The 56,573-nt window shown below is 74.3% G+C and carries 48 protein-coding genes and 1 pseudogene (1 of these 49 running past the window's edge); 25 read left to right on the top strand and 24 right to left on the bottom strand.

All coding sequences use genetic code 11. From position 1 onward, the window contains the following. Together ACFV0O_RS23860 and ACFV0O_RS23855 are read left to right on the top strand one after the other, a co-directional pair. Positions 1 to 534, top strand: the 3' portion of a protein-coding gene (locus tag ACFV0O_RS23860) for a thiol:disulfide interchange protein DsbA/DsbL (protein ID WP_380345077.1). The gene continues 141 nt to the left of window position 1, outside the view; only the last 534 of its 675 coding nucleotides appear in the window; its start codon lies beyond the left edge, outside the window; it ends in the stop codon at positions 532 to 534. Between the two features lie 176 nt (positions 535 to 710). Continuing rightward, positions 711 to 1,586, top strand: a complete 876-nt coding sequence (locus tag ACFV0O_RS23855; protein WP_380345075.1) for an alpha/beta fold hydrolase — start codon at positions 711 to 713, stop codon at positions 1,584 to 1,586. Positions 1,587 to 1,619: 33 nt separating this feature from the next. On the opposite strand, the gene ACFV0O_RS23850 is transcribed toward ACFV0O_RS23855, so the two are convergent. Together ACFV0O_RS23850 and ACFV0O_RS23845 are read right to left on the bottom strand one after the other, a co-directional pair. Next, positions 1,620 to 2,366: an SAM-dependent methyltransferase gene (locus tag ACFV0O_RS23850; protein ID WP_380345073.1), complete on the bottom strand. Its 747-nt coding sequence runs from the start codon at positions 2,364 to 2,366 to the stop codon at positions 1,620 to 1,622. A 91-nt stretch (positions 2,367 to 2,457) separates the two neighbouring features. After that, positions 2,458 to 3,606 carry a glycosyltransferase gene (locus ACFV0O_RS23845; protein ID WP_380345071.1) on the bottom strand — a complete coding sequence of 383 codons (1,149 nt, stop codon included), beginning with the start codon at positions 3,604 to 3,606 and terminating at the stop codon, positions 2,458 to 2,460. 57 nt (positions 3,607 to 3,663) lie between these two features. Between ACFV0O_RS23845 and ACFV0O_RS23840 the strand changes: the two genes are divergently transcribed. Beyond that, a complete protein-coding gene (locus ACFV0O_RS23840) occupies positions 3,664 to 4,434 on the top strand; it encodes a glutamate racemase (RefSeq protein ID WP_380345069.1) in 771 nt (256 codons plus the stop codon). 1,203 nt (positions 4,435 to 5,637) lie between these two features. Here the strand turns inward: ACFV0O_RS23840 and ACFV0O_RS23835 are convergent. After that, positions 5,638 to 6,843: a polysaccharide deacetylase family protein gene (locus tag ACFV0O_RS23835; protein WP_380345067.1), complete on the bottom strand. Its 1,206-nt coding sequence runs from the start codon at positions 6,841 to 6,843 to the stop codon at positions 5,638 to 5,640. A 439-nt stretch (positions 6,844 to 7,282) separates the two neighbouring features. On the opposite strand from ACFV0O_RS23835, the gene ACFV0O_RS23830 reads away from it, so the two are divergent. The 3 genes from ACFV0O_RS23830 to ACFV0O_RS23820 all read left to right on the top strand — a co-directional run bounded on the left by ACFV0O_RS23830 (position 7,283) and on the right by ACFV0O_RS23820 (position 9,105). Next, on the top strand, positions 7,283 to 7,555 hold the full coding sequence (locus ACFV0O_RS23830; RefSeq protein WP_380345066.1) for a hypothetical protein: 273 nt from the start codon (positions 7,283 to 7,285) through the stop codon (positions 7,553 to 7,555). A gap of 321 nt (positions 7,556 to 7,876) precedes the next feature. Continuing rightward, the gene (locus ACFV0O_RS23825) at positions 7,877 to 8,386 is read left to right on the top strand and encodes a sugar transferase (RefSeq protein WP_380345064.1); all 510 of its coding nucleotides are present in this window, start codon (positions 7,877 to 7,879) and stop codon (positions 8,384 to 8,386) included. Between the two features lie 230 nt (positions 8,387 to 8,616). Beyond that, positions 8,617 to 9,105: an NUDIX domain-containing protein gene (locus ACFV0O_RS23820; RefSeq protein ID WP_380345062.1), complete on the top strand. Its 489-nt coding sequence runs from the start codon at positions 8,617 to 8,619 to the stop codon at positions 9,103 to 9,105. A 103-nt stretch (positions 9,106 to 9,208) separates the two neighbouring features. Here the strand turns inward: ACFV0O_RS23820 and ACFV0O_RS23815 are convergent, their stop codons facing one another. Then, positions 9,209 to 9,748 (bottom strand): PTS fructose transporter subunit IIA, encoded by a 540-nt coding sequence (locus ACFV0O_RS23815; protein ID WP_360262542.1) that lies wholly within the window; start codon positions 9,746 to 9,748, stop codon positions 9,209 to 9,211. Between the two features lie 387 nt (positions 9,749 to 10,135). Here ACFV0O_RS23815 and ACFV0O_RS23810 point away from each other — a divergent pair, with 387 nt between their 5' ends. From ACFV0O_RS23810 to ACFV0O_RS23795, 4 genes are all read left to right on the top strand, one after another. Next, positions 10,136 to 10,324 carry a DUF397 domain-containing protein gene (locus ACFV0O_RS23810; RefSeq protein WP_360262582.1) on the top strand — a complete coding sequence of 63 codons (189 nt, stop codon included), beginning with the start codon at positions 10,136 to 10,138 and terminating at the stop codon, positions 10,322 to 10,324. Positions 10,325 to 11,093: 769 nt separating this feature from the next. Further along, on the top strand, positions 11,094 to 11,588 hold the full coding sequence (locus tag ACFV0O_RS23805; protein ID WP_030058989.1) for a hypothetical protein: 495 nt from the start codon (positions 11,094 to 11,096) through the stop codon (positions 11,586 to 11,588). A 122-nt stretch (positions 11,589 to 11,710) separates the two neighbouring features. Continuing rightward, positions 11,711 to 11,794: a putative leader peptide gene (locus tag ACFV0O_RS23800; RefSeq protein WP_350526312.1), complete on the top strand. Its 84-nt coding sequence runs from the start codon at positions 11,711 to 11,713 to the stop codon at positions 11,792 to 11,794. A 462-nt stretch (positions 11,795 to 12,256) separates the two neighbouring features. Next, on the top strand, positions 12,257 to 13,426 hold the full coding sequence (locus ACFV0O_RS23795) for an acyl-CoA dehydrogenase family protein (protein WP_380345060.1): 1,170 nt from the start codon (positions 12,257 to 12,259) through the stop codon (positions 13,424 to 13,426). Between the two features lie 79 nt (positions 13,427 to 13,505). On the opposite strand, the gene ACFV0O_RS23790 is transcribed toward ACFV0O_RS23795, so the two are convergent. Then, positions 13,506 to 14,720, bottom strand: a complete 1,215-nt coding sequence (locus tag ACFV0O_RS23790; RefSeq protein WP_380345058.1) for a phosphotransferase — start codon at positions 14,718 to 14,720, stop codon at positions 13,506 to 13,508. Positions 14,721 to 15,271: 551 nt separating this feature from the next. On the opposite strand from ACFV0O_RS23790, the gene ACFV0O_RS23785 reads away from it, so the two are divergent. Next, positions 15,272 to 16,753 (top strand): hypothetical protein, encoded by a 1,482-nt coding sequence (locus ACFV0O_RS23785; RefSeq protein WP_380345056.1) that lies wholly within the window; start codon positions 15,272 to 15,274, stop codon positions 16,751 to 16,753. 117 nt (positions 16,754 to 16,870) lie between these two features. Here the strand turns inward: ACFV0O_RS23785 and ACFV0O_RS23780 are convergent, their stop codons facing one another. Then, on the bottom strand, positions 16,871 to 17,437 hold the full coding sequence (locus ACFV0O_RS23780; protein ID WP_380345054.1) for a PAS domain-containing protein: 567 nt from the start codon (positions 17,435 to 17,437) through the stop codon (positions 16,871 to 16,873). 288 nt (positions 17,438 to 17,725) lie between these two features. Here ACFV0O_RS23780 and ACFV0O_RS23775 point away from each other — a divergent pair, with 288 nt between their 5' ends. Beyond that, positions 17,726 to 19,237 (top strand): HEAT repeat domain-containing protein, encoded by a 1,512-nt coding sequence (locus tag ACFV0O_RS23775; RefSeq protein ID WP_360262537.1) that lies wholly within the window; start codon positions 17,726 to 17,728, stop codon positions 19,235 to 19,237. 123 nt (positions 19,238 to 19,360) lie between these two features. Here ACFV0O_RS23775 and ACFV0O_RS23770 read toward each other — a convergent pair whose 3' ends face one another. Together ACFV0O_RS23770 and ACFV0O_RS23765 are read right to left on the bottom strand one after the other, a co-directional pair. After that, entirely contained in the window at positions 19,361 to 20,203 is an 843-nt protein-coding gene (locus ACFV0O_RS23770) for an undecaprenyl-diphosphate phosphatase (protein ID WP_380345127.1), read from the bottom strand. 246 nt (positions 20,204 to 20,449) lie between these two features. Beyond that, positions 20,450 to 21,145 carry a class I SAM-dependent methyltransferase gene (locus tag ACFV0O_RS23765; protein ID WP_380345052.1) on the bottom strand — a complete coding sequence of 232 codons (696 nt, stop codon included), beginning with the start codon at positions 21,143 to 21,145 and terminating at the stop codon, positions 20,450 to 20,452. Positions 21,146 to 21,289: 144 nt separating this feature from the next. Between ACFV0O_RS23765 and ACFV0O_RS23760 the strand changes: the two genes are divergently transcribed. Beyond that, the gene (locus ACFV0O_RS23760; RefSeq protein ID WP_380345050.1) at positions 21,290 to 21,943 is read left to right on the top strand and encodes a DUF4396 domain-containing protein; all 654 of its coding nucleotides are present in this window, start codon (positions 21,290 to 21,292) and stop codon (positions 21,941 to 21,943) included. A gap of 227 nt (positions 21,944 to 22,170) precedes the next feature. Here ACFV0O_RS23760 and ACFV0O_RS23755 read toward each other — a convergent pair whose 3' ends face one another. Beyond that, positions 22,171 to 22,704 (bottom strand): PadR family transcriptional regulator, encoded by a 534-nt coding sequence (locus ACFV0O_RS23755; protein WP_380345048.1) that lies wholly within the window; start codon positions 22,702 to 22,704, stop codon positions 22,171 to 22,173. Between the two features lie 126 nt (positions 22,705 to 22,830). On the opposite strand from ACFV0O_RS23755, the gene ACFV0O_RS23750 reads away from it, so the two are divergent. Beyond that, positions 22,831 to 23,601, top strand: a complete 771-nt coding sequence (locus tag ACFV0O_RS23750; RefSeq protein ID WP_380345046.1) for an alpha/beta fold hydrolase — start codon at positions 22,831 to 22,833, stop codon at positions 23,599 to 23,601. Between the two features lie 310 nt (positions 23,602 to 23,911). Then, positions 23,912 to 24,133: a hypothetical protein gene (locus tag ACFV0O_RS23745; protein ID WP_380345044.1), complete on the top strand. Its 222-nt coding sequence runs from the start codon at positions 23,912 to 23,914 to the stop codon at positions 24,131 to 24,133. Positions 24,134 to 24,707: 574 nt separating this feature from the next. Here the strand turns inward: ACFV0O_RS23745 and ACFV0O_RS23740 are convergent. The 5 genes from ACFV0O_RS23740 to ACFV0O_RS23720 all read right to left on the bottom strand — a co-directional run bounded on the left by ACFV0O_RS23740 (position 24,708) and on the right by ACFV0O_RS23720 (position 29,344). Next, positions 24,708 to 25,571, bottom strand: coding sequence for a biotin-dependent carboxyltransferase family protein (locus tag ACFV0O_RS23740; RefSeq protein WP_380345043.1), 864 nt, complete (start codon positions 25,569 to 25,571; stop codon positions 24,708 to 24,710). Between the two features lie 204 nt (positions 25,572 to 25,775). Then, the gene (gene pxpB, locus ACFV0O_RS23735) at positions 25,776 to 26,426 is read right to left on the bottom strand and encodes a 5-oxoprolinase subunit PxpB (protein ID WP_380345041.1); all 651 of its coding nucleotides are present in this window, start codon (positions 26,424 to 26,426) and stop codon (positions 25,776 to 25,778) included. A gap of 62 nt (positions 26,427 to 26,488) precedes the next feature. Then, entirely contained in the window at positions 26,489 to 27,265 is a 777-nt protein-coding gene (locus ACFV0O_RS23730) for a LamB/YcsF family protein (protein ID WP_380345039.1), read from the bottom strand. 150 nt (positions 27,266 to 27,415) lie between these two features. Continuing rightward, positions 27,416 to 27,940: a hypothetical protein gene (locus ACFV0O_RS23725; protein ID WP_380345125.1), complete on the bottom strand. Its 525-nt coding sequence runs from the start codon at positions 27,938 to 27,940 to the stop codon at positions 27,416 to 27,418. A 351-nt stretch (positions 27,941 to 28,291) separates the two neighbouring features. Next, entirely contained in the window at positions 28,292 to 29,344 is a 1,053-nt protein-coding gene (locus ACFV0O_RS23720) for an IPT/TIG domain-containing protein (protein ID WP_380345037.1), read from the bottom strand. Positions 29,345 to 29,529: 185 nt separating this feature from the next. On the opposite strand from ACFV0O_RS23720, the gene ACFV0O_RS23715 reads away from it, so the two are divergent. The 4 genes from ACFV0O_RS23715 to ACFV0O_RS23700 all read left to right on the top strand — a co-directional run bounded on the left by ACFV0O_RS23715 (position 29,530) and on the right by ACFV0O_RS23700 (position 37,478). Further along, the gene (locus tag ACFV0O_RS23715) at positions 29,530 to 31,083 is read left to right on the top strand and encodes a hypothetical protein (RefSeq protein WP_380345035.1); all 1,554 of its coding nucleotides are present in this window, start codon (positions 29,530 to 29,532) and stop codon (positions 31,081 to 31,083) included. A 137-nt stretch (positions 31,084 to 31,220) separates the two neighbouring features. Continuing rightward, the gene (locus tag ACFV0O_RS23710; RefSeq protein WP_360262528.1) at positions 31,221 to 32,096 is read left to right on the top strand and encodes a hypothetical protein; all 876 of its coding nucleotides are present in this window, start codon (positions 31,221 to 31,223) and stop codon (positions 32,094 to 32,096) included. Positions 32,097 to 32,128: 32 nt separating this feature from the next. Then, positions 32,129 to 36,691, top strand: coding sequence for a hypothetical protein (locus ACFV0O_RS23705; RefSeq protein ID WP_380345033.1), 4,563 nt, complete (start codon positions 32,129 to 32,131; stop codon positions 36,689 to 36,691). A gap of 19 nt (positions 36,692 to 36,710) precedes the next feature. Then, entirely contained in the window at positions 36,711 to 37,478 is a 768-nt protein-coding gene (locus ACFV0O_RS23700; protein WP_380345032.1) for a metallophosphoesterase, read from the top strand. Positions 37,479 to 37,771: 293 nt separating this feature from the next. Here the strand turns inward: ACFV0O_RS23700 and ACFV0O_RS23695 are convergent, their stop codons facing one another. Beyond that, the gene (locus ACFV0O_RS23695; RefSeq protein WP_380345030.1) at positions 37,772 to 38,203 is read right to left on the bottom strand and encodes a hypothetical protein; all 432 of its coding nucleotides are present in this window, start codon (positions 38,201 to 38,203) and stop codon (positions 37,772 to 37,774) included. 225 nt (positions 38,204 to 38,428) lie between these two features. Next, the gene (locus ACFV0O_RS23690; RefSeq protein WP_380345028.1) at positions 38,429 to 39,124 is read right to left on the bottom strand and encodes a FadR/GntR family transcriptional regulator; all 696 of its coding nucleotides are present in this window, start codon (positions 39,122 to 39,124) and stop codon (positions 38,429 to 38,431) included. Between the two features lie 224 nt (positions 39,125 to 39,348). Between ACFV0O_RS23690 and ACFV0O_RS23685 the strand changes: the two genes are divergently transcribed. Together ACFV0O_RS23685 and ACFV0O_RS23680 are read left to right on the top strand one after the other, a co-directional pair. After that, positions 39,349 to 39,903, top strand: a complete 555-nt coding sequence (locus ACFV0O_RS23685) for a gluconokinase (protein ID WP_380345026.1) — start codon at positions 39,349 to 39,351, stop codon at positions 39,901 to 39,903. Positions 39,904 to 39,905: 2 nt separating this feature from the next. Beyond that, a complete protein-coding gene (locus ACFV0O_RS23680; protein ID WP_380345123.1) occupies positions 39,906 to 41,297 on the top strand; it encodes a gluconate:H+ symporter in 1,392 nt (463 codons plus the stop codon). 115 nt (positions 41,298 to 41,412) lie between these two features. Here ACFV0O_RS23680 and ACFV0O_RS23675 read toward each other — a convergent pair. Continuing rightward, positions 41,413 to 41,982 (bottom strand): annotated as a pseudogene (locus tag ACFV0O_RS23675) (TetR/AcrR family transcriptional regulator); the annotation flags it as partial. Positions 41,983 to 42,159: 177 nt separating this feature from the next. Here ACFV0O_RS23675 and ACFV0O_RS23670 point away from each other — a divergent pair. After that, a complete protein-coding gene (locus ACFV0O_RS23670) occupies positions 42,160 to 43,380 on the top strand; it encodes an amidohydrolase family protein (RefSeq protein ID WP_380345024.1) in 1,221 nt (406 codons plus the stop codon). 144 nt (positions 43,381 to 43,524) lie between these two features. Here ACFV0O_RS23670 and ACFV0O_RS23665 read toward each other — a convergent pair whose 3' ends face one another. The 5 genes from ACFV0O_RS23665 to mmuM all read right to left on the bottom strand — a co-directional run bounded on the left by ACFV0O_RS23665 (position 43,525) and on the right by mmuM (position 49,796). Beyond that, complete coding sequence (locus tag ACFV0O_RS23665; RefSeq protein ID WP_380345022.1) at positions 43,525 to 45,120, bottom strand: FAD-dependent oxidoreductase; 1,596 nt, start codon at positions 45,118 to 45,120, stop codon at positions 43,525 to 43,527. Between the two features lie 174 nt (positions 45,121 to 45,294). After that, positions 45,295 to 46,815, bottom strand: a complete 1,521-nt coding sequence (glpK, locus tag ACFV0O_RS23660; RefSeq protein ID WP_360262518.1) for a glycerol kinase GlpK — start codon at positions 46,813 to 46,815, stop codon at positions 45,295 to 45,297. Between the two features lie 127 nt (positions 46,816 to 46,942). Then, positions 46,943 to 47,662: an MIP/aquaporin family protein gene (locus ACFV0O_RS23655; protein WP_380345020.1), complete on the bottom strand. Its 720-nt coding sequence runs from the start codon at positions 47,660 to 47,662 to the stop codon at positions 46,943 to 46,945. Between the two features lie 305 nt (positions 47,663 to 47,967). After that, positions 47,968 to 48,732, bottom strand: coding sequence for an IclR family transcriptional regulator (locus tag ACFV0O_RS23650; RefSeq protein ID WP_380345018.1), 765 nt, complete (start codon positions 48,730 to 48,732; stop codon positions 47,968 to 47,970). 119 nt (positions 48,733 to 48,851) lie between these two features. Beyond that, a complete protein-coding gene (mmuM, locus tag ACFV0O_RS23645; protein WP_380345016.1) occupies positions 48,852 to 49,796 on the bottom strand; it encodes a homocysteine S-methyltransferase in 945 nt (314 codons plus the stop codon). 189 nt (positions 49,797 to 49,985) lie between these two features. On the opposite strand from mmuM, the gene ACFV0O_RS23640 reads away from it, so the two are divergent. From ACFV0O_RS23640 to ACFV0O_RS23630, 3 genes are all read left to right on the top strand, one after another. Continuing rightward, positions 49,986 to 51,017 (top strand): NUDIX domain-containing protein, encoded by a 1,032-nt coding sequence (locus ACFV0O_RS23640; protein WP_380345014.1) that lies wholly within the window; start codon positions 49,986 to 49,988, stop codon positions 51,015 to 51,017. Positions 51,018 to 51,112: 95 nt separating this feature from the next. After that, positions 51,113 to 51,661, top strand: coding sequence for an NUDIX domain-containing protein (locus tag ACFV0O_RS23635; RefSeq protein ID WP_380345012.1), 549 nt, complete (start codon positions 51,113 to 51,115; stop codon positions 51,659 to 51,661). Between the two features lie 130 nt (positions 51,662 to 51,791). Beyond that, on the top strand, positions 51,792 to 53,810 hold the full coding sequence (locus tag ACFV0O_RS23630; protein WP_380345010.1) for an acetoacetate--CoA ligase: 2,019 nt from the start codon (positions 51,792 to 51,794) through the stop codon (positions 53,808 to 53,810). Positions 53,811 to 53,882: 72 nt separating this feature from the next. Here ACFV0O_RS23630 and ptsP read toward each other — a convergent pair whose 3' ends face one another. Together ptsP and ACFV0O_RS23620 are read right to left on the bottom strand one after the other, a co-directional pair. Continuing rightward, complete coding sequence (gene ptsP / locus ACFV0O_RS23625) at positions 53,883 to 55,553, bottom strand: phosphoenolpyruvate--protein phosphotransferase (RefSeq protein ID WP_380345008.1); 1,671 nt, start codon at positions 55,551 to 55,553, stop codon at positions 53,883 to 53,885. 43 nt (positions 55,554 to 55,596) lie between these two features. Next, entirely contained in the window at positions 55,597 to 56,046 is a 450-nt protein-coding gene (locus tag ACFV0O_RS23620) for a PTS glucose transporter subunit IIA (protein ID WP_380345006.1), read from the bottom strand. Positions 56,047 to 56,573 lie beyond the last annotated feature (527 nt).

Here is a 56,573-nt window from a genome sequence, read left to right as displayed (position 1 = left end):
CCGGTGCGCGAGAGTGCCCGGACCGAGGCGGTGGAGTTCTTCTGGTACGACTGCGGCCACTCCCAGGCGCTCGAACAGCCCCTGCAGACCTGGGCCGAGAAGCACCGCGCGGACGTCGCGCTGCGCCGCGTCCCGGCGATCTGGCCGGGCAGCCCCGAGGAGGAGGTCCAGCGCGGCCACGCGCGGATGTACTACACGCTGGAGCGCCTCGGCCTGGTCGAGCGCCTGCAGGTCGGTGTCTTCCGCGCCGTCCACAACGACCACGCCGGCCTCGCCACCGAGGCGTCCGCGACCGACTGGGCGGTCCACCACGGTGTCGACGCCCAGCAGTTCCGCGAGGCCTACCGGTCCGCCGAGGTGCGCCGGTCGGTCGACGACGCCGCGGCCGCGTTCGTCCGCTACCGCATCGACGAGCTGCCGACGGTCATCGTCCAGGGGGAGTACCGGACTTCGCCGACGAAGGCCGGCGGCGTCGATCGGATGCCCGGGGTGCTCGACCAGCTGGTGCAGCAGGAGCAGGCGAAGCAGGGCTGAGCCCCGCGGATCCGGTGACGCGTCCGGCGGCGCGTCCGGTGACGACTCCGGCGACGGACTCGGTGTCGCATTCGACGACGCAGCCGGTGACGATCGATCAGCTCGCCCGTGCACTCGGGTCCGTGGGCTTCACTCGCGGGCTTGCCTAACCGTCTCAATGCGGTTTAATGGTTAGCATGAGCGAGCTGATGATCCCGCACGTCCACCACCGCCACGTCGACGTCGACGGGCTGCGCATCTTCTACCGCGAGACCGGACCGGCCGACGCCCCCGTCCTCCTGCTGCTGCACGGATTCCCGTCCGCCTCCCACCAGTACGCCCGGCTGCTCGACGCGCTCGGCACCCGCTACCGCCTGATAGCCCCCGACTACCCGGGCTTCGGCCACAGCGACAGCCCCGCACCCGACGCCTTCGCGTACCGCTTCGACACCCTCGCCGACGTGGTCGAGGGCTTCTGCCTCGCCCTCGGCCTGGACCGCTTCGCGCTGTACGTCTTCGACTTCGGCGCGCCGGTCGGCCTGCGCCTGGCCACCCGCCGGCCGGAGTGGGTCACCGGCCTGGTGGTCCAGAACGGCAACGCCTACGAGGAGGGACTCTCCGCCCAGGCAAGGGAGTTCATCGCCAACCGGCGCGGCGTCCCGGGCGCCGGGGAGGCCGCCCGCTCGATCCTCACGGCGGAGATCACCCGCAGCCAGTACGAGGGCGGCACCGGCGACCCGAGCCTGGTCGCCCCCGACGGCTGGACCCTCGACCAGCACTTCCTCGACCTCCCCGGCCGCAAGGACATCCAGGTCGAACTGGCCCTCGACTACTTCTCCAACGTCGAGCTCTACCCCGCCTGGCAGGCCTGGCTGCGCGCCCACCAGCCGCCCGCGCTGATCCTCTGGGGGCGCAACGACCCCTTCTTCACCGAGGCCGGCGCCCGCGCCTACCTGCGCGACCTGCCCGGAGCCGAACTGCACGTGTTCGACACCGGACACTTCGCGCTGGAGGAGAAACTGCCCGAAATCGCCCCGCTGATCGACGACTTCCTCGCCCGCACGCAGAAGTAGTCGCCCGGCCGGAGCACCCGTCCGGGGGCGGGCTCAGTCGCGGCGCAGCAGGTACGTGACGAAACCGAGCGTCCCCCGGTAGCCGTGCAGCCACTCCGTGCGGTGCCGGTCCGCGGCCTCCCGGGCGGCCGCCGCATCAGGGTGGTCCGGGTGGTCCAGTGCCCATTCGGCGAGCGAGCCCGTCCAGGCGAACTCGTAGTCGTCCCACTCCCGTTCCGTGCTGACGTGCCCGGACACCGGCGTCCAGCCGTCCGCGAGGACCAGGCCGGTGGTCGTCGCCAGATCGCCGAACTCGTCCGGGGTCGAACCCAGCCCGTCCAGCGCGGCCCGGGACGGCTCGCGCTGCCAGAACGCCTCCCCGACCAGCAGCCGGCCGCCCGGGGCGAGGAGTTCGCGCGCCGCCGCGAGCGTCGGCAGCAACCCGCCGAAGGCGTGGGTGGAGCCGACGCACAGCACCAGGTCGAAGGGTTCCTTGGCGGTGAACTCCCGCGCGTCCAGGTGGTGCAGGCCGATCCGGCGCTCGACGCCGAGGGCGGTCGCGGTCTCCCGGGCGCGGGTCAGGGCCCGGGCGTCCAGGTCCACCCCCACGGCGTGCCAGCGCGGGCGCGCGGCCAGCGCACGGACCAGCCAGGCACCCTCACCGCAGCCGAGGTCCAGCGCCCGGCCGTCCTCCCGCCCGGCCGTCGCGCGCTCCAGCAGACGGGCCACCGACTCGTCCGCCAGCGGTGCCGCGATCGGGTGGTGGGCATGGGCGAGGCGGGAGATCTGCTGACGGTCCATCCGAGCAGTATGGAGCCGATGGGCGCGCCGCGCCGGAGAATTCCCCCGGTCCGCGGGGGAGACGGGGCCTGCTCGCGGGCGTGTGCGGGGGTCACGCCCGCGAGTAGGTCCGGCCCTTCCACGCCGCGCCCCGGCCGCGCCAGTGCTGCACCGCCGAGTCGACCGTCATCCCCAGGTACAGCCCGGCCGTGAACGGCAGCAGCAGCACGGTCGGGGCCGGCTGCCCGTAGTACCGGACCATCGGCAGGTACGTGCCCGCCATCAGCGCCCACGCCGCCCCGCCCGCGGCAGCCACCGCCGGGGCCCCCGCCACCAGCCCGGCCACCGTCGCCACCGGCGGCACCAGGTACACCAGCCCCAGCCCCGGCACCGTCCCGAGCAGCAGCAGCGGCGAGTACCGCAGCTGGGCGTACGCGCTGCGCGACACCATCCGCCACAGCTGCCCCAGCCGCGGGTACGGGCGGACGCTGTCCACGTCGTCGGCGAGGCCCAGCCAGGTCCGGCCGCCGGTGGCCTTCACCGCCCGGGCCAGCGACACGTCGTCGATCACGGCGCCCCGGATCGCCGCCACCCCGCCGGCCCGCTCCAGCGCCTCGCGCCGCACCAGCGAGCAGCCGCCCGCCGCGGCCGCCGTGCGTGCCCCCGGACGGTTGCTGCGGCGGAACGGGTACAGCTGGGCGAAGAAGTACACGAAGGCCGGCACGATCAGGCGCTCCCAGCCGGTCTCCACCCGCAGCCGGGCCATCTGCGACACCAGATCCAGGCCGTTGCCCTCGGCCGCCGCCACCAGCTCGGCGAGTGATTCCGGGCCGTGCGCGATGTCCGCGTCCGTCAGCAGCAGGTACTCGACGTCCGGACCGGCCAACTCGACCCCGTGCCGCAGCGCCCACAGCTTGCCCGTCCATCCCGGCGGCAGCGGGGGAGGGGTGGTGACGGTCAGCTCCAGCCCTTCGATCGTCCGCAGCTCCGCCGCCACCGGGCCGGTGCCGTCCGAGCTGTGGTCGTCCACCAGGATCACCCGCGCCCGCCCCGGGTACTTCTGCGCCAGCAGTGTCGGCAGGCTCGCCGGCAGCACCGCCGCCTCGTCCCGGGCCGGTACCACGATCACCGCCTCCGGCCAGCGCGCCGGCGGGCGACGCGGCGGCAACCGCACGTCGGTCCGCCAGAACATGCCGTGGCAGCACGCCAGCCAGAGCCAGACCAGCAGGGAGAACGCGGCGATCCACAGCAGGACGGTCACTCCGGCAGTCTGCCGCAGAACAGGGCCGGACGGACGGATCGACTAAAGTCTTGACCCGTGAAGATCGCACTGATGGACTCCGGAATCGGCCTGCTGGCCGCCGCCGCCACCCTACGGAAGCTGCGCCCGGACGCGGACCTGGTGCTGTCCTCGAACCCGGCCTCGATGCCCTGGGGGCCGCGCACACCCGAAGAGGTCACCGAGCTGGCCCTCGGCTGCTGCCGGGCCGCCGCCGCGCTGGAACCCGACGTGCTGGTGGTCGCCTGCAACACGGCCTCGGTCCACGCGCTCGCCGCCCTGCGCGCCGAGCTGGAGCCCGGGCTGCCGGTGATCGGCACCGTCCCTGCCATCAAGCCCGCCGCCGCGCTGGGTGGCCGGGTCGCCATCTGGGCCACCCCGGCCACCACCGGGAGCGCCTACCAGCGCGGGCTGATCCGCGACTTCGGCGGAACGGCCGACATCACGGAGGTCGCCTGCCCGGGCCTCGCGGACGCCGTCGAGCACGGCGACGACGACGCCATCACGGCCGCCATCGCGGACGCGGCCGCCCGTACGCCGGCCGGCACCGACGTCCTGGTGCTCGGCTGCACCCACTACGAACTCGTCGACGACCGCATCCGTGCCGCCGTCGCCCCGACCGCCTCTGCGGCGCTCACCCTGTTCGGTTCCGCCGACGCCGTCGCCGCCCAGGCCCTCCGCCGGGTCGGCGACCCCACCCGGACCGGCAACGGCACGCTCACCGTGCTCCACGCCGGTGCCACCGCCACGCTTCCCGCGGCGGCGGCCCTCTACCCGCAGGGCAGCGCGCTGGCCACCCTGATCGGCTGACCCGCCGGCGCGGCTTCCGACCGCCGGCGAGGACACCAGGACCTCGCAGGCGGGACCTCCCGCCCGGACTTCCCCGCCAGGAGTTCCCTGCCAGGACCTCGCCACCAGGACCTCTCCGTCACGGCGCCCCGACCGGGGCCTCGCCGCGAGCCGGGGAGGTCCTGGTGTCTTCGCCGGCGAACGTGGGCCCGACGTGCGACCGGGAATCGGGTGGCCGTGTCCCGAATGCGCCGGATTCGGGGATGCGGAATTCCCGCAGCAGCCTCGCGACCCGTCTTTCCTCGCGTCATGGAGGATTCCGGCAGGAATGCCGGGAGAGGGATCGGGCATTTCTTCCGGTGCGGAGGGCCGACGTATTCGGCACTGGTTTCCGTACCATTCTTCGAGCTTGCGGAGTCGGCCCGGCCGGCTTGTCGGATGCGCCCGGGTTGTCGGCCGGCTCGGTGTACAGCTGTTCGCCACATTGCGCGGGAAGTGGGCCTGCCCGACGTCTCGCTAGCGCGATTCCATTTCTGTTTCCATGCGCGTGGAGGGATCCGGGCTGCCTGCCGGTGCGGGAGGGGTCGATCACGTCGACGCCCTGGGGTGCGAGGCGGCGGTCGGCGGTCCTCCCGGCCGGTGAGCTGCGGCGGACTGCGCGGGAAGTCGACCCGGCCGACCTCCCGCGCGACCCACAGGACGGCCCGGGCGCGCCGGTGTGCCCCTGGCGGTGGCGTGCCGTGTGAGGGATCGGCGGGATCGGGCTCCCGGCATTGGGCAAGTTTGTCGTGCTCATGCAATTGTGAGCGATATCCGTGCACAGGAATTTGATGTGTGCATGCCCGGTGAGCCCGGGAAGTCGGCCTGGTCGACTTTCCGTGCGGGTGGCCGACGGGTGGTGGCCGGCGGTTCGGGGAGTCGAGCGTGCCGCGTTATGGGGTGGACTGTATCTACTCGCGTAGAAGTTCCTGTCGGGCATGAGAAGTCGGATTGGTCGACTTCTCATGCGAGGGGCGTGGTGGCATCTCGTGTTGTCGGCGTGTGGCGATGGTGTCGGCTGCGCGGGATTTCGGGCGATTCGGCTTCTCTGTCCGGCAATGTCCGCCCGGCAATTCGCAGCCGAGAGCTACTCGCGTAGATCCGGTGACGCCGACATGCGCGGCGGCACTACTCGCGTAGATAGCGGGAAAGGGCGCATTCGTGCCGAATAGGCATTGTGCGTGACTACCGGGCACATGCCGCCCGGGCGGCAGCGCGGCAACCGGCCATGCGACCAACCGGCCGTGGGGGCGGGTTTTTGGGGGGTGGTTGGGGGCGGGGGAGGTGGGGTCGGTGCCCGCCACCCACCGGGCTGGGGGTTCTGTGTAGGGCCTGGCGGCGCCAGCGGCGGTAGGCCGGTTCGAGGCCGGAGAGGATGGTGTCGAAGCGGCGGGTGGTGGTGGCCGAGTCGACCTGGAGGCGGCTGATCTGCAGGGGGTGGGAGGGGAGGCGGGGGCCCAGGCGGTGGTCGGAGAGGAAGCCGAGGCGGTAGCCGAGCTCCTGCAGAACGGTTTCGGCACGCGGGTCGTGGCCGCCGTCCGGGTAGGCGAACGCCGTCGGCGGCTCGCCGAGCCAGCGGGTGAGGGCCTCGTGGGCGCCGGTGATCTCGGCGCGGACGGTGTCGTCGTCGCAGCGCCCGAGGCACGGGTGCCCCTGGGTGTGGTTGCCGATCGCCACACCGCCGTCCCGCAGGGCGAGGAGGTCGGCGGGGGTGAGCTGCTCCTGGCTGGGCGGTCGGCGGTCGGCGCTGACCCGCAGTTCGTGCAGGCTGCGCCGGCGGTCCGGGTCGGGCATGGCCTTGAGCCGGCGGAGCAGCTGGGAGGGGTGGCCGCAGTCGAGCGAGCGGGCGCGGCCGCCGTGCCGGGCGAGGAAGTCGGCCTCGTGCCACCAGAAGGGCCGCTCGGTGCCGATGAGCTCCGAGATGACGAAGGCGGTGGCCGGAATGCCACGGGCGTGGAGGGCGGGCAGGGCGTGGGTGACGACGCTCCGGTCGGCGTCGTCGAAGGTGACCAGGACGCTCCGGGGCGGCAGAGGTCGCCGCTCGGTCACGGCCTGGAGGACGGCGGTGAGCGAGACGGGCGTGGCGAGCTGCTGGAGCCGGTCGAGCTGGGCGCCGAAGGACCGGTGGTCGGTCACCCCGTGGTACGCGAGCACGGCGAGGCGCTGGGCGGCCCGGGCCCGGAACAGCGGCTGGACGGGGGCGAACCGCAGCCATTCGCCCCGTGGGTCCTGCTGTTCCGTTTCGACGGCCGGTCGGCGACGGCCCCCGCCGTGCCGGCCGGCCTCGTGCCGCTCCGCCGCGCACCCGACGGGCGGTGGCAGCGCGCGCACGCCGGGCACGGGCCTGGCGCGGGCCATGGAGATCGATGGTGTGGACTGGGACTGCGGCACGGTTCCCCCTCGTTCGCCGAGCGGCGTGGCGGTACCGCCGGAGGACGGAGCCGGCCTCCGACTCCAGGGGTCGGCGGCTCCGCCCCTGGACTTTCCTGTTCTCGGTGGGGGATTCACACCCGTCCCTCGAACGGCTCCTGGATCACTCAATGCCATTGAGACCGTTGCACCGCGGGGATGGTTGTACCGGGGGGACGAGGATTTTTCGTGGACTGATTGTGGAGTAGGAATGCGCATCCGCGGCCCCGGGCGGCCGTCGGACGGCGCCCCGGATCCGACCCTGCGGCCACTCCCGTCGCACCCCTCCGGCCGCCCTCGTCCCGTCGTCCTCGGGCCCTCGTCCGGCCCCGCCCGGGGGTCGTCCGGTGGTTGCGCAGCGTGGTCGGGCCCGCACTCCCTGCGGGCTGCCTCCCGCCTCGCCCCGGGGTACCTTGGGCTCATGGCAGATGCGGACCGTGATCCCTTCCACCTGCACGGCGCCTCCCGGATGGCCCGTGCGTGCAGTGGTGGAGCCCTGGTCACCCACCAGCTCCCGCTGGCCGTGGCGGGCCTGGCCTGCCTGGTGGTGGGCATCGTCGTGGCGGTGATCGTCCCGGACAGTGGCGGCCCGGCCTGGGCGATGGCGGTGGCCGGCTGTCTGGCGGCCGGTGTCCTCCTGCTCGGCCGGATCGCCTTCGGTCTCTTCCGCGATCGGCGGCGTGCCGCGCTCTAGGCGTCGACGGGCGGCGCTCCGTGCGTCGACGGCCCGGGCGACGGGCGCGGACCGAACACGGGCCAAGCGCGCCGAACGCGGACCGGATCCGGACGGGCTGCCCACTCTAATGTCGATCGCGTTCGGAATTTCGAAACGGCAGATCGAGCGAAATTGGTCAGGGCGACCGAATATCGTCCTGCCGGGCAATCTTTGGCCCCTTCTTTCACCATTCTTCGACGGTGGCTTCATCGTGCCTCTACTGTGAATACGTTCTTCCGGCTCGAATCGCCGTAGAGGGGGAGCGATGAGCGGCAGACCGGACCGCGCCGTGTCCGCCTCATGAAACGCGGTGGTGATCTCGCCGTCGCCGCCCTGGCCGCGGTCGTCGCGCTGCCGCTGGCCCTGCTGATCGCGGTCCTGGTGCGCTGCACCACCGATGGACCGGTGTTCCAGCGGCAGACCCGGACCGGGCGGCACGGCCGCGAGTTCCAGGTCCTGCGCTTCCGGGCCGACGGGGACGGTCGGCTCGGCACCCTGCTACGCCGCACCGGCCTGGAGGAACTGCCGCGGCTGTGGAACGTCGTCCGGGGCGAGATGGGGGTGATCGGCCCCGTCCCGGCTCGGCCCGACCAGGTGGAGAGCTACTCCTGCCGGGAACGCGTCCGGCTCGCCGTCCGCCCCGGACTGACCGGCTGGGCGCAGCTCCACGGCCGGGGCGCCGAGCTCGACCTCTGGTACGTCGAGCACCGCTCCGCCCGGCTCGACCTGCACATCCTCGGCCTCACCGTCCTGGCCCTGCTGCGCCCCTCCCCCGACCGGCTGCGCGCAGGCGGGGACCGGCGGGGCTGACCCCGCAGGCGGGGACCGGCGGGGCTGACCCGACCGGGCCGACCGCCGCCGGTTGCGCCGGCCACCGCCGAGTCGGCCACCGCCGGTCCTGACGACCCACCGCCGAGTCGGCCACCGCCGATCTTGACGGCCCACCGCCGAGCCGGGCCGACCCGGGCGGCCGGGCCGACCCCGGCGGGCCCGGCCGGCGGAACCGACCCGGCCCGAACCTCCCGGCTAGGCTGCGCCCCATGGCAATTCCCCCCTTCCTCGCCGACCTCCGTTCCCTCGTGGGCCACCGCCCGCTCTGGCTGAGCGCCGTCGTCGCCGTCGTGCTCGACGACCACGACCGGGTGCTGCTCGCCCGTCGCGCCGACGACGGCCGCTGGGCGCCTGTCGGCGGCATCCTCGACCCCGGGGAACAGCCCGCCGACGGTGTGGTGCGCGAGTGCGAGGAGGAGACGGGGGTGGTGGCGGTGCCCGAGCTGCTGGCCTCGGTCACCGTTTCGCCCGAGGTGACCTACCCGAACGGCGATGTGACGCAGTACCTGGTGCTGACCTTCCGCTGCCGCGCGGTCGGCGGTGAGGCGCGGGTGAACGACGACGAGTCGCTGGAGGTCGGCTGGTTCACGCTGGACGCGTTGCCGCCGATGATCGAGTCCGAGCACGAGCGGCTGCGCCACGCGCTGGGGTGCGAGGGCCCGGCCGTCTTCAGCTGGGAGGGCAAGGAGCGTCCCTGAGCACGGCCCACCCCTGAGCACGGCCCACCCCTGAGCACGGCCCACCCCTGAGCACGGCCCACCCCTGAGCACGGCCCACCCCTGAGCACGGCCCCGGCTCCGGTCAGCCCTTGTGCTGCCGGTAGGCCTCCTCCGCGGCGTCCAGCACCGCCGCGAGGTCGCCGCCCGCGGTGGCGGTGGCGGCCGCGGCCACGGCGCCCTCGACGAACGGGGCGTCGGCGAACCGGACCGGGAACGGCAGGCCGTGCTCGTCGGCGTCGGACAGCAGGGTGCGGACGGTGGTGACGGCGCCGCCCAGGTCGGCGAGCACCACCACGCCGTGGCCCTGGTCCACCCGGCGGGTCGCGGCCGCCACCAGGACGGCGCTGATGCCGGGCCCGTCCGACGGGTCGCCGCCGGTCGCGGAGACCGGGGCGGGGGAGTCGGATCCGGTCAATGCGAGCGCGAGGTCGCGTACGGCGGTGGCCAGTTCCTGGCTGTGCGAGACCAGGACGACGCCGACCCGGCCGTGTGCGGGGGGCCGGGCGGGGGTCGGCCGGGGCAGCGGCGTGGCCGAGGGCGGCGTACGGGGTGCCGGGGGGTGGGCCGAGGGGGCGTCGGAGATGGGGATGACGTCGGCGCGGGTGCCGTCCCGGCGGCTCATCGGCTGCTCCCTTGGGCGGGTTCGGTGGGTGGGGGCGGGCGGGGGTGCGGTCCGGCCCCGTGCGGGCCCGGGAGGGCTCCGTACGTCGCCGGGGGCGCTCTCCCGGGCCTGCCGGCCGGGCGGCGCCCTGGCAGCACTCTGGCAGCTGCCCGCCGCCCCTGCCGGTCGGGACACGCCTCGACCCTCGCGGCGAAGTCCGGACCGCTTCCGGCGGCGCCGTGCCCCGGTCGGGGAGGACTCGTCAACCCGCTGACCGGGGACGGGCGGTGTGACTAGGCTGGTCCCGGAACGCCGTCGGGAGGAGATCGGTCAGTGGCAGTCAACAGCGGGACGGACACGGAGGTCGTCGGCGCACGGCGGGAGCCGACGCCGAGCGGGAAGCCCAAGGTGGACTTCACCGGTGCGGAGTGGCTGTGCAGCAGCCAGGGTGTCGGGGATGTCCAGATCGCGTTCGTGGACGGGTACATCGGGATGCGGGACGGCCGGCAGCAGGACGGGCCGGTCCTGGTCTTCACGCCGGCGGAGTGGCGGGCCTTCGTGCTCGGCGCCAGGGACGGCGAGTTCGACCTCACCTGAGCCGCGCGTCGAGGTGGCTCGAAGTCGCTTGGAGCCGCTTGGAGCCGCTCGCCCGAACCGTCGCGGAGCGGGGCCCGGACACCGACCGGGCCCCGCTCCGCAGGTGTTTTCCGGTCGGAACATCACAACTGATGATCTATTGAGCGTGCCCCGTCAGAATTTCTGTTGACTGTTAGACAAACGCAGCTCAGAGTATGAGCACAGGCAGACGCCGTGCCCACCGCCCCCACGCGGCCAGACACGGCGCCTGCTGTGCGGCCCGGCAGCGCTGCCAGGCCATCCTCCCAGTCATCCCCTGCGCACCGGGGTGCGTCGGCCGGTCCCGGCCCACGAGGGGCCGGCAGTCGCCGGGAGGTTGGCGCCGGATCCGAGAGCGACTCGGACGACGGCACCGATGCTCGGGACCCGCACGCCCCCACGCGGCGGCGTCCCGAGCAGATCCACGGGAGCGACGGGCCGGGGCCCCGCGGATCTGGCTTGTGGTGTGGAACTGTTGGCTTGTGTGTTCGTGCTGTGTGCGATGACGAAGCTGGGTGCTCGGCAGTTCGGCACGACGAGTGCACAGTGAGGGATACGCGTGTAGGGCCGCGTTGCGACATGCCGTCCCCCCGGAGGGTGAAACCCAGAACGGCTGTCGTGCTGAACCGAACGTAGCCCGGACGGTTGCTCAGAGTCAACATTGGTCTCTGAGCGTCGATCTCCCGCCCGTCCCCCGTCGGTGCCCCACCCACCTCGCGAGCGTGGTGTGCCGGACACGTACGATGTTCCCATGTCTTTTCTCCGCCGTCGCTCCGGACAGCCCGCCGGCCCGGACTTCGACGTGCTCGCGATGGACCCGGGTGACTGGCCCGGCGACTTCGGTGCGGCCATGATGACCGGCCCGGACGGCTCCTGCCAGGGGATTTTCCTGCGCTACGACCTGTTCGGCGGCAGAGGCCCGGCGATGTTCATCGGCAACCTCCCCGAGGGCTCGCCCGCCCGGGAGACCGGCGACGACGTGCCCTTCGAGGTGCGGCAGCTGCTCGCGGCGCTGGAGAACGACGAGCCGGTCGAGTTCGTCTCGGCCGAGGACTTCCCGGTCATGCTCGGGGACGACCTGCTGATCGTGAAGAAGGTCAAGGTCAGCGAGGAGCGCGTGTTCTGCGCCCAGTTCGGCCGCAGCGACGGCGTCCTGGTCACCATCGCCTCCTGGGACCGACCGATTTCGGACGACCTGTATCAGCTGCTGAAGCCGCTCCCGGCGGACATGTTCCAGCAGGGCTGATCCCCGGGTCCCCGGGCTCGCCACCGCCCCTGCCGGGGCCGCTTCCCGGCCGGGAGTCCGGCGCCCGCCGGGGGCCGGACGGCGCTTGACGGTTTCGATCAACGGTTCGTACAGTCGCGAACATGCCGTGCCGTCTCCCGTTGCTGACCCGCCGCAGGCACCTGGATCTGCGGCGTACCGCCAGCGCGGCGTGTCCGGGCCGCTGAGGGGGATCCGTCCCCCGGCGGCGGGTGGTCGACCGGTGCCGGTCGACGCCGTGACCCGGGGGCGGGCCGTGAACCGACCTCCGGGGCCGCCAATCGGTACCGCGCGCCCGAACGGCGTGCCGCCCGCATCCGTCGAGCCCACGCTGCCGCCCGGAGGCACAGCACATGACGACCCGCGCCGCCGACCGTCCGTCCGCCGACCGTTCGCCCGAGGAAGCCTCCTCCGGCGGTCTCCCGCTCGACGACCGTTCCTCCAGCGCCCGGCCGAGCGCCGGCCGCCCGGCCGCCGGACGTTCCCGGCCGGCGCCGCCGGCACCGCCGTCGACTTCCGGCCGGGCCGATTCCGGCCAACCCGTGTCCGGTGGATCCGCGTCCGGTGGATCCGCGTCCGGTGGATCCGCGTCCGGCCGACCGGCGTCCGGGTCGGGCTCCGCGTCGGACTCCGCGTCGGCGTCCGACCGCGTGGCGGTCGAGACCGCGCTGGCCGGGCTGCCCCGGGTCGTCGACCTGCTCGCCGCCCGCGCCGAGGAGCACGACCGCGACGCGACCTTCCCCTACCAGGGCATCGAGGCGGTCCACGAGGCCGGGCTGCTCACCCTCACCGTCTCCCGGACGTACGGCGGACCGGGCGGCACGCTCTCCGACACCGTCCGGCTGCTCTCCCGACTCGGGCGCGGGGACGCCTCCGTGGCCGTGGTCACCGCCTTCACCCTGCTCCGGCACGCCGAGCAGGCCCGCCGCGCCGACTGGCCGGCGGCCGGCTACCGACGCCTGCTCACCGAGTCCCGGCGCGGCCCCGCGCTGGTCAACACGCTGCGGGCGGAGCCCGGACCCGGAACGGGCGGACTGCCGGAGACGGTCGCCCGGCGGGACGGCGACGGCTGGCTGCTGACCGGCCGGAAGACCTACTGCACCGGGGCCGAGGCGTTGGCCTGGATGGCGGTGACGGCGCGGACCGACGAGGAGGAGCCGAGGATCGGGACCTTCCTGGTCCGCGGCGAGAGCGAGGGCCTGGAGATCGACCCGACCTGGGACCAGCTCGGACTGCGGGCCAGCGCCAGCCACGACGTGGTGCTGGACCGGGTCCGGGTGCCGGCCGACCTCGCACTCGGCCTGGGCACCCGCGAACCGAGGGGCGGCACGGAGAGCGGCGCCGGCAGCGTCCCCGCGGCCGAACTCTCGCGCGCCTGGCACGATCTGGCCCTCTCCGCGGTGGCGATCGGGGTCGCCCGGGCCGCCGAGTCCTGGCTGGTCCGCTTCCTCAACCAGCGCACCCCGGCCAACCTGACCGAACCGCTCGGCACCCTGCCCCGCTACCGGTGCGCCCTCGGCGAGATCGAGGCCCAGCTGATCGGCGCCGAGGAACTGGTCGCGGGCCTGGCGCCCCGGGTGGACCGGGGCGAGCCGGACGCCGTCGCTCGCACCGGCCCGGCCCACCTGCTGGCCACCCGGGCCGCGACGGCGGCGGTCCAGCAGGCCGTCGCCCTGACCGGCAACCCCGGCCTGAGCCGGCGCCACCCGCTGGAACGCTACCTGCGGGACGTGCTCAGCAGCCGGGTGCACCTGGCGTCGGACGAGACCGTCCTGGAGGCCGCGGGCCGGTCGGCCCTGGAACGGGGCGCCCGACCCTGACCGCTGGACCGGTCCTGCCCGGCCGGTCCAGCGGCGGTTCGGCAACGACGGTGCGGGAGGACGGCGCGGGGAGGACGGTTCAGCGCGTCCCGACGGCGGCCCGGACGGCCCGGCGGGCGAGCGCGGCGTCGTCGTAGAGCCGGCGGATCATGATCCGCTGCTCCTCGCCGGCGCCCGGCACGTCGTACAGCCGGATCTCCCGCATCAGCACCAGCACCAGGTTCACCAGGAACGCGTCCCGGGCCATCGTGCCGCCGCTCTGGGCGAGTTGGCTGATCTGCCGGCGTGCCGCGCTGTCCCCGGAGAGCACGCTCCACAGCACCGCCAGGTCGTAGCCGGGCAGGTACCAGCCGGCCTGCTCCCAGTCGACCAGCACCGGGCCGGACGGCGCCAGCAGCATGTTGCTGAGCAGGGCGTCGCCGTGGCAGAGCTGCAGCGGGGTGTGGCCGAGGCCGTGCAGCAGACCGCGCAGGTCGCCGGCGTCCCGGTCGGTGAGCTGGCCCACCGAGTGGTAGCGGGCGATCTCCAACTGGTAGTCCAGGCGCGGCTGGAACACGTCGGTCGGCGGCCGCCAGAGGTTCAGCGTCCGGACCGCGGTGAGCAGCGCCCGCACCTCGCCCGGGGTGGGCGCGTTGACCGGGTGGCGCTCCCGGGCGGCCGGCCGCCCGGGGACGCGCTCCATGACCAGCACGCAGCGGTCGTGGTCGGCCGCGACCAGCCGGGGCAGCCGCACCGGCGGGCGGTGCCGGACGAACGCCCGGTAGACCGCGACCTCGTGGTGGAAGTCGGCCACCAGCTGCTCGAAGTACTCACTCCGCACCGCTTGCGGCGCCAGGCACTTGGCGACCACCGGGGCCCGCCCGATGGTGCCCGCCACCAGGATGTGGCGGCTGCCCTCGCGCAGGACCTGGCGCGGGGTGAACGCGGGACATATCCGCGCGACGCTCGCCAGCGCGGCCCGGACCGACGGGGTCTGCAGCGCCGACGGATCGATCCGCTCCGGCCCGCCCGGCTGGCCGGGCCGGCGGGCGCGCAGCACCTGGCCGTCGGCCTGGCGGGCGAGCGGGATCCGGCCGCCGACCGGCGGGGCGGTCTCGGGGCCGCGCAGCCCCAGCGCGGTGCGGCCGGCCGGGACGACCCGGGTGTCGGTGGCCCGGCCCTCGACGCCGCGCGGGGCCACCGGACGGCTCGCCGGGGGCGCCTGCTTGGGGCCGGGCCGCCCGGCAGCTGCGGTGGGGGGGCGCAGCGCGGTGCGGGTCGCGGTCGGCGTGGGGGTCGTCGCTGAGGAGTACATGGGCTGAGGGTGGTCCCTTCCGGTCCGTCGGCGGGTGCGGCCCCGCGGGGGCGGGGAGGGCGGTGCCGTGTGCTTCCTGGCGTGACGGCGGCCCTGCGGGTGGTGCGGTGAGGCATCGGGTGGTGCGGTACGGCGTCGGGCGGAGCGGTGCTGCGGGCGGTTCGTACGCCGTCGCGGTGCGGCGGGTGGTGCACGGGCGCCGGGCACGGACGCGGGGTCAGGTGACCCCGGTTCGGCGCTGCTCGGGCCGTCCGCACCCTGGGGAATGCGGTCGGCCGGACATGCCGTGGCCGTGCCCGGCGCTCCCGCGCCACCCGGCCGCGCCACCCCCTCGGGTGAGTACCGGGGGCGTCCCGTGACACCGTCGGGGGAGTGCCCCGACGCCGGTGGGACGCCGTCCGACCCCGGGGGGCGAGGTGGCGCACCCCTACAACACACCCGTCGGGCACTGGCTTAGTAGTCTGGCGGGCCCTGGCGAACGGTGGCGAATGCTCGCCTGGCACTTGCCCGAGCCTCTAGCCTCGGAGGAGCCGAGGAACCTGGGGGCTTCATTGAGCAGGGAACCCAACACCCGACTCGCCGACCTGTTCGTCCTGACCGGATGGTCGAAGGGCGAACTCGCGCGGCTGGTCAACCGCCGGGGTGCCGCGATGGGACAGCTGCAACTGTCCACCGACACGTCGAGGGTACGGCGTTGGATCGAGCAGGGGGAGATCCCGCGCGATCCGGTGCCGAGGGTGCTGGCGGCCGTGTTCACGGAGCGGCTCGGCCGTGTCGTCACCACTGAGGACCTCGGTCTGGAACGACACCGGCCCACCAGGTCCGGAGCGGAGCCGTCCGCAGCAGTGCCATGGTCGCCGGATCGAACAGCCGCGGTCCTCACCGAGTTCACGGGAATGGACCTCATGCTGAACCGACGTGGATTGGTGGGCGCCGGAGCCGCGCTCACGGCCGGGGCGGTCATCGCCGACTCGCTGAAGGGCTGGCTGGGCGGGGACGCCGTCGCGTACGCGGCCGCCGTCCCGGGGCCCCGACAGGTGGTCACCGGGGGCGGGGCGCGCCCGGTGGTGGACGTGTACGACGCGGGCCCGGTCGGGCTCGACGAGGTGGAGTCGCTGGAGCGCTCGGTGCAGGTGTTCCGGGCCTGGGACGCGGCCCGCGGGGGCGGGCTGCAGCGCAAGGCGGTGGTCGGTCAACTCAACGAGGTCGGAGGCCTGTTGACGCACCGGCACCCGCCCGCCGTGGAACAGCGGCTGTGGCTGGTCGCGGCCAACCTCGCGGTGCTGGCGGGCTGGATGTCGCACGACGTCGGCCTGGAGCCCACCGCCCAGCGGTACTTCATGATCGCGGCCGAGTCGGCCAAGGAGGCGGGCGACCGGCCGAGGGCCGGCGAAGCGATCTCCCGGGCCGCCCGGCAGATGGTCCACCTGGGCCGGGCCGACGACGCGATCGACCTGATGTCGGCGGCCAAGGCGGCCGGCGGTGAACCGGCGCCCAGAACGCGCGCCATGCTGAACACCGTCGAGGCCTGGGCGCACGCCTCGATCGGGCACTCCCAGGACACCTACCGGCTGCTCGGCGAGGCCGAGGACCTGTTCGCCGAGGACTCGCCGGAGCCGCCGCCGTCCTGGATGCAGGTGTTCGACGAGGCCGAACTGCGCGGCATGCAGGCCCTGGTGCTGCGCACGCTGTCCGAGCACGATGCGGGGGCGGCCCCCGAGGCCCGTCGGCACGCGGAGCGGGTGATCACCCTGCGGGAGGGCACCGGACAGCTGCGCTCGGCGCTGTTCGACCGGATCACCCTGGCTTCGGTGCACCTGATCACGGGCGAGCCGGACGCGGCGGAACTGCAGGCCAAGATGGTGATGAACCTGATCGGCCAGAACTCCTCGCACCGGACCTGGGACCGGCTGCGCGAGATGTACCGGCTGACCGCGGCGTACCGGGGTCTGCCGGTGGTGGACGAGCTGCGGGCCGAGTTGGGGCGGGAGCTGCGGGCGGCGGACGCCAAGAAGCGGCCGCGGCTGACGTGAGGGGCGGGGTCGGCGCGCGGGCTCCCGGGTGCGCGGGGGAGTCGCGGCCCGGTCCGGTGGTGCGGTCGTCCGGTCCCGCGGTGCCCGGTGCCGCGGCCGCGCGGGGTGGTGGCGGGCTCAGTCCGGCGGTGCGGGGCGGAGCAGCATCCGCAGGGCGGTGACGGTGCCGTCCGTGCCGAGGACGGGTTCGCCCGCGCACTCGACGCTGTGGTGCCGTCCGCCGGGCCGGCGGATCCGCAGGGTGCCGGCGGCGACGCGGCCGTGCACCAGGGCATCGGTCATCATGCGGCGCAGCAGTGGCCGGTCGGCCTCGGGGACGCGGTCGGGCAGCCGGTCGAGGCTGAGCGGGCCGTGGTCCGGGTCGCACCCGAGGAGGAGGTAGGTCTCCGCGTTCCAGCGGATGCCGTCGGTCAGCAGGTCCCATTCGGCGGAGCCGAGGAGGCCCTCGTCGCTGCCGCCGCCGAGGTAGGGGCCGGACGGCTCCCGCGCCGTGCCGTCCACTCTGCCGTCCGTTCCGCTGTCGGCGTCGCCGCCGGTGCCGTCGTGGCCCGTCCCGTCGCCGCCGTCGCGGCCCGGTCGGCCGTCCGCGCCCGGGGCGCTCGTGCCGCAGCCGTCCGCGCCCGTCGGGGCGCCGTCCACCGTGGCGGTGCCCGGCGGGCGGGCGGCGCCTAAGGGCATGTTCATGGCGGGTCCATCGCTCGGATTCGGCCCGCTTTGGGCGGGTCGTACGGGTAGTGAGAAGACTGTCGCACAACGTCCTCATCCTCGTGGGTGATTTGGACAGAACGCAGGCAAAATTCCCCTGGCATATGCCACTGTGGCAGCCGACCTCGTCGCCCTGTGTGCGGCCGCGGGCCCGAGGCGGTAACCTTCGGTGATTCCGGCGCCCGGGCGCCCACCGCAGTACCGACCAGAGACCCCGGCGACGGAAATCCCGTTGCCACTACGACCGCCGCAACGGATGCTGACCTCATGTTCGAGCCAGTGATAGCACCCAGTGCCAGCCTCCTAGGCCTCCTGCAGCGAGGCCGTGGTGACGGGCAGCTCCATGCGCTGGCCGCCGACCGTGCCGAGGCCATCGCTGCGCTGGAGGAGTGCGTCACCAGGGATCCGCGAGCCGACTGGCAGGTCGAGAGCCGCTCCCTCTACTACGCCCGCCTCTACATGGAGCTGGAGGCCTCCCTCGACGGCATCGAGGACCACCTCCACTCCGCCGAGGACCTCGTCACCGACGACGAGAGCCGCACCGGCCTCGCCCTCTCGGTCCTGGGCCACCTCGCCGCCTACGGCCGGCGCGACGCGCTGCTGATGCTGCGCGAGTACGCCGCCACCGGTGCCAACTGGGCCTGGGCCCTCGACGAGCTCGCCCTGCGCGACGACGACCGGGGCCTGCTGCTGCTGGGCACCGCCGTGCTGGACCACTTCCCGCCGGGCCCCGAGGGCGACGCCGAGCTGCGCGAGTTCATCCGCAACGCGTACGAGCCCCGGCCCTGGCGGCTGTGGGCGGCCTACCACCCGCGGGTGGCGGCGGCCGGTGAGCAGTCCCCCTTCGACCTGTGGCAGCGCCAGGTCAACCGCGGCGGGGTCACCCCCGGCTGGTCCACCGCCGACGTGCTGGTCTGGGCCGACCAGGGCGACCTCGGCGGCCTCGGCGCCGACGCCTTCCTCGGCCGTCCCGACGCCCGACCGGAGTCCCCGCGCGACGCCGACCCCGCGGGCGGCCCCGCCGCGGTGGACCGCCGCGCGGCCGCGGCCGCCCGCTGCCTGACCGCCGTCGTCCGGCCCGAGGACCGGCCGGTGCTGCTGGAGGCCGCCCGCAGCGGCCTGCCCGGCGCCCGCCGCGCGGCCCTGCGCTACCTGGTCGACCAACGGGACCCGGCCGCGGTCGAGCTGATCGAGGCCGCCGCCGCCGACGTGGACGACCGGATCGTGCGCGCCGCCCTGGAACTGCTCGGCCGGATGCGCGGCCCCGAGGTGCTGGCACAGGCCCGCCGCTGGGCCGACCCGGCCACCGGCGGCGCCGACAGCGCGCTAGGCGAGGCCGCCGTTCAACTGCTCGCCGACGCCGGTGAGCCGCAGGACGCGCCGCTGGTGGTGGCCGGGCTGCGCCGCTGGGTCTCCGTCCGCGGGGTCGGCGGTACCGGGCTCGGGTCGTTGGTGGACGGTGCGGGGCGGCTGGCCGCCGCCGACGCCGTACCGGTCCTGCGCCACGTCTACGGGGAGGCCGCCTCCTCCGAGCTGCGCGGACGCGCGGCCCGGGCGCTCGCGGCCACCGACGTGCACTTCCCCGAGGGGCCGGCCGTCGAGTGCCTCTGGGACTGCGAGGAGTCCACGCGCGAGCTCGCCGCGCGCCACGTCGCCACCACGGGCGACGCCCGGGTGCTGGAGCGGCTGCGCAGACTCGCCGCCGATCCGGCCGAGGAGGCCGAGGTCCATGCCGCCGTGCGCGGCCGTCTGACCGCCGCCCGGGAGTTCGGGCGTTAGGTCCTCACAGCCGAGTGGGCCGGGGCACCGATCGTGGTGTCCCGGCCCACTGCTCTCTTCGGATCCACCCCCCTCGTCGGGAGCCGCTCCCGGGGCGTTCCGAGGCCGTTCTGAAACGTGGTTCTACTTCACCGCGCCCGCGTCCGGGGTCAGCACGCCGCCGGCCACCAGCCCGATGATCAGGACGCCGAGTAGCACCCGGTAGACCACGAACGGCAGGAAGCTGTGGGTCGAGATGTACTTGAGGAACCAGGCGATCGCCGCGTAGCCCACCGCGAAGGCGATCAGGGTGGCCAGGATGGTCGGACCCCAGGCGGGTGCCGGGCCCTCGCCGATCTTGAACAGCTCCAGCGCCCCCGAGGCGAGCACCGCCGGGATCGCCAGCAGGAACGAGTAGCGGGCCGCAGCCTCCCGGCTGTAGCCGAGCAGCAGGCCCGCGCTGATCGTGCCGCCGGAGCGGGAGACGCCCGGGATCAGCGCCAGCGCCTGGGCGAACCCGTAGACGCCCGCGTGCGGCAGCGTGAGGTCGGTGATCGGGCGGGCGTGGCGGACGGCGCGGGTGCGGTCGGCGAAGGCCAGGACCAGGCCGAAGACGATCAGCGTGGTGCCGATGATCCGCAGGTCGCGCAGGTGGGTCTCGATGGTGTCCTGGAACAGCTTTCCGAGGACGCCGATCGGCAGGGTGCCGATGATCACGAACCAGCCCATCCGGGCGTCCGGATCCGAGCGCAGCGCCGGGCGGACCAGTGACCGTGCCCAGGTCCTGACGATCGAGGCGATGTCCCGGCGGAAGTAGATCAGCACCGCCGTCTCGGTGCCGAGCTGGGTCACGGCCGTGAAGGCCGCGCCCGGGTCGTCCCAGCCCAGCAGCGCGGAGAAGACCCGCAGGTGGGCGCTGGAGGAGACCGGCAGGAACTCGGTGAGCCCCTGGATCAGGCCGAGGACGGCCCCGTGGAACCAGTTGATCACCGGGCACCCGCCGGGGGTATCCGTCGGGCAGTGGGCATGGGCGACAGGGGCGGCATGGGCGGGTCCTCGCGGGTCGGAAGGGGCGTGCGGACGACCGCGCCCGCCCGGCCCGCAGGCCGCGCGCGGGCCCGGCGCGCGGCCGATGGTACGGGGTGAAAGTGACAGTTCTTTGTTCACTCTTTGTTCGGTCTTTGCGCACGGGGTCCGTTCCGGGCGTGCGCGGCCCCTTCCGGCCGCGTGCGGTTACTCCGCGGGCCTCGCCCGGACCCAGGTGCGGTCCTCCGTCAGGTACCGCTCGACCGTCAGGCCGGCGTCGGCCAGGGCCTGCTCGAACTCCCCGGTGCCGAGCGGACGGGACAGGAAGGTCTGCGTCCAGGTGCCGTCCGGGAACTCGTACTCGCAGCGGACGGAGTTCACGCCGTCGCCCACGGGGGTGGCGGAGACGAGCCGGGACCACGCGCCGGGGCCGATCGCGGTCTCGCGCGGGACGTTCAGGTGCCAGTCCTCGCCCTCGCGCTGCACCAGGACGCAGCCGCCCTCGGCGACGTGGCGCCGGCACGTCGCCAACAGTCTCTGACGCACCGTCACATCACCGGCGTGCACCAGGAAGGAGGCGAGCATGACGACGTCGAAGCGCTCGCCGAGGTCCAGGTCCTCGATCGGGCTGCGCACCGTGCGGACGCCCTCGCGGACCCGTGCCAGCATCTCGGCGGACTCGTCCACGGCCGTCACGGTGAAGCCGCGCTCGGTCAGTGGGTGCGTCATCCGGCCGACACCGCAGCCCAGTTCGAGGATGTTCGCGCCGGGCGGCACAGCCGCCTCGATCACCTCCGGGGCGTTGCCCACGGGCAGGCGGCTCCACACCTCGACGGCGCAGCCGTCCGGAGTGATCGCGCCCTCGCCGGTCCCGTCGTAGCCCTTGCGTCGCTCGTCCGTCATGTTCCTCATCCGAACACGGGTGGGCGGATGTGAGAAGAGGGCGTCGCGAAGGGCTTGCTAGATACCCTAGGGGGGTATAACTTCGATCATCGACGGAGCGAGGAGAGCGGCGCCGAACGGGCGTCCGGGCACGCGGAGGACGACATGGCACACCCCGCACAGCACGAACACCACGGGCGGCAGGAGCACGAGAATCACGGGCACGAGCGGCACGAGGCTCACGAGGCCCATGAGGTGCACGAGAATCACGGGCATCATGGGACCCACGGGACCCACGGGCCCGAGCACCACGCGAGCCACGGACATGACCACCAGGGGCACGGCGGGCACGGCCACCACCACGCCGACGCCGCCGGCGCAACGAGCTGGCGGACGGCCGCGCAGGCAACGCTGCACTGCCTCACCGGCTGCGCCATCGGCGAGGTCCTCGGCATGGTGGTCGGCACCGCCTTCGGCCTGCACAACGGCGCGACCGTGGTGATCTCGATCGTCCTGGCGTTCGTCTTCGGCTACGCGCTGACCATGCGCGGCGTGCTGAAGGCCGGTCTGGACGTCGGCGCGGCGGTGAAGGTCGCGCTGGCCGCCGACACCGTGTCGATCCTGGTGATGGAGCTGATCGACAACACCGTGATGGTCACCGTCCCCGGGGCGATGGACGCCGGCCTCGGTGACCTGCTGTTCTGGGTGGCGCTGGTGGGCTCGCTGGCCCTCGCGTTCGCGCTGACCGTCCCGGTCAACAAGTGGATGATCGGCCGGGGGCGCGGCCACGCCGTGGTCCACGCCCACCACCGGCACTGACCGGTAACGGCGCCGATCGTGCTCCGAGGCTCCCGAGGCGCCGGAGGTCCCTGGGCGCCCAAGACGCCCAGGTCCCCGAGGCGTCCAGGATTCCTGGGGTTCCCGAGACTTCCGGCCGCGGCCCGCACCGACCCGTTCGACGGCCGGTGCGGGCCGCGGTGCGTTCCGGCCCGCCGGTCGTCACCCGCTGCCGCCTGTGGTCGACCGCTGCCGCCGGCTGCCGCCCGCTACCGCTCGGTGCCGTCCAGCTCGGCCAATGTCGCGTGCAGCCAGGTCAGTTCGGCCTCGGTGGTGGCGCGGGCGATCAGCAGCTGGCCGCGTCGGAACGGGTCGGGGAACTCCTCGGCGCCCATCGGGCGGTCGCCGTCGTAGTAGAAGCTCGCCGGTTCGGAGAGGAAGGCCAGCCGGCGGCGGAGCACCGCTGCCTGGGCGGCTGGGTCCTGGAGGTGGCGCAGGAAGGCGAGCAGGGTGAACCAGCGGTTCTCGTCGCTGATGTCCAGCGGCTCGGGCTCGCGCAACCGGCCGAGGAGTGCGGCGTGGCCGGCCTCGGTGAGGTGCAGGGTGTGCCGGGGGGCGGCGGCGCTGCCGGGCTCGGTCTCGCGGGTCAGCAGTCCGGCGGCCTCCAGGCGCTTGATCGCGGGGTAGAGCGTGCCGTCGCTGATCGGCTGGACGTGCCCGGAGAGCGCCGAGAGGTGACGGCGCAGCTCGTAGCCGTGCAGGGGCCGGTCGTGGAGGAAGCCGAGGATCGCGAGCTTGAGCATGGGGGTCACCCTCTCATGCCGGTCCCTCGTTCCGTAGGTATATCGAAGGCGAGATACCTCGGAGTCGAGGTATGGTCTCGATGGTCCGGGACCTCCCGGCGTTCCCCTGGAAGAGGAGCCCTCGCGATGCGTCACGCCCCCGTCACCCCGCACGGCGACCTGATCCGCTGGATCGAACTGCCCGGTGCCGAGCCCGCCCGGCTCTACCTGCACGGCCTGGGTGCCACCTCGCCGGTCTACTTCGCGGCGGCCGCGGCCCATCCGCTGCTCGCCGGGCGCCGCTCGTTGCTGATGGACCTGCTCGGCTTCGGCATCAGCGACCGCCCGGCGGACTTCGGGTACACGCTGGAGGAGCACGCCGACGCGGTCGCCGCCGCGGTGCGGGCGGCCGGACCGGACCGGGTCGAGGTGATCGGCCACAGCATGGGCGGCGCGATCGCGATCGTCCTCGCCCACCGGCACCCCGCGCTGGTCTCGCGCCTCCTCATGGTGGACGCCAACCTGGACCCGATCGCGCCCGACCGTCAGCGGCTCGGCAGCAGCGGCATCGCGGGATACACCGAGGCGGAGTTCCTGGCCGGCGGCCGGGAGGAGGTAGCCGAGCGGGTGGGGCAGTTCTGGTGGTCGACCATGCGGCTGGCCGGCCCGGAGGCGCTCCACCGCAGCGCCCGCCACCTCGCCCGGGCGACGGCGCCGACCATGCGCGAGCTGCTGCTCGACCTCGACCTCCCCCGCACCTTCCTCCACCCGGCGGCGGACGGCGGGCCGGCGGATGCGGACGGGCTCCGCGCGGCGGGCGTCCGGGTGGTCGCCGTCCCGGACTGCGGGCACAACATCATGCTCGACAACCCGGACGGATTCGCCGGTGCGGCGGCGGAAGCGCTCGGCGTGGGCTGAGTGCCCGCACTCGCCCCGGGTCCGGAAGTGGGCCCTGGGTCCGAAGGGGGCGCCTGGGTGTGGAGGCGGGCCCTGAGTCCGGGGAGGCGCGCCCGGGGCCCGCAGAGTGGCCTTGGGTCGGCAGGGGCGCCGCGAGAATTCCGCCCGGCGCCCGTCGAGCTCCTGCCCGCGCTCGCCGCGTCCCCGGAGGAGTTCTTCGGTGCGGACGGTCGCGCCTGGGCGGATCGACTGCCCCTCCTGCTACCCGAGTTGACGAACCGACGGGAGCTGCGCCCCGGACGGGCCGGCCTCGCACGGCACCGTCGGGCCGGTGGTGCCCGTGCTGCGCACCGTCGGGACGCCCGACGTGCCCAAGCTGCAACCTGTGGACGACGAGACGGCGGGCGAATCGCTCGCCCTGCGGAACCGGGCCGGGCGCGGCGCCGTCCGGCGACTGAACCGCGAACGGGCCTCGGGCTCCATGCTGGTGGAACGCCTGGACCGGCCCGCTCGCCCCTCGACCTGCCCGCCGTCCTCGCCGCCTGGTGCGTGATCGCCTACCTGTTCCATAGATTGACGAAGCATCAAAAATCGCCAGGAGTAAGAACGTTGGCGGTCGTGGCGGCGGTCCTGCCGGAACGGGCCCCGGCTGCCCTCGCCGCCCTCGCCGCCCTCGCCGATCCGGACGAACGCGGACTGCTCGCCGACTGCGCCGCCGCCGTCCGTGAGGTGCGCGCCGAGCCCGGCGACCGGCTGCTCCACGGGGGCCTGCACGACGGCAACGTCCTCGCCCCGCTCCCGGAGAGCGGCCGCGCGCCCGGCCGGCCCTCGACCCCGAACCGCTCGCCGGGCACCCCGGGTTCGAGCTGCTCCCGGCACTGCGCAACCGCTGGGAGGACCTGGTCGCCGACGGGGGCCGCACCCGGGCGTTGCGGCGTCGCTTCGACCTGCCGACGGAGGAACCGGAGCCGGACCGCGAGGTCGCTGCGGCCTGCGCCCTCGCTCGGGTGCTGCGGAACGCGGCCTGGGCGGCCGAGGACGTCCGGACGGAACCGGAACCGGAACCGGAACCGGAACCGGACCAACGGGCCGTCGCCGAGCTGCTGTCCGATTGTTGGAGCCGGCCGTCAGCGCTCCCGCAACGGCACGAACCGCACCGGCGTCCCCGGCCGGGCCTGCGCGGCGGCCGCGAGGTCGGCGGCCGGGACGACGCCGATCACCGGGTAGCCGCCGGTGGTCGGGTGGTCGGCCAGGAAGACCACCGGCTGCCCGTCCGGCGGGATCTGCACCGCGCCCAGCACCATGCCCTCGCTGGGGAGTTCGCCGTCCCGGGCCCGGGTGACGGCCGGCCCCTCGGTGCGCAGCCCGACCCGGTTGCTCGTCGAGGACACCCGGTACCCGTCGCGGCCCAGCCGGGCCACCGCGTCGGCCGTGAACCAGTCCGCGCGCGGGCCGAGCCGCAGCCGCAGCACCAGTTCGGCCGGGGGAGCGGGCAGCGGCACCAGGTCGGGCCGGGCCGGGAACGGCGTCGGAGTGCCGACCGGCAGCCGGTCGGCGGCGGTCAGCGGGGCCGGCCCCAGGCCGGAGAGCAGGTCCGCCGAGCGGCTGCCGAGCACCGGGGCGACGGCGATCCCGCCCGCCACCGCCAGGTAGCCGCGCACCCCGTCGGTCGCCGCACCCACCTCGACCACCGCCCCGTCCGGCACCACGACCGGCGCGCCCCACGCCGCCGCCCGTCCGTCCACCCGGACGGGCGCGGGGGCGCCGGTGACCGCGACCACGACCGTCCCGACGGCCCGCAGGGCGACCCCGCCGAGCGTGGTCTCCAGCCCGGCGGCCCCCGGCTCGTTGCCCACCAGCCGGTTCGCCGCCCGCAGGGCCGGCTCGTCCAACGCCCCGGCCCGCGGCACCCCGAGGTGGGCGACGCCGTGCCGCCCGAGGTCCTGGACCGTGGTCAGCGGTCCGGGCCGCACCACCACCAGCTCGCTCATCGCCGCCTCCTCACACCCGGCCGACCACACGCACGCACGCCCGACGGAACGGCTCCGGTCGACGGCTTCGGCCGCAGGGTCCGGTCGCCGGCTCCACCCGCGTCGGCCGGGTCCACCCGGTCGCCCCCACGGCTGCCCTCGCGGTCGCCCCCGCGGTCCCACCGCGCACCGCCCCGAGGGACGGTACCGGCTCCGTCGCGCAGCTCACGCCCGTACCGCCGAGAACCGGACCCGGACACCCGGGGCCAGCAGGGCCGGGGGTTCCCGCCCGGTGTCCCAGAGCGGCAGTGCGGTACGGCCGATGAGCTGCCAGCCGCCGGGGGAGGGGTGCGGGTACACGCCGGTGTACGGGCCGGCCAGGGCGACCGAGCCGACCGGGACGGAGCTGCGCGGGGTGGCCCGGCGCGGCACCTCGTACCGTGCGGGGAGGCCGGTGAGGTAGCCGAAGCCGGGGGCGAAGCCGCAGAAGGCGACCACGTACTCGGGCCCGGTGTGGATCCGGACGGCCGCTTCCTCCGACACCCCCCACAGCGCGGCGACGTCGGCCAGGTCGGCGCCGTCGTACACGGTCGGGACCTCCAGCAGCGACCCGCGGTCCGCCTCGACGGCCGTGGGGCGGGCGGTGCGCAGCAGCCGCGCCACCGCCTCGACGTCCGCGACACCGTCCAGCAGCACCGTGCGGGCGGCCGGCACCAGTTCCGCGACCTCGCCGAGCGCGCCCGCCTCCCGCCGCTCCCGCAGCCATCTGTACAGCGCCGTGACCTCGGCCGTCCCGGGCAGCTCGACCAGCAGCGCCCGCTCGCCGACCCGCCGGACTGCGCCGACCGTCTGCTCCGTGCCGCCCCGTTGTTCCACGCCCGCAGGTCGTTCGGCTCCGCCGGGACGCCCGCCGTCGCCCGCAGCCCCGCCGTCGCCCGTCACGTGAACGCCTCCACCCGGACCCCGGCCGAGGCCAGGGCGCCGCGCACCCGCCAGGCGAGCTGGGCGGCGCCGGGGGTGTCCCCGTGGACACAGAGCGAGCGGGCCTCGACGGTGATCCGCTCCCCGCCGAGGGACTCCAGCGCGCGGTCCCGGGCGATGTCGACGGCGCGGGTGATCACGGCCTCGGGGTCGTGCACCACCGCGCCGGGTTCGCGGCGGGGGACGAGGGTGCCGGCGCGGGTGTACGCCCGGTCGGCGAAGGCCTCGGTGACCACGGGCAGCCCGACGCCCTCGGCGACCTCCAGCAGCCGGGAGCCGGGCAGTCCGAGGACGGGCAGCGGCCCGTCGCAGACCGCGCCCGCCCGCAGCACGCCGGCCACCACGGCCTCGGCCTGCTCCGAGTCGGCGACCACCCGGTTGTAGAGGGCGCCGTGCGGCTTGACGTAGGAGACCTTCGAGCCGGCGGCGCGGGCGAAGACCTGGAGGGCGCCGATCTGGTACGCGATCTCGTCCGAGAGTTCCTCCGGAGGGACGTCCATCGCACGGCGGCCGAAGCCGGCCAGGTCGCGGTAGGAGACCTGGGCGCCGATCCGGACGCCCCGCTCGGCGGCCAGCGCGCAGACCCGGCGCATCGTCGACGGGTCCCCGGCGTGGAAGCCGCAGGCGACGTTGGCGCTGGTCACCACGGACAGCAGTGCCTCGTCGTCGGTCAGCGTCCAGCGCCCGAACCCCTCGCCGAGGTCCGCATTGAGATCGATCACCGCATCGGCCACGCCCGTCCGCCTCCCAGCAGCTGTTGAGCCAGATGGTAGGGCCTGCGGATGAAGGCCGTTGTCCGTGACCCGGGCCCGGAGGCCTGCGGCGTGTGACCCGGCCTGCGCGCCCCGCGTGGCGCCGCCCCGGGGTGTGCGGCCCGGCTCGACTCAGCGCGCGGGCAGCGGTTCCCGGAAGGAACGTTCCAGCGGACGCAGGGCCCGCAGCACGATCAGCAGGGGGATGACGCCGAAGACCCCGAACGACATGTCGATGAATCGCCAGACCACCGGGACCCCTCGCAACGGTCCGCAGATCAGGGCCAGCGGGATGACCGCCCCGCAGGCGAGCGCGGCCCAGCGGATCACCCAGACGTTGCGGACCGGGTCCTTGAGCGGACCCCAGAACGCGGCCCCGATCACCAGGTGGGCGAAGGCCAGCCAGTCGGTGCCGTAGGCCAGGAAGGGGTAGCTCCGGTTGGTCTCGGCGATGCCGGTGTGGACCCGTTCGAACCAGGCCGTCACGGCCGGGAAGTGGTCGGTCAGCGGGGCGGCGGGGCCGGTGGTGAAGTCGACCAGCAGGCGGGTCTCGGTCTCCAGCGGGAAGGCGGTCAGGCCGCTGAGCACCAGACAGACCAGGAAGAACCACAGCAGGCGCCGGACCTTGCGAAGGATGACCGCGGGATCGCCGTCCATGGTGTGCACCTCGTCCACTCGAACACCTCCGTGCCGGGCACGCCGGGCGCACCCGGCGTGCCGAACCTGCAGGCGGAGCCTTGTCCCGTCTGCGCGGGACCGACTCTAGACCTCCCTTTTGAACATGTTCAACTAGCCCTGGACCGGGCGGCCCCGACGCCGCCCGCGAACACGACGCCGCCCGCGAACACGACGCCGCGCGGGAACACGACGCCGCGCAGGACACGACGCCGTGCAGGGCCGCGACGCCGCCCCGGGAACACGGCGCCGCCCCGGGCCCACCGCGCCGCCGGACGTCCGGAAACGCGTCGGTGCCCGGGCGCCGAAGCACCCGGGCACCGAGAGCGGTCGCTACGCCGTGTAGGTGTACGTCACCGGCGCGCTGGTCCCGCCCGCCGTGGTGACCGTGACGCCGACCGGCCCGGTCTGGGAGCCCGCCGGAGCGGTGGCCGTGCAGAAGGACGGGCCGCAGGAGACGTGCGTGGCCGGCACCCCGCCGAACGCGACCGTCCCGTACGCCAGGTTGCTGCCGATCACGTTGACCCGGGTGCCCCCGGCGACCGTGCCGGCGGCCGGGCTCAGGCTGCTGACCGCCGGGGCGGGCGGGGCCGGGGGAGCGGCGCCGGTGTAGTCGAAGGCGGTCGACGCGACGGCGGTGCCGCCGGGCGTCACCACGCTGACCGGCGCGCTGCCCGAGCCGCCCGGCGTGGTCACGGTGCACGCGGTGTCGGTGCAGCTGCCGGGCGCCGGGACGCCGCCGACCAGCACCATGCCGTGGGAGAGGTCGGTGCCGCTGACGGTCACCGCGGTGCCGCCGGTGCCCGGGCCGGTGGTGGTGTCGACGCCGGTGACGGCCGGGGCGGCCTGGACGGTCGCCGGCAGGTAGCCGTGGGTGCCCAGGTCGTACCTGGAGACGTGGCCGGTCGGGTCGGTGTCGTTCGGGTTGGCAGCCGTCACCGTGATCACGCCGGTGATCGGCACCCCGGGCGTGGTGCGCAGGTTGAGCTTCATGAACTCGCTCTTCCCGACCACGCGGGTGCCGGTGAGCACGGCCTCCAGGTGGCGGCCGTCGGGCGAGAGCGTCTCGGTGAAGGTGTAGTCGTACGGCGTGGAGTAGAACATCGCGCCGTCGGTGGTGACGCCCGGGGGCAGGTCGACGGTGAAGTGGGTCGGGCCGGTCAGGTCCGAGGTGCCGGCGGACACCCAACTCGCCGACATGTTGCCGGAGGTGAAGAAGCCACCGGGGTAGTTCCCGCTCTGCGACACGGTCACGTGCTGCGCGGAGGTCGATGCCGTGGCGGCCGGCGCGGCCGCGGCGGCGCCGGTGGTGAGGAGGGCACCGGTGGTGAGGGTGGTCACGGACAGCGCGGCGGCGAGGCCCGCTTTGGCCAGTCGGGTGATCATGCGTCGATCATCACCGAACCATTGCGCCGCCCTCACGGCTTTCTCGAATGTCGGTTCGAGAATGGCGGAATACCGGTGGAACACCGTTCCGAAAATCACCCCCGGACGGCCTCCCACCTGCCGTTCCGTCCGCCCGCAAGGTCCGTTTCGGTCGATGTCGGTGCGAACCTCTAATCTTGTCCTCCGTGACCGCCATCGCAGACCCGCCCACCGAGCCCGGCCTCCGCCCGTCCGCCGGCCCGGCCGTTGCGCGCCCCGCGCCCGGCCCCGCCGCCGACGAGGGCCTGGCCCGCCGGCTCAAGGCGCTGGCCTGCACCGCCCCGCTGCACGACCTGGACAACCGCAAGGTCAACCTGGCCGGCGAGTACGGCGGCTACGCGATGGCCGAGGTCGGCCTCGCCGCGATCGACCTGGTCACCCTGAACATGGACTTCGACACCGGGGCCGACCGCGACATAGTCCTCGCCCGCCTGCTGCCCCGGGTCGCCGCCCAGGCCGCCGGCCGCCCCGTCACCGAGCACGAGCGGGTCGCCCGCTGGGTGCTGGAGTCGCTGATCAACGTGGGCAGCGTGGACCGCGGCTTCCGCGCCGTCTACGGCACCTTCGGCGCGGACGGCGAGTACGTGCGCCGCGACTACGACTTCAAGCTGATCGAGGAGGTCCCCGGCCCCGACGGCGGCGTCTACCTGCGCACCACCGACGAGGCGGTCAACGTCCTGGTCGGCGCGCTCGACACCGACGTCACCTCGGCCCAGATCGCCGCCGAGGTCAAGCTGGAGGTGCTGATCCGCCGCGGCCGCCTGGCCGACGCCCAGCTCGCCGCCGAGCAGGCCCGCTACCGCACCGTCCAGTACGCCGAGACGCTGCGCCGCGCCCTCGACGCCACCCGACGCAACGTCCGCGCGGTCGACTGGATGCGCGCCGTCCCGGACCTCATCGAGGAGGCGCTGGACCACATCGCCGACCGCTACCGGCACGAGAACGCGATTCTCACCAACATCCGCAAGGCCCGCGACGAGGCCGAGCCCCACACTCCGGAAGGGGCGGAGCACAAGCGCCGCGCCGCCGAGCTGCTCGACATCGTCAAGGACTGCATCCGCCGCCACACGAAGCTGCAGACCCGCCTGCTGGAGGCCGGCCCGCTGTTCCGCGCCGAGCAGGACCGGCAGGCCTTCGCCACCCCCGGCGCCCGCAGCGGCATCGACCTGTACGGGCAGCTGCTCGCCCCCGTGCTGCGGCTGCCGGTGGAGCAGGCCGCCCGCCCGACCGACGCGTTCTTCGCCCGCGGCGCCGGCCTGCGCACCCCGGTCTCGGTCCGGGTCGCCGACCTGGTCGACCTGCTGCTCACCCCGCCGGTCGAGCGCGAGCACCTCGGCGCCGAACTGCCCGACCCGGATCTGGTCGCCACCCCGGACGACAGCCGGTTCTCCGAGGCCCAGCTGGAGGCGGCGCTGGTCCTGCTCGACCTGCCCCCGGACGCCCCCCGCCGGCTCTCCGGCCTGCTCGCCGACGCCCGTGCGCAGGACCCGGACCTGCCGTACCTGGTCGCCCTGCTGTCCGTGCACGCGGCCAGCCCGCCGGTCGGCACCGCCTACCGCCAGGGAGAGGAGCGGCTGCTGTTCGCCGTCGACGACGGGACCCCGCTGCGCGACGCGGAGTTCGGCGGCGCCGACCTGATCGTCGGCAGCGCCCTGCTCGACGCGGTCGGCATGGCCGCCGACCGCAAGGACGCCGGCTGAACGGCCTTGACGCACCACCGGAATCCCCGCGGCGGAACCCACCGCGACAGCGGCCGCGGCCGCGACGACGACAGCCCCGACACCACCAGTCCCGACAGCGCCAGCAGCGACAGCAACAGCCCCGAGGAGCACCGCCCGTGACGACCCACCACGACACGTCCTGGGCGACCGAGACCGAACCGGCCGCCCCCGCGCCGATCACCCCGGCCGACGTCGCCGACGCCGCCCGGCTGGTCTCCTTCGGCCTGCAGGCCAAGCTGCTGCCCGCCCGCGACGTCGAGTACGCCGAGCTCGTGCGCCGCCACCGCGAGGACCCGCCGTTCGCCCGGCTCGCCGACGCCGTCGCCACCGGCATGGGACTGGTCGTCCTGGAGGTCTCGCCGCGCGCCGGCATGGCCGTGGCCGCCGCCGAGGACTCGCTGTTCGCCGTCCGGATGGGCGACTACTCGCGCCGCGCCGCCTCCGAGTCCACCGACCGCTTCCTGCACGGTCTGGCCCACCTGGCCGTCGCCGCGATGGCCTTCCCCCGCCCCGAGGACCTCGCCGACGACGCCTACCTCGGCCGGATCACCGTCAACGGCGTCGACGCCTTCGTCCGCCAGGCCTGCCGCCGGCTGGAGGAGCAGGCCGACGTCGAGGGCGCCAACACCGACCCGCAGTCCGACGCCCCCGGTCTGGAGGCCGCCTGGCGGGTCTGGGCCCGGCGCACCGCCACCGGCGCCACCAAGGACGCCCGCCGGCTCTCCGGCTCCACCATCGGTATCGTCGCCAAGGCCGTGATGTTCCTGGTCGACTCCGGCTTCCTGCAGAAGGTCTCCGACGACTCCGGCGGCACCTACCGCACCACCGCCCGCTACCAGCTGCAGGTCCGCGACCTGGCCGGCAGCGCGGCCATGGCCGAACTGCTCGACCTGGGCGTCGTCCCGGTCTCCGACGGCACCGCCACCCTGCTGCCGCCGGACACCTCCGACGAGCTGGTCGCCGACGCCGGCCTGCCGTTCCACTCGCTCTGACAACCCCATAGACGCACGGAGAACCGCCGCACATGTACGAGCTCAACCGGGTCCGCCTCTACTCGATCGGACCGGCCGGCGCCCGCTACGCCGACACGGTGCTCGACCTGCGCGGCGTCGGCGAGCCCGTCGCCGACCCGGCCCCGCAGCAGATCGGCCTGTTCGGCGAGGAGCCCGACGGCCCGGTCCGCCGCCCCGCCCCGGCCGGCGTCCTCTTCCTGGAGAACGGCGGCGGCAAGTCCGTCCTGCTCAAGCTGATCTTCTCGGTCATGCTCCCCGGCCACCGCAACACCCTGGGCGGCGCCAGCTCCGGTGTGCTGCGCAAGTTCCTGCTCGCCGACGACTGCGGCCACGTCGCCCTGGAGTGGCAGCACACCGTCACCGGCGAACTGATCGTCGTCGGCAAGGTCAGCGAGTGGCGCGGCCGCCAGGTCTCCTCCGACCCGCGCAAGTTCGCCGAGACCTGGTACTCCTTCCGCCCCGGCCCCGGCCTCACCCTCGACTCCCTGCCCGTCTCCGAGCGGGTCAGCCTGGCCGGCGACCAGAAGGCCCGCGGCCGGCGCCGCACCATGAAGGGCTTCCGCGACGCCCTCACCGAGGCCGGCAAGGCCCACCCGTACCTCGACCTGGTCTTCGAGGACGGCCACGACCGCTGGACCGAACACCTCGGCGAACTCGGCCTCGACCCCGAACTCTTCCGCTACCAGCGCGAGATGAACGCCGACGAGGGCGAAGCGGCCGGCCTCTTCGCGGTCAAGCACGACAGCGACTTCACCGACCTCCTGCTGCGCGCCGTCACCGACACCCGGGACACCGACGGCCTCGCCGACCTCGTCCACGGCTTCGCCGCCAAGCTCGGCCGCCGCTCCGAACTCACCGCCGAACGCGACTTCACCGCCGGCTCGCTGGACCTCCTGGAGCGCATCGCCGAGGCCACCACCGCCCGCGAGACCGTCCGCGAGGCCCACCGCACCGCCGAACGCCGCACCCGCCGCCTCGCCCACGCCCTCACCTCCCGGGCCACCGCCGAACGCGACCGCGCCCAGGACCTCGCCATCGAGGTCGCCGCCGCCGCGAGCGCCGTCACCGCCGCCGAGTCCGACCGCACCCGGCACACCCTGATCGCCGACGAACTCACCTACCGGCACGCCACCCTGAGCCTCGCCGCGGCCACCACCGAAGCCGCCGCGCTGCGCCGCGAGCTGATCGACGCCCGCACCCTGCACTCCGCCTGGCAGGCCGCCGAGGCCGTGCTGCGCCAGCGCGCCGCCGCCGACCGGGTCACCCGGGTCGCCGCCGCCATCCGCGAGGCCGAGCTGGACGCCGCCCCCGCGCTCGCCGCCCGCGCCCGCGCCGCCACCGCCCTCGCCCGCGCCCTGGAGGCCGCCGCCGCGGCCGCCGAGACCCGCGCCGACACCGAGGAGCAGCGCGCGGGAGAGCTCCAGGAGGACGGCGCCAAGGCCCAGTCCGACGCCACCGAAGCGGCCACCGCCGCCCAGAAGGCCCGCAGCGAGGCCGACCACCTGCGCCAGCGCCTCGTCGAGGTCGAGCAGGAGACCGAAGCCGCCGTCGAAGCGGGCTTCATCGACGCCGACGGCGACGTGGACCCGGCCCGCGCCGCGCTGCACGCCGCCGACGTCGAGAAGGCCGCCACCGCCTCGCTCGCCCAGGCCCGCACCGCCGCCGAGTCCGCCGCCGCCCGGCTGCGCGAGGCCGCCGCCGCCACCTCGCGCACCGAACTCGCCGCCGAGCGCGCCGGCGACGCCCGCAAGGCCGCCGCCCGGGCCCTGGCCGGCGAGCAGCGCACCGCCGCCCTGCTCGCCACCGAACAACGCCTCGCCGACCTGCTCTCCCTGACGCCCTACCAGGACGACGCCGAGGAGGACGCCGGCTTCCTCACCCCCGCCGTCCTCGACCGCAACGCCGAGTACCTGCGCGAACTCCTCGACGAGGCCATCGCCACCGCCGAGCGCACCCTGTTCGACCTCAGGACGGCCGCTGCCGACGACTCCCGCATCCTCGCCGCCCTCGGTGACGGCGGCCTGCTGCCGCCCGGCCCGGACGTGCTCGCCACCGTCGAGTACCTCGCCGAGCACGGCATCCCGGCCCTGCCCGGCTGGCGCTACCTCGCCCAGTCCGTCGACCCGGCCGACCACGACGCGATCCTCGCCGCCCGCCCCGAACTCGTCGACGGCGTGGTCGTCACCGACCCGTCCTCGCTGGAGCGCGCCCGCGAGGCCCTGCAGACCGCCGCCCTGCTGCCGCGCTCCACCGTGGCCGTCGGCGCCGCCGCCTCGCTGATCGCCCCGATCACCGACGAGCCCGCCTTCTTCCTCGTGCCGCCGAACCCGGCCATGCACGACGAGTCCGCCGCCGACGGCGAGCGCCGCGACCTGCGCGCCCGCGCGAGCGCCCGCGAGGAGCACATCCGCGAACTCGCCGGCCGCCTCGGCGCCGACCGGGCCCTCGCCGCCCGCCTCGCCTCCTGGCACGCCAGCTGCCCGCCCGGCACGCTCGCCGAACTCGCCGCGGCCGCCGAGGCCGCCCGCGAGCACGCCGAGCACTCCGCCGCCGCCCTGGCCACCCTGCGCGCCGACCACGACGAGGCCGAGACCGACCACGCCGCCGCCGCCTCGGCCCACGAGGAGCACCGCGAGGCCGCCCAGCGTGCCCGCCGCCGCGCCGACGCCCTGTCCGGTCTCGCCTTCCGCCTGCGCGAGCGCGCCACCTGGGCCCGCCGCCAGCGCGAACTCGCCGAGGACGCCGCCGAGTGCGACCGCCGCCAGGCCCTGCGCGCCGAACGCGCCCGCACCTGCGACGAGGACCGCCGCGCCGCCCAGCGCGCCGCCGACGACGCCCGCCGCACGGCCCGCGCGCTGCGCGGCGAACGCGCCGAGATCCCCGCCGCCGAGCAGACCGACGAGCCCGCCGACACCGCACCCGCCGCACTCCCCGCCCTGCGCGAGGCCTACCGCGCCGCCTCCCAGCTGTACGAGAAGGTCGGCGTCGGCGCCGACCTGCGCGCCGAACAGGCCCGCGCCGAGGGCGACGAAGCGGCCGCCGCGACCGAACTCGACCGCCTCACCAACAAGGTGCGCACCCGCGCCGAGGAACTCCTCGGCAGCCCCGACGGCGCCGACGGCCCGGCCCGCCAGGCCGCCGCCGCCCGCGCCGAGGAACTGGTCGCCACCATCGAGGCCCGCTCCGCCACCGCCAGCGAGCAGCTCGGCCGCCTGCGCGGCGACGCCGAGCGTTCTGCCCCCACCGACGGCGAGGCCCACACCGAGCTGCCCGAGGACCTCGTCCCCACCGACCCCGAGCACGCCCAGGCCCTGCTGCGCACCGCCACCAGCCGGCTCGCCGAACGCCGCGAGGCCCTGGACGCCGCCCGCACCGCCCACGCCGACCTGCAGCGCACCTTCGACACCGCGCAGGCCTCCGCCGCCGACTTCGACGAACTGGCCGGTCAGCTGCGCGACGGCCTGCGCGACCACCAGGAGGACCCGGAGGACCCGGTCGAGCCGTACCTCGGCGGCCTCGCCGACGCCCGCACCGGCGCCACCGAGGCCCGCCGCAGCCTGCGCACCGCCGCGGGCGAGCTGTCCAGCGCCGAACTCGCCGTCCGCGACGCCTCCGACGCCCTCGTCCGGCACGCCAACGCCGCCCGCTACGAGGCCGTCCGCACCCCCGCCCGCCAGCAGATCCGCGAACTCCCCGCCTCGGCGCTGCCCGAGCACGCCGCCGCCTGGGCCGCCGCCTTCGCGCCCCGGCTGCGCGTGCTCACCGACGAACTCGCCCAGCTGGAGAAGAACCGCGGCTCGATCGTGGACCGCCTGCGCGGCCTGGTCGAGTCCTCGCTCACCACCCTGCGCGCCGCCCAGCGGCTGTCCCGGCTGCCCGAGGGCCTGGGGGAGTGGTCCGGCCAGGAGTTCCTCCGGATCCGCTTCGAGGACCCGGACCACGCCACCCTGGTCGAACGCCTCGGCGAGGTCATCGACGAGGCCACCCGGGCCGCCGTCCGGAAGAACAGCGACCTGCGCCGCGACGGCATGTCCCTGCTGCTGCGCGGCGTCGCCGCCGCGATCGGCCCCAAGGGCGTCAGCGTCGAGATCCTCAAGCCGGACGCGGTGTTGCGCGCCGAGCGGGTCGGCGTCGGCCAGATGTCCGACGTCTTCTCCGGCGGCCAGCTGCTCACCGCGGCCATCGCGCTGTACTGCACGATGGCCGCGCTGCGCGCCAACGACCGCGGCCAGTCCCAGCTGCGGCACGCCGGCACGCTGTTCCTGGACAACCCGATCGGCCGGGCCAACGCCACCTACCTGCTGGAGCTGCAGCGCGCCGTCGCCGACGCGCTCGGCGTCCAGCTGATCTACACCACCGGTCTGTTCGACACGACCGCGCTCGCCGAGTTCCCGCTGGTCATCCGCCTGCGCAACGACGCCGACCTGCGGGCCGGCCTCAAGTACATCTCGGTCGAGGAGCACCTGCGCCCCGGTCTGCCCGCCGCACCGGACCCGGACGGCCCGGCCATCCACGGCGAGATCACCGCCACCCGGATGTTCAAGCGCCCCGCGGAGGTTCCCGCCCAGCCGTGAACTGATTAGCGTGACCGGCATGCTGACGATCGCGCACCTCAGTGACATCCACCTCGGCCAGGTCCACCGCCGGGACGGCGGCAGGCGTGCCCGGCGGCGGGCCGAGCAGGTGGTGGCGTACCTCGACGCCCTGCCCGGCCCGCTGGACGCCGTGCTGGTCACCGGCGACCTCGCCGACCACGGCCTGGCCGAGGAGTACCGGCAGGTGGCCGAGGTGCTGGCCTCCCGGCACCCCGTGCTCACCTGCCCGGGCAACCACGACTCCCGGGCGCCGTACCGGGAGGTGCTGCTCGGCCGGGCCCCGGCGCAGGGCCCGGTCAACCGCCTGCACGAACTCCCGGGCGCCGACGTGCTGATGCTCGACTCGTCGATACCCGGGCAGCACGACGGCCTGCTGGACGAGGAGACGCTGGACTGGCTGGACGCCCGACTCGCCGCCGGGCGCGCCGGGGTGCCCGCCCTGGTCGCCTTCCACCACCCGCCGGTCGACCTGCACCTGCCGACGGTCGACGGGATCCGCCAGTTCGGCGAGGCCGGCCTGGCGCGGGTGCTGCGGCGTCACCCCCGGGTGGTCGCCCTGTTCTGCGGGCACTCGCACACCGCCGCCGCGACCACCTTCGCCGGTCTGCCGCTGCTGGTGGCGCCCGGCGTGGTCTCCACCGTCACCCTGCCCTGCGAGGGTGGGCAGGGCATCTCCTTCGACCACCCGCCGATGCTCGCCTTCCACGTCCTGGACGGGGAGGGCCGGATCACCACCCACTACCGGGTCGTCCCCGTCATGGACTGAGTGCTCGGGAGTCGGCCGACCGGCGCAGGATCCCCGGTGAGTTCGGCGGGCGGGACGATCGAGGAGGAGAGCTCCGCCTCGTCGATCCGGGTCGGGTCGGTGATCGTGCCCCGGTGTCACCAGCAGAGCCGGGGCGAGAGCGGACCCGGGTTCTCCGAGTGGACGCGGACGGCGGGCGTGACCAGGTCGTCGACCGCGCCGGCCGGCTGCGGTCCGGTCAGCGGGCGGAAGCGCGGTAGCCCCGGTTGGGCACGGTGAACAGGGCACCCTGCTCGGGGAGTTCGTGTCCGGTCTCAGGGGCGGGGGGTCGACACCCGCGACTGGTGCGGCGGTTGCGGCGGCTGCTGGTGGGGCTGCTGTTGCGGCTGCCGGTACACCGACTGCTGCGGCTGCCGGTGGACGGACTGGCCGGGGCGCGGGAACGGGCGGGCGGCCAGCGGTTCCGAGGACGTGCGACTGCCCGCCATCGGGTACGCGGAGCCCGGCGGCCGCATCCGCTGCGCGGCGACCTGGCGGGAGATCAGGATCTCCAGCAGGCACCACATGGTGCCGAACACCCCGAGCCCCATGGCCATCAGCGCGGGCGTCAGCATCCAACTGCCCGCGTACGAGGACAGGGTCGCGACGACCGCGCCCACCAGGGTGAAGGCGAGGGAGAGCACCGCCCGGACTGCGGCGGCGCGCACCTCGTCGGGAAGGCGGCGACGGCGGCGTGGCACGGACATCGAGCGACCCCCAGGCGCGGATTCGGCAGCGGGCACGGAACGGGCGCACACGAAATGCGCCCCCCGGCTCACTCTGCCCCACCGAACCAGGACTATGCGTCCGAATGCACCGAACTACCGCCAAACCGTGTCATCCGGCCGTGTCGCCCGGTCGTCGGGCCGTGTCGCCCGGTGTCGGGCCGTCCGGTCCGGCCGTGCCGGTCCGGGCGGTGCCCGGACGGAGGGTCAGCTCAACTGTTGGTTGAGCTCCTCCAGCGCGCCGGTGACGATCGTCCGCATCGCCTGCTCGGCCTCGTCGGAGCGGCCCGAGCAGATCGCGTCGGCGACCTCGCGGTGCAACCGGATCGCGTACGGCTCCGGCTGATGGGGCATCAGATGGTACTCGGTCCGGCCGGTGAGCACCGCCCCCACGGTGTCCCCGAGGTGGGCGAACATCTCGTTGCCGGAGGCGCGCAGCACCAGGGCGTGGAAGGCGATGTCGTGCCCGAGGAAGGTGGTCAGGTCGGCATCGCGCGCGGCGACCGTCAACTCCACGGCCAGTGAGCTGAGTTCGCGCCGGTCGTCGTCGGTGGCGTGGACTGCGGCGAGCGCCGCCGCGGCCGGCTCGACGGCCACCCGCAGCGAGCCGAGCGAGCGCAGCTGGGCGGGCCGGTCCGATCCGGCCAGGCGCCAGCGGATCACCATCGGGTCGAAGACGTCCCAGAGCGACTTCGGCAGCACGGTGATCCCGACCCGCCGCCGGGAGGCCACCATGCGCATCCCCTCCAGGATCCGCACGGCCTCCCGGACCACCGTCCGGGACACCCCGAAGCGCTCCTCCAGCTCCTCCCCGCGCAGTACCGCGCCCTCGGGAATCTCGCCGGACGCGAGCGCCGGTCCGAGCTCGTCAAGCAGCCGCCCGGGCAGCCCCTGGATCTCCATCCGCCCAGCCTAGACGTCCCCGGCCGGCAACCCCCACGTCACCCTCCGTCGCGGTGTGATCCGCCCCACCCGCGCCCCACCCGCCACCTCCGGCGCGCCCGCGCCCCCGGTCGCACGGGCCCGGCACCCCGGGAACCAAAAGTATGACGATTTGGTTTCCGCCACTTGAATACGTCATATCTTTGAGGCGATAGTGGCGGCCAGGCAACGAAGGAGCACCACCCATGGCTCTCAGCGTCGAGAACCACGACCACCCGGAAACCCCCCTCACCGTCGTGGTGATGGGCGTCTCCGGCGTCGGCAAGACCACCCTGGCCCGCATGCTGGCGGACCGCCTCGACCTCCCCTTCGCCGAGGCGGACGACTTCCACCCGGCGGCCAACATCGCCAAGATGTCGGCCGGCATCCCGCTGGACGACGAGGACCGCGCCCCCTGGCTGCGCGCCATCGGCGCCTGGCTCCGGGAGCGGACCGAGGACGGCACCGGCGGCGTGGTCACCTGCTCGGCCCTGAAGCACGGCTACCGCGACACCCTGCGCGCGGCCTGCCCGGGCGCCTTCTTCCTGCACCTCAGCGGTGGCCACGAGCTGGTCGAGGGCCGGATCAACCACCGCTCCGGCCACTTCATGCCGTCGTCGCTGCTCGGCTCGCAGTACGCCGCCCTGGAACCCCTGGAGGCGGACGAGCGCGGCGCGGTCCTGGACGTGGGCCCGTCCCCCGAAGAACTCGTCGAGATGGCCGCGGCGCTGCTGCGGCCCGTCAATGGAGACCTCGCGTGAGCATGAGCTCCCCCACCCTGCTGGCGGCCGCCCCACCGGCCCTGGCGCACACCGGCAGCAACACCCAGCTGCTGATCGCGGTGCTGGTCAGCATCGGTGCGATCGTCGTACTGATCACCAAGCTGAAGCTGCACCCGTTCCTCGCCCTCACGCTCGGCTCCGGCCTGCTGGCCGCCGTCGCGGGCGCCCCCTTCGACAAGCTGCTCGCCAGCTTCTCCACGGGCTTCGGCGCCACCGTGGCGAGCGTCGGCCTGCTGATCGGCCTCGGCGCGATGCTCGGCAAGCTGCTCGCCGACTCCGGCGGCGCGAACATCATCGCGGACACCGTGCTCTCCCGTACGGGCGCCAAGGCGCTGCCCTGGGCGATGGCGCTGATCGCGGCCGTGCTCGGCCTGCCGCTGTTCTTCGAGGTCGGCGTCGTCCTGCTGATCCCGATCGTGCTGCTGGTGGCCCGCCGCGGCAACGTGCCGCTGATGCGGGTCGGCATCCCGGCCCTGGCCGGCCTGTCGGTGCTGCACGGTCTGGTGCCCCCGCACCCTGGCCCGCTCGTCGCCGTCGACGCCCTGAAGGCCGACCTCGGCATCACCCTGGCACTCGGCCTGCTGGTCGCCGTCCCGACCCTGATCATCGCCGGCCCGCTGTTCGCACGGGTCGCCGAGCGCTGGGTCGGCCCGCTGGAGATCCCGGCCGCCACCGCCCCCGAGGAGACGGTCAAGCCCGACCGCACGCCGTCCTTCGGCGCGGTGCTGGCGACCATCCTGCTGCCGGTCGTACTGATGCTCGGCAAGGCGCTGGCCGACGTGGTGATCGACGACCCGAAGGCGCCCGCCCAGCGGGTGTTCGACTTCATCGGCTCCCCGCTGATCGCCCTGCTCGCCGCGACCCTGCTCGCCATGCTGACCCTCGGCAGGGCGGCCGGCTTCGACAAGGCCCGGATCTCCGACACCGTCGGCAAGTCGCTCGGTCCGATCGCGGGCATCGTCTTCATCGTCGGCGCGGGCGGCGGCTTCAAGCAGACCCTGATCGACGTGGGCGTCGGCAACGCGGTCAGCGAGTGGTCCGGCAAGTGGCACGTCTCCGCGCTGCTGCTGGGCTGGCTGATAGCCGTGCTGATCCGCCTGGCCACCGGCTCGGCGACGGTCGCCACGATCACCGCGGCGGGCATCGTCTCCCCGCTCGCCGCGACCATGTCCTCGACCCACTCGGCGCTGCTGGTCCTCGCGATCGGCGCCGGCTCGCTGTTCTTCTCGCACGTCAACGACGCCGGCTTCTGGCTGGTGAAGGAGTACTTCGGGATGAGCGTCGGGCAGACGCTGAAGTCCTGGTCGGTGATGGAGACGGTGATCTCGGTCGTCGCGATAGCCCTGATCCTGCCGCTGAGCCTGATCGTCTAGCGTCCCGACCGCCGCACCGCCGCACCGCCGCACCGCCGCACCGCAGCACCGCACCACCGCAGCACCGCAGCACCGCCGCCGTCGCCCCCAGCAGTTCCTCCGCGACGGCCCCGCCTGCCGCCGTCCTGGCCAGCAGTCCCTCCCGCGCGGCGAGGACCACCGCCGCGGCCTGCCCGGCGCTCGCGCCCGGGGGCACCAGCTCCGGCAGCGCCCGCTCCAGGACGTCGGCCAGCGCCCGGGCGACGGTCCGATCGTGTGCGGCGACCTGTTCGGCGAGCGCCTCCGTCCGGGCGGCGACCAGCCGGAACTCCAGGAACAGCAGGATCCACCCGGTCTCCGCGGGTTCGACCCGCAGCAGCGCCTCGACCAGCAGTCGGGCCCGCTCCTGGGGCGGCAGCGCCTCGCAGGCGGCGGCCAACTGCTCCAGTTCGGTCATCCGCAGCGCCGCCTGGTCGTCGAAGAGGGCCAGGAGTAGGTCCTCCTTGCTGCCGAAGTTGGAGTAGAAGGCGCCCCGGGTGTAGCCGGCGGCGGCGCAGACGTCCTCGATGCTCGTCCGGGCGAAGCCGACGGTGAGGAACAGCTCGCCCGCCGCGGCGAGCAGCCGGGCCCGGGTGTGGACGCGGCGGCGGGGAGGCCGGGCGGGGGCGGTGTCGGCGGGGGGTGGGTTCACAGGAGAACGATACATGGTGTATTCAGTACAGGTCGTATTCAATACGAGCCGTACTGAATGGCGGAGGCCGCGCCGACCGCCGTGCCCGAACCGCCGTGCCCGAACCCGCCGTGCCGGGCCGGCCGGGCCCGGAGACCCGGGCCCGGACCGCCGCAGCCCACCGCCGTACCGGACCCGAGGGGGACCACCGCCATGAGCCGACTGCTGATCACCAACGCCCACCTGCTCCACCCCGAGGACGGCACCCGCACCGACCTCGGCTGGCTGGAGGCCGCCGACGGCCGGATCGCCGCCACCGGCACCGGCCGTCCGCCCGCCGCGGGCGACGGCGTCCGGGTGGTCGACGCCGCCGGCGGCACCGTCCTGCCCGGCCTGATCGACGCCCACGTCCACCTGCTGGTCACCTCGCTCGACCTGCGCGACGTCGCCGACTGGACCCCCGGCTACGCGACCGCCCGCGCCCTCGCCGAAGCCGGGCGCATGCTGCGCCGCGGCTTCACCACCGTGCGCGACGTCGGCGGCGCCGACCACGGCATGGCCCGCGCCCTCGCCGAGGGCCTGGTGCCCGGCCCCCGGCTGCTGCACGGCGGCAAGGCGCTGTCCCAGACCGGCGGCCACGGTGACCTGCGCCCGCTCGGCGACGACGCCCTGCCCTGCTGCGAGTCGCGGCCGAACTTCGGCCGGATCGCCGACGGCGTGGACGCCGTACGGGCCGCCGCCCGGGACGAGTTCCGCAAGGGCGCGCGCCACCTCAAGGTGCTGCTCTCCGGCGGCGTCGCCTCCCCGCACGACGAGATCGCGGCCGTCCAGTACAGCGAGGAGGAGATCCGCGCGGCGGTCGAGGAAGCGGAGAACCACAACCGCTACGTCACCGTGCACGCCTACCACCCGCGCGCGATCGACCGCGCCCTGCGGGCCGGGGTGCGCTGCGTCGAGCACGGCAACCTGCTGGACGACGACACGGTCGCCCTGCTGCTGGAGAAGGACGCCTTCCTGGTCCCGACCCTGGTCGCCTACGAGCAGACCGCCAGGCTCGGTGCCGCCTCCGGCCTGCCGCCCGCCTCCGTCGGCAAGCTCGCCGAGGTCCGCGACCGGGGCCTCGACGCCCTGGAGCGCGCCCACCGCGCGGGCGTCAACCTGGTCTACGGCAGCGACCTGCTGGGCCCGCTGCACCCGGCCCAGCTGGAGGAGTTCACCCTCCGCGCCCGCGTCCAGCCGGTCGCGGACGTGCTCCGCTCGGCGACCACCACGGCGGCCCGGCTGCTCGGCATGGCGGGGGAGATCGGCACCCTCGCCCCGGGCGCCCACGCCGACCTGCTCGTCGTCGACGGCGACCCGCTGGCCGACCTCACCGTCCTCACCCGCCCGGAGCGGTACCTCCGGCACGTGGTCAAGGCCGGCACGCCGGTCTGACGCGGCGCTCACCCGACGCGGCGCCCACCTGACGCGGCGCCGCCCCGGCAGTGCGCCACCCGCGCAGCTCGACGGGCGGGCAAAGCGACGGGCGGGCGCCCGGGGAAACCCCGGACGCCCGCCCGTCGTACCGTCCTGCGGTGGTTACTTGCCGGCCTTCTTCGCCAGGAAGGCCTCGACGTCGGCCCGGATCTCCGGCGTGTCCAGTCCGCGCACCGTCATGGTGGTGCGGCGGCGCAGCACGTCGTCCGCCGTGTACGCCCACTCGTTGTCCGCCGCGTACGCGACCTGCGCCCAGACGTCCGGCCCGTCCTCGTGGATCGGCCGGCCGAGCTCCGGGTTCTCGTCGATCAGGCGGGCGATCTCGAAGGAGAGCGTGCCGTAGTGGCTGGCCAGGTGCTTGGCGACCAGCGGCTCCATGCGCGAGCCCGGCTCGCGGTCGATCAGCAGGCGGTGCGCGACCGCGTTCGGCGCGCCGACGCCCGGCAGCGGGACGGTCGGGGCGATCGGGGACATGTCCTCGCCGAGGCTGGTGCCGGGCACGTGGGCCAGCTTCTCCAGCACGGTGCGGCCGATGTGGCGGTAGGTGGTCCACTTGCCGCCGGAGACCGACAGCATGCCGCCCTTGCCCTCGGTGACGACCGTCTCGCGCTTGGCGGCGGCGGTGTCGCCCGGGCCGCCCGGCAGCACGCGCAGGCCGGCGAAGGAGTAAGTGACCAGGTCGCGGTCGAGGTGCTCGTCGCGGATCGCGTGCGCGGCCTCGCCCATGATCTGGTCGATGTCCGCGTCGGTGGCCCGGACGTCCTTCGGGTCGCCGGTGTACTCCTCGTCGGTGGTGCCGAGGAGGACGTGGTCCTCCCACGGGATGGCGAAGGAGACGCGGTACTTGTCGATCGGGATGGTCAGCGCGGCGCGCCACGGCGAGCGGCGCTTGACCACGACGTGGGCGCCCTTGGAGAGGCGGATCGACGGCGCGGCGCCGGCGTCCTCCATCTTGCGCAGGTGGTCGACCCACGGGCCGGTGGCGTTGAGTACCAGGCGGGCGTCGACGCCGAACTCGGTGCCGTCCAGGCGGTCGCGCAGCTCGGCGCCGGTGACCCGGCTGCCGGTGAAGCGCAGGCCGGTGACCTCGGCGTGGTTGAGCACCACGGCGCCGGCGTCGACGGCGGCGCGCACGGTCATCACCGCGACGCGCGAGTCGTTCATCTGGTGGTCGCCGTAGACGGCCACCGAGCGCAGGCCCTCGGTGCGCAGCGCGGGCACCTGCTGGGCGGCGTGCGCGGCGGTCGAGACCCGGCCCATGCCGTCGCGGAAGGCGGAGAGCGCCGAGTACAGGAACACGCCGGCGCCGAGCTTGGCCGCGCCGTGCGGGCCGCCCTTGTAGACCGGCACGAAGAAGGTGAGCGGGTTGACCAGGTGCGGGGCCACGTCGGTGGAGAGCGCGCGGCGCTCCTTGTGGTTCTCCGCGACCAGCTTGACCGCGCCGGTCTGCAGGTAGCGCAGACCGCCGTGGACGAGCTTGGAGGAGGCGCTGGAGGTGGCACCGGCGAAGTCGCCGGCGTCGACCATGGCGACCTTCAGGCCGGCCTGGGACGCGGTCCAGGCGACGGCCGTGCCGAGGATGCCGCCCCCGATCACCAGCAGGTCGTAGGTGGCCTTGCCGAGCAGCTCACGGGTCTCGGCGCGGGAGGCGGTGCGGCCGGCGGTGCGCTCGGCGCCCAGGGTCGGGATGGTTGCCATGGTGGTTGTGTACGGCGCGCTGGTCGGGCGGCGCCGTTACTCCTCTCGGGTGCGGTGCGGCCCCTGCGGGAGAGGCCGGTCGGCCCGGTGCGGCGGGCCGGTGAAACACGGTTGCGCCCGTTGCCGGAACAGCGGGCGGCCGGCCGGGGCACGGGGCCCCGACCGGCGGGTCGGTCAGTTGGTCTCTTCCTCCTCCACCCAGCCCATGGTGCGCTCCACGGCCTTGAGCCACTTCTTGTACTCGCGCTCCCGGGTGGCCTCGTCCATGCGCGGGGTCCACTCGGCGGCGCGGTGCCAGTTGGCCCGCAGGGTGTCGAGGTCGTTCCAGAAGCCGACGGCGAGACCGGCCGCGTAGGCGGCGCCGAGGGCGGTGGTCTCGGCCACGTACGGGCGCTCGACCGGGGCGTCCAGGACGTCGGCGATGTTCTGCATGAGCAGGTTGTTGCTGGTCATGCCGCCGTCGACCTTGAGGGCGGTGAGCTCGACCCCGGAGTCCTTCTGCATGGCGTCGACGACCTCGCGGGTCTGCCAGGCGGTGGCCTCCAGGACGGCCCGGGCCAGGTGGCCCTTGGTGACGTACCGGGTCAGACCGGCGATCACACCGCGGGCGTCGGAGCGCCAGTACGGGGCGAACAGGCCGGAGAAGGCCGGGACGAAGTAGGCGCCGCCGTTGTCCTCGACCGTGTTGGCGAGGGTCTCGATCTCGGCGGCGGTGGAGATGATGCCGAGCTGGTCGCGCAGCCACTGGACGAGCGAGCCGGTGACGGCGATGGAGCCTTCCAGGGCGTACACCGGGGCCTGGTCGCCGATCCGGTAGCCGACGGTGGTCAGCAGGCCGTGGTACGAGTTGACGATCTTCTCGCCGGTGTTGAGCAGCAGGAAGGTGCCGGTGCCGTAGGTGGACTTGGCCTCGCCCTCGTTGAAGCAGGTCTGGCCGAACAGCGCGGCCTGCTGGTCGCCGAGCGCGGAGGCGACCGGGACGCCGGCCAGGTCGCCGACGGCCTCGCCGTACACCTCGGCGGAGGAGCGGATCTCCGGCAGGACGGCCATCGGCACGCCCATCGACTCGGCGATGCTCTCGTCCCAGGCGAGCGTCTTGAGGTTCATCAGCATGGTGCGGCTGGCGTTGGTCACGTCGGTGACGTGCTTGCCGCCGTCGACACCGCCGGTGAGGTTCCAGATCACCCAGGTGTCCATGGTGCCGAACAGGATGTCGCCGGCCTCGGCGCGCTCGCGCAGGCCCTCGACGTTGTCCAGCAGCCAGCGGATCTTCGGGCCGGCGAAGTAGCTGGCCAGCGGGAGGCCGGTCTCGCGGCGGAAGCGGTCCTGGCCGACGTTGCGGCCGAGCTCGCGGCAGAGCCCCTCGGTGCGGGTGTCCTGCCACACCAGCGCGTTGTGCACCGGCTCACCGGTGTTCTTGTCCCACAGGACGGTGGTCTCGCGCTGGTTGGTGATGCCGACGGCGCGGATGTCGTCCTTGGTCAGGCCGGCCTTCTCCAGCGCGCCGCGGACGACCGACTGCACCCGGGTCCAGATCTCTGCGGCGTCGTGCTCGACGTAGCCGGGCTGGGGGAAGATCTGCCGGTGCTCCTGCTGGTCGACGGCGACGATCCGGCCGTCGGCGCCGAAGATGATGCAGCGGCTGGAGGTGGTGCCCTGGTCGATCGCGGCGATGTAGTTACCGGTGGAGGTCATGGGAGGGTCCTCGGCTCGGGTTCGGGGGTTACGGGGTGGGTGGGCCTGACGCGCTTCTCGGTCAGTCCCCGTGTTCGGCGGGGTCGACACCGCTGTTCGGTCGACACCGCTGTTCGGGGGAGGGCCTTTAGAAGAGGGCGTTGTACACGCCGCCGGCCGCGAGGCCGCCGATGATCGGGCCGACGACCGGGACCCAGGCGTACGACCAGTCGGAGCCGCCCTTCTTGGGGATCGGCAGCAGGGCGTGTGCGATGCGCGGGCCGAGGTCACGGGCCGGGTTGATCGCGTAGCCGGTCGGGCCGCCCAGCGAGAGGCCGATGCCGACGACGGTGAAGGCGACCATCAGGGTGCCGGTACCGGACTGGGAGAGGCCGGTGTTGGTGCCGATGGTGAGGATCGCGAAGCAGAGCACGAAGGTGCCGATGACCTCGGTGAGCACGTTCTGGAACGGGTTCCGGATCTCGGGCCCGGTCGAGAAGATGCCGAGGGTGGGTTCCTCGTTGGCGTTGAACTGGCCGAGGTAGGTGGCCCAGACCAGAACGGCGCCGATGATCGCGCCGAGCATCTGCGAGCCGATGTAGAGCGGCACCTGGCTCCAGTCGCCGCTCTTGACCGCGAGCGCGATGGTGACGGCGGGATTGAGGTGCGCGCCGGACTTCGGAGCCGACATGTATGCGGCGATGAGGACCGCGAATCCCCAGCCGAAGGTGATCGCCAGCCAGCCGGCGTTGATGGCCTTCGACTTCTTGAGGGTCACGGCGGCGCAGACGCCGCCGCCGAGGAGTATCAGGGCGGCGGTGCCGAGGGTTTCACCGACGAAGACGTCGCCGTTGGAGAACGCGGACACAAAGACTCCCTTGTCCATATGGCCCGGAGGTGCGGGTGGGGGCAGGCGGCCGGTCGATCGCTATGCGGAGTGAGCGCACTGTGGGAGTGATCTTCCCGGCCATCGTTCGACAATGTCGACCGTCATGCGGAAGCTTCCTCCCCAGGTCGGCCCCACGTCAAGGCAGGGTTACGCAGCTGTGACCCTCGCCTCGACCCGCCCTCCGAAGTTACCGAGCGGAGCGCCCCGAAACAGGACAAAACGCCAAGGCGCGGACAGGCCGACAGCCCGTCCGCGCCTCAGCGTGACGATGTGAACGATGTATCTCAGAACCGGCCGGCGCCCAGGTCGCGGGAGATCGCCCGCGCCGCGCTGCGCACCGAGGCCACCAGCGAGGGCTTCACGAAGCCGTCCTCGCAGACCCGTTCCACCGCACCGCTGATGCACACCGCGCCCACCGGGTTGCGCCGCCGGTCCTGGATCAGCGCGCCGATCGAGGCCACGCCCTCCCAGGTCTCCTCCACCGAGTCGGCCCAGCCGCGTTCGCGGATCAGCGCGCACTCGGCGTCCACGTCGGCCGCCTCGGTCAGCGTGCGCATGGTGTAGGACTCGTACGGCCCGTCACCCAACTCCCCGCGCGCGACGGGGTCGTAGGCCACCAGCACCTTGCCCAGCGCGGTGCTGTGCAGCGGCTGCATCGAACCGACCTCCAGCACTTGCCGGGTGTCGTCCGGCCGGAACACGTGGTGCACGATCAGCACGCCCTGCTGGTGCAGCACCCCCAGGTAGACCGTCTCCCCGGACGCCCGGGCCAGGTCGTCCGCCCACACCAGGGCCCGCGCCCGCAGCTCGTGGACGTCCAGGTAGCTCTGTCCCAGCCGCAGCAGTTCCGCGCCCAGCTGGTACTTGCCGCTCTCCGGGTCCTGCTCGACGAACCCCTCCTGCTGCAGCGTGCGCAGGATGCCGTGCGCGGTGCCCTTGGCGAGGTCAAGCGCCGTCGCGACCTCGGACAGGCCGAGGCGGCGCTCACCGCCGGCCAGCAGGCGCATGATCGCGGCGGCCCGGGAAAGCGACTGGATCGGGCCGGGCATGGGTACCTCCGCGCGGACAGGCGGTCGACATTGTCGACCGCAGTGGTGACGGGACGAGTCTGCCAGGCTGGACGGACTCCGTGCACCTTCCCCCTCGGTAGTCCGCCTCCGGTCGGGTGCTAACCTCCCGCGCCGGCGGGCCGGCTCCGGCGCACCGCGACCTCCGCCGCGAGGGCCGCGATCCCGTCCGGGCCGACCCGGCAGCAACCGCCGACCAGCCGCGCGCCCTCCGCGAGCCAGCCGCCCACCCGGAACGAGCGGAAGGTCGGCTCCCCGCGCCAGCCCCGGTTCTCGGCGTCCCACCGCTCCCCGCTGTTGGGGTAGACCACCACCGGCTTCCCGGTCACCTCGGCGGCCACCGCCACCGCCCGGTCCGCGTCCTGCGGCGTGCAGCAGTTGACGCCCACCGCCAGCACCTCGTCCACGTCCGCCGCCAGCGCGAACGCCTCCGCCAGCGGCTGCCCGGCCCGGGTCCGGTCCCCGTCGACGCTGAACGACAGCCAGGCCGGCACCCCCAGCCCGCGCACCAGCTCCAGCAGCGCCCGCGCCTCGTCCGCGTCCGGCACCGTCTCCAGCGCCAGCACGTCCGGCCCGGCCGCCGCCAGCACCTCCAGCCGCGGCCGGTGGAAGGCCACCAGCTCCGCGACGCCCAGCCCGTACCGGCCCCGGTACTCCGAGCCGTCCGCCAGCACCGCCCCGTACGGGCCCACCGACGCCGCCACCCAGCGCCGCCGCCCGCCCGGTTCGGCCCGCGCCGCCTCCCGGGCCAGCTCCACGCTGCTCGCCAGCAGCCGCGCCGCACCGGCCCGGCCCACGCCGCGCCGGGCGAAGCCCGCGAAGCTCGCCTGGTAGCTCGCCGTGATGGCGACGTCCGCGCCGGCCTCGAAGTACGCCCGGTGCGCCGCGACCACCGCCCCCGGGTCGTCCGCCAGCAGGCGCGCCGACCACAGCTCGTCCGACAGGTCGTGCCCCGCCGCCGCCAACTGGTTCGACATCCCGCCGTCCAGCACCAGCGGACCGGCGGCCAGCGCCGCGGCGAAGTCCGGCGGGGGAGCAGTGGGCATGTCGGCCTCCTCTGGCACGGTCGCTGCTGGTCACAGCCTAGAAGGCGGAGCGTCCCGCCGACCGGGAAAAGCATTTGCCGCCGGGGAACGTGAATGACTACGTTGTGCTCAGGCCGAGAACGACAGCACCTGACCACACCGAAGACAAGAACGAACACGAGAGCCACGAGAGCGCGGAGAGGACCGGCGATGGCGGCGGACGACCGGCCCGGCACCGGGCCCGCGGCCGAGCAGGAATGGCTCGCCGCGTACGACCCGCGCGCCTACGCCCCGATCGCCGTCACGGTCGACGTGGTCGCCCTGACCTTGCGCCACGGCGGCCTGCACGTCCTGCTCGTCGAACGCGGCGCCCCGCCCTACCAGGGCTGCTGGGCACTGCCCGGTGGCTTCCTGAGGGCCGGCGAGGAGAGCCTGGACGAGGCCGCCGCCCGCGAACTCGCCGAGGAGACCGGCCTGCAGAGCGCCTCCGACGCCGAGGCCACGCTCTGCCGGCTCCACCTGGAACAGCTCGGCACCTACGGAGCCCCCGACCGGGACCCGCGGATGCACGTCGTTTCCGTCGCCTACCTCGCCTTCGCACCGGACCTCCCCGACCCCCGGGCCGGGACGGACGCCGCGGCCGCCGCCTGGCACCCCGTCCGCGACCTGGACCTCCGGCCCCGCGGCCGGACCGGAGCCGCCGGGGGGGGGGGGGGGGGCCCCCCCCGGGGGGGGGGGGGGGGGGGCGGCGGCGCCCCCCCCCCGCGGCGGGGGGGGGGGGCGCCCCCGGGCGGGCCCGCGCCGGCGCGCCGGCGGGGGGGCGCGGGCCCCCCCGCCCCCCCGGGGGGGGGCGCGCCCCGCCCCCCCCCCGGCCCCGCACCGCTCGCGCTGGCCTTCGACCACGCCCGGATCCTCGCCGACGGGCTCGACCGGGTGCGCGCCAAGCTCGAGTACAGCCCGCTGGCCACCGCCTTCCTGCCCCACGACTTCACCATCCCCGACCTGCGCGCCGTCTACGAGGCGGTCTGGGACGAGAAGCTCCACCCCGGCAACTTCCACCGCAAGGTCCTCTCCGTCCCCGGATTCGTCGAGAGCACCGGCACCACCACCGCGCGCGGCGGCGCCCGCGGCGGCCCCCGGGCCCGCACCTACCACGCGGGCGACGCCGCCCTGCTGCACCCCGCCCTGCTCCGCCCCACCGCCGCCCGCGAGGGCCTCCCGGGCGAGGGCCCGCACCACTGATCACCGCGGACCCCGATCACCGGAGCGCGGATCACCCGAGCACTGATCACCGGAGACCGGGGGACCACGCCGACCGACGGGACTACCATCCGGCCATGACCACTGACGAAGCCGCCCGGGCCGTCCACCGGCCGTTCTCCCACTGCCACTTCTGCGGCACGCCGTACCCGCCCGACACCCGGGCCTGGCCCCGCACCTGCCCCGGCTGCGCCGAGATCAGCTACCGCAACCCGCTTCCCGTCGCGGTCGCCGTCCTGCCCGTCACCCGGCCCGACGACGACCCCGCCCTGGTCGTCATCCGCCGCACCATCGAACCCGGCTACGGCGAACTCGCCTTCCCCGGCGGCTACATGGACTACGGCGAGAGCTGGCAGCAGGCCTGCGTCCGCGAACTCCACGAGGAGACCGGCATCACGGCCGACCCCGCCGAGGTCACCCTGATCCACACCTGCTCCGACCCCGACGGCCGCTTCGTCATGCTCTGCGGCCTGCTGCCCGCCCGCCCGCTCGCCGAGCTCCCGCCCTCGCGCCCCACCGACGAGACCGACGGCTGGTACCTCGCCACCGCCGACACCCCGCTCGCCTGGGACTTCCACAACAGCGTCCTGCACCGCTGGTTCAGCGGCGAGTTCGCCCCCCGCTGACCGACCCCGCCGCGCCCCGGCCGACCCTGGCGCGACGGCCGCTCACGTGGCATGGTCTGCACCGACAGCCCAACCGGACGGGTCTGCCACGAGCCCTCCCGTCCCCACCACCGGCCGGGAGACCACCACCGTGAGCACCCCATCCCAGGACCAGCCGCTCTGGCGCCCCAACCCCGCTCGCGCCGCCGCCACCAGCCTGGTGGCCTTCCAGGCCTGGGCCGCCGAACACCACGGCGCCCCGGCCGCCCCGCTGGCCCCGGCCGCCGACGACCAGCAGGCCGCCGAGCGCTACGCCGACCTGCACGCCTGGTCCACCGAGGACCTCGACCGGTTCTGGACCGCGGTCACCCGCTGGTTCGACGTCCGCTTCACCGAGGCCCCCGAGGCCGTCCTCGCCGACCCGGCCATGCCGGGCGCCCGCTGGTTCCCCGGCGCCCGCCTCAACTACGCCGAGCACGCCCTGCGCGCCGCCGAGGACCCCTCCAACGCCGACCGTCCGGCCGTCCTCCACGTCGACGAGACCACCGAGCAGCCCGTCGTCCTCACCTGGTCCGAGCTGCGCCGCCAGGTCGGCTCCCTCGCCGCCGCCCTGCGCGCCCGGGGCATCGGCCCCGGCGACCGCGTCAGCGCCTACCTGCCCAACATCCCGCAGGCCGCCGTCGCCTTCCTCGCCACCGCCGCCGTCGGCGCGGTCTGGACCGGCTGCGCCCCCGACTTCGGTGCCCGCAGCGTCCTCGACCGCCTGCAGCAGATCGAACCCGCCGTCCTCTTCGCCGTCGACGGCTACCACTACGGCGGCAAGGACCACGACCGCACCGAGGTCGTCGCCGAGCTGCGCCGCGAGCTCCCCAGCCTGCGCACCGTCGTGCACGTCCCGCTGCTCGGCTCCCCTGCCCCCGAGGGCGCCCTGACCTGGGACGACCTGGTCGCCGACGACGTGGAACCGGTCTTCGAGCCGGTCCCGTTCGACCACCCGCTCTGGGTCCTCTACTCCTCCGGCACCACCGGCCTGCCCAAGGCCATCGTCCAGAGCCAGGGCGGCATCCTGCTCGAACACCTCAAGCAGGCCGGCCTCCACCTCGACCTCGGCCCCCGGGACCGCTTCCTCTGGTACACGTCCACCGGCTGGATGATGTGGAACTTCCTGCTGGCCGGCCTCCTCGTCGGCGCCACGATCGTCACCTACGACGGCAGCCCCGGGCACCCCGACACCGGCGCCCTGTGGTCCGTCGCCGCCCGCACCGGCGCCACCGTCCTCGGCACCTCCGCCGCCTACGTGATCGCCAGCCGCAAGGCCGAGCTGCACCCCGGCCGCGACCTCGACCTCTCCGCCGTGCGCTGCATCGGCACCACCGGCTCCCCGCTGCCGCCCGACGGCTTCCGCTGGATCTACGACGAGGTCAAGGAGGACGTCTGGCTCGCCTCCGTCAGCGGCGGCACCGACGTCTGCTCATGCTTCGTCGGCGGCGTGCCCACCCTCCCCGTGCACCTCGGCGAGATCCAGGCGCCCTGCCTCGGCGCCGCCGTCGAGTCCTGGGACGTCCAGGGCAAGCCGCTCACGGACGCCGTCGGCGAACTCGTCGTCACCAAGCCCATCCCGTCCATGCCCACCGGCTTCTGGAACGACCCCGAGGGCACCCGGTACCACGACAGCTACTTCGACACCTACCCCGGCGTCTGGCGCCACGGCGACTGGATCACCGTCACCTCCCGCGGCACCGTCGTCATCCACGGCCGCTCCGACTCCACCCTCAACCGCCAGGGCGTCCGGATGGGCTCCTCGGACATCTACGAGGTGGTCGAGCGCCTCCCCGAGATCGCCGAATCCCTGGTCATCGGCCTGGAGGAGCCCGACGGCGGCTACTGGATGCCGCTGTTCGTCGTCCTCGCGCCCGGCGCCGAGCTGAACGACGACCTCATCAAGCGCATCCGCACCTCCCTGCGCACCGAGCTCTCCCCGCGCCACGTCCCCGACGAGGTCATCGCCGTCCGCGGCCTGCCGCACACCCTCACCGGCAAGCGGATCGAGGTCCCGGTCAAGCGCATCCTCTCCGGCACGCCGCTGGAGCAGGCCGTCAACCCCGGCTCCGTCGACAAGATCGAGCACCTGCGCTTCTTCGAGCAGCTCCGCGTCGACCGCCGGGCCTGAGCGGCCCCGGCGCGCACGAAAGGGGCGCCCCACCGCGGTGGTGGGGCGCCCCTTCCGGTCCGTCCACTGTCCCTACTCGCCGGACAGCACCTGCTGCGCCGCCGCCCGTGCCTCCTCGGCACCGTCCGCGGCCCGGGCCGCCTCGGCCGCCCGGCGACACTGCGCCAGCGTGTACTTGGCCAGCGTGGTCCGCACGTACGGGATCGACGCGGAGCCCATCGAGAGGCTGGTGACGCCAAGACCGGTCAGCACCACGGCCAGCAGCGGGTCGGACGCCGCCTCGCCGCAGACACCGCAGCTCTTGCCGGACACCCGCGCTGCGTCGGCCGCCGCGGCGACCAGGTCCAGCAGCGCCGGCTGCCACGGGTCCTGCAGTCGCGCCAGCGCACCGACCTGGCGGTCGGCCGCAAAGGTGTACTGCGCGAGGTCGTTGGTCCCCAGCGACAGGAACTCGACCTCCTGCAGGATCGACCTGGCCCGCAGCGCGGCTGACGGGATCTCCACCATCGCACCGAACTTGGCGGCGAGCCCGGCCTCGCGGCACGCGGTCGCGAAGTCCTTGGCGTCCTTGCGGTCGGCCACCATCGGGGCCATCACCTCAAGGTGCACCGGCAGGCCCTCGGCCGCGGTGGCCAGCGCTCGCAGCTGGGTGCGCAGCACCTCGGGGTGCTCCAGCAGGGTGCGCAGGCCGCGCACGCCCAGCGCCGGATTCGGCTCGTCGGCCGGGGTCAGGAAGTCCAGCGGCTTGTCCGCACCCGCGTCGAGCACCCGGACGACGACCCGCCCCTCGGGGAAGGCCTCCAGCACCTTGCGGTACGCCTCGACCTGCTTCTCCTCGGTGGGGGCCTTCGCCGAGTCGTCCAGGAACAGGAACTCGGTACGGAACAGGCCGACACCCTCGGCGCCGTTCTCCAGCGCCGCCGGCACGTCCCCCGGGCCACCCACGTTGGCCAGCAGCGGGACGCGGTGCCCGTCCGAGGTCTGGCCGGGGCCGGAGGAGGCAGCCAGCGCTGCCCTGCGCTCGGCGGCCGCCGCCCGCAGCTCCTCCTGCTTCTCCTGCGAAGGCTCCAGCAGCACGTCGCCGGAGCTGCCGTCCACGGCGACGACGGTGCCCTCGGCGACATCGGTCGCACCGGGCAGCGCGACGACGGCCGGCACGCCCATCGCCCGCGCCAGGATGGCGCTGTGGCTGGTCGGCCCGCCCTCCTCGGTCACGAAGCCGAGCACCAGCGCCGGGTCCAGCAGCGCCGTGTCGGCCGGCGCGAGGTCACGGGCGAACAGCACGTAGGGCTCGTCGCTGTCCGGCACACCCGGCATCGGCACCCCGAGCAGCCGGGCCACGATCCGGTTCCGCACGTCGTCCAGGTCGGCGACCCGCCCGGCCAGGTACTCCCCGGCGGAGGCGAGCAGCGCACGGTAGGCGGCGAAGGCGTCGTACACACCGCGCTCGGCACTGCTGCCGACGGCGATCCGGCGGGACACGTCGGCCATCAGCTCCGGGTCCTGCGCCATCAGCGCCTGGGCCTCCAGCACGGCCTGCGCCTCGCCGCCCGCCAGGTTGCCGCGCGCGATCAGGTCGGCGGCGACGGCCTCGACGGCGGCCTGGGCGCGGGCCTGCTCCCGCGGGGCGTCCTCGGTGGGGATCTGGGTGGCCGGGGGCTCCAGCACCGCCGTCCCCATGTGCCGCACCTGGCCGATCGCGACCCCGTGGCTGACACCCACGCCGCGCAGTGTCTTCTCCATGTACCTGTCTCCGCTGAGTCTGTGTGTGGGGGATAGAGAGGAGTCAGCTCCAGCTGAACAGGGCCTCGCCGGAGACGGCCTCGCCGTCCTCCCGCAGGCCGCCGAGCGAGTCCGGGGCGGCCTCCAGCGCGACGATCGGGGAGATCGGCGACTTGCCGGCGGCCTCGACGGCGGCCGGGTCCCACTTGATGACGGCCTGACCGCGGGTCACCGTGTCGCCCTTGTTGACGAGCAGCTCGAAGCCCTCGCCGTTGAGCTGGACGGTGTCGATCCCGAGGTGGGTCAGCACACCGTGGCCCTCGGCGTCCACGACGACGAAGGCGTGCGGGTGCATGGAGACGACGACGCCGTCCACCGGGGCGACCGCCTCGGTGGGCCGACGGACCGGGTCGATCGCGGTGCCCGGGCCGACCATCGCACCCGAGAACACCGGGTCGGGCACGCCGGCGAGCCCGACGACCTTGCCGGTCAGCGGCGACGTCACAGTGGTCATGGTTGTGCCTCCCAAGAGCGCAGTACAGCGAGCGGCCGCGAGGAGCGGCACGACGATCAACTGAAGCCTAAATCATGTCAACTAGGGACATCTGTCGACATTCCCGGGCGAAACCCCGCCCCGTGCCCACCTGTTGGCCGGCGTCCCATCGGCCCGCGAGTGGTCTAGTCCTCTCGGTCGATGCGCCGCACTCTACAGGCATCTTGGCGAATCGGGACCATTGCTGTATATGCTCGCGAGAGCAACAAATCATGCCGCCACCCGGGTGACACCGGGCGAGCCTCGATTCGCGCCGCGGCGGACGACCCGCTATGGTTGGTCGAGTCGCCGCAACTCGGCGGTTAACACCAGATTTCAGATGCGAAAAGCCCCGGTAAACGGAGCGGAAAACATCTGCTAAGCTGGAATCACGAACGAAAGCCCGGAGGGCCTGCTGGAAGGCGGTCCGAAGGAAGCGTCCGTTCCTTGAGAACTCAACAGCGTGCCAAAAGTCAACGCCAGATATGTTGACATCCCCGGCCTCAGGA

Source organism: Kitasatospora sp. NPDC059577 (genome assembly GCF_042735475.1).
Taxonomy (GTDB): domain Bacteria; phylum Actinomycetota; class Actinomycetes; order Streptomycetales; family Streptomycetaceae; genus Kitasatospora.
The sequence above is the reverse complement of the archived record's forward strand: the minus strand, read 5'-3'. Positions and strand labels throughout refer to the sequence as shown.

Excerpts from the sequence above, each read along its gene's own strand:
- ACFV0O_RS23720 (WP_380345037.1), bottom strand. The coding sequence starts at position 29,344 with ATGATCACCCGACTGGCCAAAGCGGGCCTCGCCGCCGCGCTGTCCGTG.
- ACFV0O_RS23760 (WP_380345050.1), top strand. The coding sequence starts at position 21,290 with ATGGCACACCCCGCACAGCACGAACACCACGGGCGGCAGGAGCACGAG.
- ACFV0O_RS23650 (WP_380345018.1), bottom strand. The coding sequence starts at position 48,732 with ATGCCCGGCCCGATCCAGTCGCTTTCCCGGGCCGCCGCGATCATGCGC.
- ACFV0O_RS23815 (WP_360262542.1), bottom strand. The coding sequence starts at position 9,748 with ATGAGCCGCCGGGACGGCACCCGCGCCGACGTCATCCCCATCTCCGAC.
- ACFV0O_RS23725 (WP_380345125.1), bottom strand. The coding sequence starts at position 27,940 with ATGGACGGCGATCCCGCGGTCATCCTTCGCAAGGTCCGGCGCCTGCTG.
- ACFV0O_RS23620 (WP_380345006.1), bottom strand. The coding sequence starts at position 56,046 with ATGACCACTGTGACGTCGCCGCTGACCGGCAAGGTCGTCGGGCTCGCC.
- mmuM (WP_380345016.1), bottom strand. The coding sequence starts at position 49,796 with ATGCCCACTGCTCCCCCGCCGGACTTCGCCGCGGCGCTGGCCGCCGGT.
- ACFV0O_RS23820 (WP_380345062.1), top strand. The coding sequence starts at position 8,617 with ATGGCAATTCCCCCCTTCCTCGCCGACCTCCGTTCCCTCGTGGGCCAC.
- ACFV0O_RS23680 (WP_380345123.1), top strand. The coding sequence starts at position 39,906 with ATGAGCTCCCCCACCCTGCTGGCGGCCGCCCCACCGGCCCTGGCGCAC.
- ACFV0O_RS23830 (WP_380345066.1), top strand. The coding sequence starts at position 7,283 with ATGGCAGATGCGGACCGTGATCCCTTCCACCTGCACGGCGCCTCCCGG.
- ACFV0O_RS23640 (WP_380345014.1), top strand. The coding sequence starts at position 49,986 with ATGGCGGCGGACGACCGGCCCGGCACCGGGCCCGCGGCCGAGCAGGAA.
- ACFV0O_RS23800 (WP_350526312.1), top strand. The coding sequence starts at position 11,711 with ATGCCGTGCCGTCTCCCGTTGCTGACCCGCCGCAGGCACCTGGATCTG.
- ptsP (WP_380345008.1), bottom strand. The coding sequence starts at position 55,553 with ATGGAGAAGACACTGCGCGGCGTGGGTGTCAGCCACGGGGTCGCGATC.
- ACFV0O_RS23695 (WP_380345030.1), bottom strand. The coding sequence starts at position 38,203 with ATGTCCGTGCCACGCCGCCGTCGCCGCCTTCCCGACGAGGTGCGCGCC.
- ACFV0O_RS23805 (WP_030058989.1), top strand. The coding sequence starts at position 11,094 with ATGTCTTTTCTCCGCCGTCGCTCCGGACAGCCCGCCGGCCCGGACTTC.
- ACFV0O_RS23765 (WP_380345052.1), bottom strand. The coding sequence starts at position 21,145 with ATGACGGACGAGCGACGCAAGGGCTACGACGGGACCGGCGAGGGCGCG.
- ACFV0O_RS23685 (WP_380345026.1), top strand. The coding sequence starts at position 39,349 with ATGGCTCTCAGCGTCGAGAACCACGACCACCCGGAAACCCCCCTCACC.
- ACFV0O_RS23635 (WP_380345012.1), top strand. The coding sequence starts at position 51,113 with ATGACCACTGACGAAGCCGCCCGGGCCGTCCACCGGCCGTTCTCCCAC.
- ACFV0O_RS23780 (WP_380345054.1), bottom strand. The coding sequence starts at position 17,437 with ATGAACATGCCCTTAGGCGCCGCCCGCCCGCCGGGCACCGCCACGGTG.
- ACFV0O_RS23790 (WP_380345058.1), bottom strand. The coding sequence starts at position 14,720 with ATGTACTCCTCAGCGACGACCCCCACGCCGACCGCGACCCGCACCGCG.
- ACFV0O_RS23705 (WP_380345033.1), top strand. The coding sequence starts at position 32,129 with ATGTACGAGCTCAACCGGGTCCGCCTCTACTCGATCGGACCGGCCGGC.
- ACFV0O_RS23750 (WP_380345046.1), top strand. The coding sequence starts at position 22,831 with ATGCGTCACGCCCCCGTCACCCCGCACGGCGACCTGATCCGCTGGATC.
- ACFV0O_RS23755 (WP_380345048.1), bottom strand. The coding sequence starts at position 22,704 with ATGCTCAAGCTCGCGATCCTCGGCTTCCTCCACGACCGGCCCCTGCAC.
- ACFV0O_RS23700 (WP_380345032.1), top strand. The coding sequence starts at position 36,711 with ATGCTGACGATCGCGCACCTCAGTGACATCCACCTCGGCCAGGTCCAC.
- glpK (WP_360262518.1), bottom strand. The coding sequence starts at position 46,815 with ATGACCTCCACCGGTAACTACATCGCCGCGATCGACCAGGGCACCACC.
- ACFV0O_RS23775 (WP_360262537.1), top strand. The coding sequence starts at position 17,726 with ATGTTCGAGCCAGTGATAGCACCCAGTGCCAGCCTCCTAGGCCTCCTG.
- ACFV0O_RS23670 (WP_380345024.1), top strand. The coding sequence starts at position 42,160 with ATGAGCCGACTGCTGATCACCAACGCCCACCTGCTCCACCCCGAGGAC.
- ACFV0O_RS23740 (WP_380345043.1), bottom strand. The coding sequence starts at position 25,571 with ATGAGCGAGCTGGTGGTGGTGCGGCCCGGACCGCTGACCACGGTCCAG.
- ACFV0O_RS23690 (WP_380345028.1), bottom strand. The coding sequence starts at position 39,124 with ATGGAGATCCAGGGGCTGCCCGGGCGGCTGCTTGACGAGCTCGGACCG.
- ACFV0O_RS23665 (WP_380345022.1), bottom strand. The coding sequence starts at position 45,120 with ATGGCAACCATCCCGACCCTGGGCGCCGAGCGCACCGCCGGCCGCACC.
- ACFV0O_RS23850 (WP_380345073.1), bottom strand. The coding sequence starts at position 2,366 with ATGGACCGTCAGCAGATCTCCCGCCTCGCCCATGCCCACCACCCGATC.
- ACFV0O_RS23825 (WP_380345064.1), top strand. The coding sequence starts at position 7,877 with ATGAAACGCGGTGGTGATCTCGCCGTCGCCGCCCTGGCCGCGGTCGTC.
- ACFV0O_RS23855 (WP_380345075.1), top strand. The coding sequence starts at position 711 with ATGAGCGAGCTGATGATCCCGCACGTCCACCACCGCCACGTCGACGTC.